Raw genomic sequence first — 57,671 nt, 5'->3', positions numbered from 1 at the left:
TCACTATTGAAGGTATGCTTGAAGTTTTTCAGAATACTGAAATATCCAAACACCTCTAGCAGTCCTTGTGTAACACCACCATTGTCTTCAATAATTTCGGCCAAAGATGCCTGTCCTTTTTCTTCAAGGGTTCGCAGGATGTTCGCATTTAAGACCTTTTTACTTATTTTTCTTTTTGAAGCAATTTTCTCGAACTGTGAAGATTGTTCAATGTCTTTTTGAACGACTTGTGGTCGTTGGTTGTAGGTTCTATCTTTCTTCTTTTCTAGCGTGAGTTTCTTGTCAAAATTCAGGTTGATTTCCGGTTCATTTTCAAGTTCTATGGATATGTCTGGTGATTTTGAAACCCTACTGGTTTGTATTAACAGGTTCTTGATTTCTGCCAAAAGTCTCTTCAGGCTTTCTCTTTGTAAAGAGTCACTTTCCCTAATGATTTGACTGATTTTTTCAGCCATTTTATCATTTGCTCGATAGACGTGCTGACCAGTCTCAAAAAGATTATTTTTGATGCCTGTGAGAAAATCATCATCGACCTCGATTTGTTTTTCCTTTAATTTGCTTAACAATTCCTCTATGAGCCTGTTCCATTCGGTTTTTAGACCTCGGTCTATGAGGAATTGCCAAAACGCATAAAAGCTTTTTCCCTGATGGCTTTTTTTGAGCCTGTCTATGGCGTCAAAAGTAAATGACAGCACTTCTTTTTTGGACAGGTCTGTATTGGTATGCTTCAGGTAAATTTCTTTGGAAATTTCCTTGAAGTTGATTTCTACTTCTTTGAAATCGGAAAGCAGCTCTTTTGCGGTATCATTGATGTTCTGAAACCTTGGTATAATTTCATATTCTTGATAAGTATCTACCTTACCACTAATTCTTAGTTCGTTGATTTCGTTTTCAAGGTCACGCTTTTTTCCTTCTAGGATTTCGATACGTTTTTCAACATCGTCATTGGTCCACTCGACAAGTTCCTTGAGTTGGTTAAAGACTTCCTTGAATTTTGATTCGGCACCAACAAACTCTTTTTTCTTAAGACTTTCTAACCAAATAAGAGTTTTGGTGGTGTGGTTGGTAAGCTGATAATGCGGTGTGCCACTTTCATTTCTGAAACTGGTCAGGAAGCCGAGTTGTGTCCACCTCTTGATAAGCTTTTTGGCTTTTACCTCATACGTATCTGCAAATTGAAGGTCGTTTTCCTCATCTTCCTCTAACTGGATACCTTCGAGATGGTCAGCAAGTTTGGTATGAAGAAAATCGTATGAATGGCTTTTGCTTGTGTCTGGAAAAGCTGATAACAGGAATAGCAGAATCAATTCCCGGTTGCGGGATTTCAGAATCTTTACGCTAGGGGCGTGCTCAAGCATGGACTTTATTTCTTCTAATTCAAAAGTTCTCAAAATACATTAAAGCACTTTCAAATTATCCGAAATACGAAATTAGCTGTGCCTAATAATTAATTGTTAAAATTGGTTTTAAATATAGCTGAATTTTATGGAAAAGTGAATTCAAATTGACTGAATTTAAAAACATCCTGTGGTATGTTTTATATCAAATTGGCTTTGCAAGAATCTTACAAAACAGATTTGTAGACAAAAACATTCTCACGTATCAGGTAGGCTTCTGTAGAACCCCTATCAATCATCACACCTAGAATGTACAAAAATGCATTGACCAAATCTTGTCTCTCTTTAATTATACCAATATGGTTAGCGAACAGTTTCTTAATCATCACTTTACCATCTTTGCCCAATAGGTCATCTTTAACAATGGGATTTTCTTTAATTAGCTTCTCTAATAGTAAAAGACCTTCTGGCAGAAACTTTTTCTCGCCAAAGGTTGAGAAAACAGCAAGTATTGCGGATAAATTTTTGATGCCGAAGTATTCTGCCATATTTAGATACTGGGTTTTGTAGCTTAAAAAGCCTTCCCAATCTTCCAATTCTTTTAGGAATCTGTTATTGAGTAATAATTTGTCGCTGAAATAATATTTCCCATTTTCCTTCAGCCTATCAAAAATATAATCCCACAACTGCCAGAATCGTGAGCCATATTTTTGAAGCTCTTCTGTGGTCTTGTCTCGTACTACATCATACATTATAGTGACACAAAAGTCTATTGTCCCCGATATGAATTTGTATAAGTCATTTATGTCATCTGAATTTACAACCGTATCTTTTAGAAACGTTGATATTAAAGCGTCTGTTGACCTTTTCCCATAATCGATATTTTCGCTGTAAAGCCATAATTCCCCCAAAAATAGTTGCATATCAGTTTGAGAAGTGTAATCAAAGTGTTGTCTTGTATTACGCCACGTATCGCCTTCAACTGTTTGATGTAGCTGAACATACTCATTTAAAAACTTGACAATATAATCTGCTTGTACCTTAGTGCAACTCTCCGTGGGTATCATTAGCATTGCTCTCACGAGAAAGTGTTTCTCGTGGGAATTGAAATCAATTGTACTGACCTCAATATCTTTTGGTGACTTCAAGCAAGCTGAAATAAATTCTTCAAAGGCTTTCTCGTACTGCGACACTTCGTCTTTTGTGGGTCTGTAAGGTCTTGGATTTTCTTTTTCAAATTTTGCGAAAGCGATGACCATTTTCTGCAAGTCACTTGCCATCTCTGGGCAATTTTCAGAAAATTCCTTTCTGAAGTATATTAAAAATTGTCTTAAATTGTAATCATCCAACGGACACAACACCAGTTTTCCGAGCAGTAACTTGTAATCCATTGAGTCTTCTGCGGAACTAGCGTATTTGACCAACAAATGAATAGAGTGCAGTATGGGTTTCTTCTCCAGCACACTATAATTCATACTCAAACTATAGTCCCGATTATATTTATCTTTCACCAAGGCATCAACGGCATTATACAATATATCAAAGCACCACGAAATTTGCGTTGGATTCAATTTATCAGCAAATAAATCCAGCCCAACTTTGGCAAGTGTCGCAGGCATATCGAACATTCCATTTTGAAAATCTGGTGCCGAATAGTTAGTATAGATTACCCGCCATTGCTTGAATGTTATCTCTTCTTTTTTATCTATTGTTTTTAACAGAAGATTGCTTTGACCTGCATCCAAGTGATTATCTTTAAAATCGGTTTCAATGGTTTTTAGAGTGTCTGCAATTTCATCAGGATAAGACGGCCTTAACTCAACGGTGCACGCTTCTTTGTTTAATTTACCAGTTTCGAGTTTACGCGCATCCATTTCGGTCACGGTTTTTATCCACAAATGGTCATCCTTGTAATCATTATAAAATTTATCGAAAATCTCGAATAATCCTTCGTTGAGCTCTCCAACATTGAACTGATATGAAATCATAAAAGCTCTAAGGCCTTGATGGTACTTCCTGCGATGTGGCAAGGTGTTAGAGTCCATTCTCACTTTTTGCGCGTGATATATCTTATTATCTTCTGGCGCCATACTATGATGTTCGCTTATTGCCCTTTGTAAATCCCATTCAAAGAACTGTCTTACCCCAAAAATTGGCAGTATAGCTTTGGTAAAAGATTTGGGATGCGCCATAAAAACACTAGCAATTATGGAAACTGGTGCTACATTGTTAGAAAGTTGAAGTATGTATTTGCAATGCTCTTCCAGCAGTTTTTTTACCATTTCACTTTCAACACTTGCAAGCTGTAATAGATACCGTTCCATTGACATCAATAAAGATTCGATGAGTGAATGTACTTGGGTACCCAAACCTCTATAAGCAATCCATAAATCCAAATCACCATAAATCACTCTTGTTTTACCATTATCAAAAAGCAAGGCTATTTTTTCCAGAGGTTCTTCCTGTCCATATTTTGATTGCACCAAGTAATCTACCGAGTAGTTTATAAAACCAACAACAAAAGAAAACGCTTCAATTGGTTTTGTTGCAAAAAGTGTGGTTACAAATGTCTTATAAATACCTGAGGGATAAAATTCAAACTTGGAATCTGCAATACCCCAAGACTCTTCTTTCTTTGGGCGTGATTCTGGTAAAAAACTGGATATTATTCTATGACCGTCTATTTTTACTTCTTTAACCTCTTCTTTAGGTTGCTCTTTCCAAGTCTTCTCCGCTAACACAATAAGTTGTTCTGGAAGCTCTTTGACTAAATTTTGGTTTCGTAAACCACCAAGGGCTATTTTAATTGCCGTATCATAAAACTGCTGTAAGCGCCAAGGGGTATCATTTTTAGAATTGGCTCTCTTTAAAAATGCTTCGATTTCTGATTTGGCGTAAGGTGCTAGTCCGAAAAGAAGATATACCAATTGCTCTATTGTGTATTTATCTCTGGACACTTTATTTAGCCAAAAATCATCACCAGCTTCTATTTGGTCGATAAACTGAAGGACTATACTTTTACAAGCATCAATCTCTTTTTCGGATAGATTACTAGAATCTAAAATGTATCTAAGTTCCCAATCCATTAGAAGCGAAAAAATGGATTCGCGCAGATTGGGTATTGAATCAAGGTTTTCTGATATAAATACTAGCAACTCTTTCCAGACATCACCAACAGGGAAAAGAATGGACTTATTTGACTCCGAGCCTTTACCATATTCTTTACAAGCTGTTCTGGTCAAAAGAATACACCTATTCAAAAAGGCCGCATTCTCGTTTAGCAAGTCAGATTTAAATTTTTGAAAAAATACTGATGCGTCTTTGGAACGAAACACGGCAACCAGAATTTCATCTACCCAATATCTCTCTATTTGTTTATTGGTGAAGGTATCGCGTACTATGGTAATAATTGAGTCCGGGTTTTCTATCAGATAGTCTTCCACCCATAGCCTGAATGCCCTTCGTAATGCAGGCTGGCCACCAATTTGAGAAAAGAAATCATCGACTGAAATTGCATCCGACCTTAGCTTTGAAATGTGTTTCACCAAAGCCCAATCCTCTAAAATATCGTGAGAAGGCGCAAATTGGTATTCATTTTTACTCTTATATAAAATATGGTCATCAAGTAACGCCTCAACAGCAGCTTCATCAATTCCATCATCAGGTTCAACAAACAATCGCATAAGTTGAGCTCGTTTCAATGCTATGTTTGAAAATGCTTTCCCACGTTTTCTTGCCATACCGCCGCCAATGACTGTTGATTTCTCAATGATATGGTTCCATAGTTTTGATTTAAACTCTATTATCGATAAATTTTCAACATCGAAGCCTTTCACATCAATTGTGCGTACCGCAAATTCCAAGTATTTAGGGCTTCTAAGAATCTCTTTAAGACCAGGATTATTGAAATACGACTCTAAATTTGGAAAGTGTTTTTTGGCTAAATCTAATTCCGCATCTGATAGCGGTTCTATTTCCACAATACCCGCTTTTGGAATATGGTACTTTTGAAGTACAAGCTTTACAGCATAGGCTCTTGAGGTCATAATAACTTTTACATCTTTGTAAGCCTTTATTTGTGTTAAAAATTGCTGAAAGGCATTTTCTGGATTTGCCTCTAGTAGTTTTTCTAAACTATCAATAACAATCAGCTTCTCTTTGAGATAACCTATTGAACTTACAATATCTGTAATCGAATCGTTCACCCCAAGTTTGGTGAAAACGTGCGGTAAGGCAATCTCATTAAATTGCTCTGCCTTGAAAACAAAGACCTCGGCATCATCATAAAATCTTTTTACATAGTCTTTAACCACAGCTGATTTGCCAGCACCTGCATCACCAGAAACTATAGTGAATTGATTTTTGACCGAGACCTCTGAAAGCTCTTCCAATTTTTCTGAACGGTCCAAGTGAAAATCTTCAATTGAACTGGTAAAGGGCTCAATGATGATATTACTATCTTCCCGAAGTTTTGATATGGATTGGTAAGTGCTATCAAAAACTGATAGATTGAAATATTTGTAAATTTCCAATCGTTTGATATCATCATAAGTAAGCGCACCACCATTTTGGTTGTATTTAGCAGCCAAGGCAAGTAGGTTGTTCCAAATTTCAAGCCCACTTAGGCTACAATCAGATTCTTTAGTAAGGGTAATTAAGTTTAATGAATTATTTAAGGCAGTACTCGTTTCAACACCAAAATCATAACCTTCAAGTGCCATACTTTTAAGGAACATCCAAATTTCTTTTTTTGAGACACTTTTAGTGTCATTAGCTTTTTTTAGCAGATTCTCAAAGATGTTAAGATGCTGCTTCTTAACTTCTATTCGTTCCACTTCCTTATAAAAATCATTTTCATCTTTGTGCGTGGATGCCCAATCTAGTAATACGACAATATGGTTCTTGTCATTATTGGTTAGATTAGATTTAACCAATAGTAATCTGTCCTTGCTTTTATTGAAAGTAGTATTATTGAAGTCTTTCCAAAAAGCTGTGATGACCTCATTAAAAACTTCATTATTTTCAGTCAATGCCACGTTATGCTTTATTTGACACAGAATCTTCTGTTGTTTACCAGACCCCAAATCAATTACTGCCATCAAGTCATCCGTAGCGTAACCCCTACTGGTGGTCTGAAAGGCAACTTCACTTATTTTACCATTTGTTACAAGAGGTACTTCAATCTGAAGTATCATTGCAAGCAAGTAAGCTGCCTGCACGTGATGCTCATAAGTGGCTCCACCACTCCCCATTGAAAATACACTCCCTGTTTTACTCATAATTCTATTGTATTTAGCTTGCTTTAAATGCTCCCGCCATTAAGTCCATTTCTGAATTTTTTATACCCAACCCCTTAGCAATCGTTTTCCAATCCTTAACCACAGTAAGAACCTCATTGATGATGGCATCCATTTCATCTTCGCTTAAACGGAAAAATTCCCCAACACTTTTAGCCAGTTCAAAATCCAAGGCATTATCATCCATATCTATCATCTTATCCTCATACTTTCAGATTTAAATAGATAACCAGTTAGATTGATTATTTGCTATGCCTTTAAAACAAGAATTTTATGAAATGATTCTCAATCTGAAACTTAAATATGGCAATACTAAATATATTTGTAAAACAATCTCTAATTTCAGTAAGCTAGGTACTGTATTATTTGAATTAGATATATTACATTATTCAACAAGCTTCAAAATAAAAAATAAATTTATATTTATGACGAATATTTGTTTTTATCCTCTTTTTTTTCAGATAGAATTTTAAATATGTAAATAGCTAATAACCCTGTGCCCAAAACAATTAAAGAATTAAAAAGAATATTATTCCTTTGTTTTAAAGATTCACATTCTATTTGAGATAATCTTAAATCTTCAGGGAAATTTTGCTTTATGTCTAATTCATAACAGTTTATGATCTTTTTTTCCATAATCTATCCTTTCAACTTTTTAATTTTAAATGTATTTTTATCAATTAAAGCGTATGCATGATCGTCTATACAGATCCAATTGATTCCATCTATCTTCATTCTATGAGTATTAAAGCCAAAATTTAAACCAGCACCTAATAAATAGTCGTGGGATCTTATCACTTCATTATGTGACCCCAAAGTAGTCCGCAATACCTTCCTATTGGAATTTAATATTCTCCTAGTCTTTTCCTTAGCTCGTCGTTCCTCAGCAGCTTTCAAATTATTAAACATGATTTGATTTTCTCTAGACGCAAATTTTTGATTACTTCTTTTTGGAACAAACTCCTCGCCTGTCAAAGGATCAATAGCCGTATTCTTTATATAATCTTCTTTCATATCTCTAATATTTTATATAATTCAATATTTATAATTTATTCAGATTTAAACTGATATAGGTTAATGCGACTGAACATATATTTAGCTAACTGAAATCCATATAAATTTTAAATTAATATGCTTAGTTAGGTACTGGTTAGGCTCTTCTTACATACTCCTTAGCTTCTTGATCTATGACAGACGGCTTACCGTCTTTAAGCCAATTCATAATATCCTTTCTAGAAAATGTCAATGGTCGACGTTTAGAAATGACTGGCATTTCGAATCGACATACTTTGGAATAAATCGTTGACTTTTTGTAGCCTGTGAGTTGCTGGACGTCGTCGACGAAAATGATATCGCTATTTAAATTTGATTTGCTCAAGATACCATCATTGTTGGCTAGTAGCTTTTTTGCTTCTTGAGCAAAAGCCTCCTTACTTAGGTCTATATATTCTCCGACAGTAAGTGAATATAGCGGTTTAGATAAATCGCTCATAATATTTTAGTTTTTAATTAATAATGAGCATTGCGCAATGCATTTAATGAAATTTCAACCCCGAAATAATGAAGAAATACTGGTTAAGACAACAATGATTCGTTAAGTGTCGAGTGAGTGTCGAGTACAAATATTAGATAGTATAAAGCGGGTCTTTATTCTTAATCAGCTTCTAATAAAATATTTTTCGTTAAGTGTCGAGTGCTAAATTTTTGTAAGTATAGATTCTAGCAATTTTTTTCGTGCTTCATCATCACCACTAGATTTACGAAGAACATTTTTGCCAAATTCCTGATTTTCTTTATTAAGGAAACACATATTTACTACAATCCATTTATCATGTTTATGATATTCGATTTTATTTGAACCCTCAGACAAATAATCCATAAACCATTTTAGGTCTTTATTGGTTCCAGTCCATACAATTCTTTTATTTTTTGGAATGATATTCCCTTCAAAAATTCTAATGAAATCCGTAAACAAAGTGTCTTCATGAATAAAGTTATTGACCTTTAAATGCTTTAATACTTTATTCAAAACATGACTGTTCTTTTGGAGATAGTCTGGGTTCGTGTTAAGTTGTCTTAATCTTAGAGAGCTATATTTACCTTTTAATTTTCGGTTTAAGCTATTTTTATCTTTAATCCATCTATCAATGGTTTCGGTAATTCTATCATTAAAAATTGTATCACTGGATTGCTTCATTTCTAGTTTTAAGAAATCAATAAACCTGACTAAATCTTTATTAAATGCTCTTTCCAGTTGGTACTCTAAAAAATTCTTTACTTCTATGAGTTTGGAATCGTACTGTCTCAGTTTCAAAGCAAACCAAAAATCGAAATCAGAACTTTCTTGGGTAATAATAATGTTCTGATCATACTGATAGCAAACTTGTTTATTGAAGAAAAAATTGTTGTTGTATCTACCTTTAAGGGTATTAGAAGATTTTCTATACTCATTTAAATTCCTTTCGTAATATGCCCTTGATTTAACATTATCTAAATCAACAGTAAAGCTTTCTTCTCCTTCTTTTATTATTACTTCTTCCGCTTTATTGATTATTTTCTTAGCTAAGTCATCCGAAGATTTATCACTTAAAAACTCATGTTGCTCATATTGCCATATATCAGCTATTTCAATTTCGTAATAATTGTGATTTGTTGCCATATTTACGAATTAATATCTGGAATTGCATTCGCAGCGTCCACCTTCTTCTGATTGATGATTTTAGCATAAACCTGGGTGGTTTTTAACTCCTTGTGGCCTAGCAATTTTGAAACGGTGTATATATCCGTGCCAAATGTGAGCTGTAAGGTAGCATAAGTATGGCGCGCACAGTGGAATGTGATGGTTTTACTAATTCCTGCTTTCATAACCCATTGTTGTAGTTTTAAGTTATTCCAAGCACTATACCTTAACCCTTTAAATACACGTTGCTCATCACCTTGTCTTTCATTTAACAATTTGTAAGCCTGTTCTGGTATTGGATGCGTTTGATAGCCATTGGTTTTCTTTTGTTTAAAGCGGATATAATGACCTTGTTCTTCAGAATATTGAACTTCCTTCCAAACCAATTTATGTACATCAGACCATCTTAGACCAGTGAGTGCACTAAACAAGAATGCCAGTTTCAGAATTGGGATTTCACATTCCGTATTGGCAACTTTTTTCAATTCATCTAAGGTTAAGAATTCTCGTTCAGATTCGCCCTGCTTAAACCCTTTTACCTGTTCAGCTGGGTTATATGAGATAATTCCTTCCCTTATTGCTTCCTTGATACATGCCTTTACCTTATTAAAATATGAATAACATGAATTTTGAGAGAGAGGTCGATTACTCTTTGTTTTTGCGGTATGCTTCAGGTAATACTTAAAATCTTCTAACCATTTGGAATCTACTTCCCGATACAATATTTAACCAACCCTGTATTCAATGGTACTACTGCATTTGGGCAACAAATAGCATACAAAAAACATATAAAAAGAGAAGATTAGCAACAACTATTAATAAATAGAGCAACAAATATAGCATAAAAAAAACCGCTCGATTAGAGCGGTTTCCAAATAAAAACACCAAGCATTAATTAGCTGTACCAGAGCCTAAATAAATACTGTTCGATACTTGACTACCATCAGCAGTAATAAAAGCCATAAATAGCTCTACTGTATCTCCTGCATAAGTTGTTGGGATTGAAACAATTTGAGAACCTACTGTTCTGTCCGCACCATCAAGTAAAGAAATAGATTCCTTTTTTGATGGATTATAAACCATCAACATTGCTTTGTCAGTAGTATTTGCGTTACCTTCGGCAGAGTTATCATCCCAACCAAAAGTTACTTCTCCAGCAGTTGCTAAATCAGACGTTGGGTTTAGCACACCAGATAAACCCCTCGACTTACTAAAGCGTTTGGATAGTCAACAACAAAGTTAGGTTCAGCACCTGTAATAGCATTATTCAATACATACGACATTGCAGCATTAAATTCTGTTTTCTTAACAGCTAACCCTTTATATCCTAACTTAATAAAAGGCTTTACAGCCTGTAAAAATTCTAAAGTGGCAGTAAACTTGGTTCTTTGGTTTACTTGACCAACAGTTCTTGGATTGGCTACACTTGAAGGTTTAATTCTAATGTAGTCAATTCCTTTCCAGCTTCCACCGATAACGTTTCCAACCTTACCTGAAAGCCCTCCTAAAATACCTTGAGCAATTTTACCCATAATTTCTAAATGATTTAAATGAAACAATTTTTTGTTTGGACTTAGTACGGACCTAACACGAAGTTGTACCTTCCGATGAAATATAAGGCAAGTATTATGCTCTTGTATGGATATGGATTTTGTTGCATTGTTTTGCATTCGTTTGCAATACAATCAAAAAAATGAATATTTTTTTTTCAAAAGATAAGGAAAAAAGATAGCAGAATCTTCAATGGTGCGGACATACTGTCAAGTTTTTTGGAAAAAATATTGCTTAAAGCACAGGCGTTGGGAAGTTTGCACCTAAATAATGGGCAAAAATTTTTTCAAAACCCGTAGGGCTTGAACTTTATAGTATGAATAGCGTGGGCTGAAGGAAACCAATTATTTTTGCAACCTTTTTTTATTTTACCTACGTTTAAACCTATTCCCTTCTAAATTATCAATAATGCCTTTTCTTTTGTAGTAAACTCTATTTCCAATTCGTAAAGGTTCGAGAATACCGTTTTTAGACCAATGATGAATAGTAGTAAGACTGACTTTTAAATAATCAGCAACTTCTAATCTTGTTAATAGCACATCATCATCTTTTTTTGCTATTTGTTTTAAGTAGTTTTTAATTTTAATCAATAGTTTTTCTGCTACTTTTTCAGTGAGTTTATCAACTGTTATTTCCTGAATTTGAATCGTTTTTGTTATCATAATGGTACTTTTTAATTCAAGATAATAATTAGTGTTCTAATTTTAAGCAGGTAATCTAGCCGAGCGAGCCGGCTGCGAGTTGAGCAAGGGTGTTGTGGTAATAGCACGTTGCAATTTTCTGCAAAAGTGCGTACCACAGCAACGGTTTACCGCAAGGGTGGCGCAGTTTTTTGATTTCTTATTATAGTCAGGTGGATTTTTATTGGTAATTCGAAATATTAAAGTTTAGGCAAGTGCAAGGATTGAAGGAAGCAATGGAAGGTTTGGGAATAGTTTTCATTTAAGGTTTACCGTGTTTTCTATGTAATAGTGATGTTGAGGAATTAAAGTATTTGAGGGAAGCTATTTTTTGATTGTAACTAAAGGTAAACCGTAATGTAAAAACTATTATGCTGTTGATGGAATTGCTGACTGAATGAGTTGCTCTTGTGTACTGCTTGCAAAATGGGATAATCCGCAGTATTCATTGAAGTTCAATTTATCTTATGATGCGAATATTTTAATTCAATAATCAAATATTGTTGATTTAACTGCGGTTATCTTATTTGCAAACTTGGGAAGTTCAAAAAATGTGACACCCGTAAACCTACATATTTAAACCTATTAACTATTAATTTATAGATACAATTCAATAAAAAATCAACATTCAAATTGAAGCAATAATTTATGTAGGTTTTGCCCGAAGCGACCCGCAGGCTCGCATAACATTAAGCAGCGATTGTACCCAATAAAAAAACTCGCGTAGCGAAACCTTATTGGGTTTGGGTACAAAAGTAGCTGCGGGTGAGGAAGAAGTGAATGTGTGAAATAAAACAAATAAATAGTGCCAACGAGGACGTGTCGCCGCAGTAGTGCTATTTATGGTATATGCAAGCCCTTTGTATTTGAAATTTGTATAGATAGTGAAATTGCTTCATTGCGTTCGCAATGACATTTATACAACTAATTGGCTTGCAGAGATATTTTATGGAACTAAATGGAACGACTGACGAACACCTTATTACCTGCCAATTTTAACGTTGCCTAACAAAGTTTTCTGTTCTTCCCAACCGTTTTTAAACATCTGTTGGCGCATATTTTTCGCTAAGATATGCAATAGCCTCAGCTTCTTCAGTAGGTTCAACATCTTGTCGTTGCAGATTTTCGATAATTTGAATTTATAAAATATCATTATTATCGTATTCTCTTACAATACTCGGAATTGTTTTCTTTTTCGCTAATTTACTTGCGTGACACCTGCGTTCCCCCATTTTGATGATGTGATTTTTTCCAGATTATCGGACTGTAATAGGTTGTAGAATCCCATGCTTTTCGATGCTTTCAGACAGTTGCATGAGAGCTTCCTCATTAAAGGATTTTCTTGGTTGCATTGGGTCTGGGATAATGTTTATGATACTTAGCTCTTGAACTTGAAGTCCGATTGCTTTTTGTGTCAATTTTTACTTGACATCATTTTTAACATTGGCTGTAGCCTTTCCGTTTTTACTTGCAGTACTTACTTTTGTTGTCATAATACTCAAATTTTAGATTAAACAATATTAATATATATAACCCTCTATTAAGTGGATGCTTTTTCAAAGTTTTATACTAGAAATGTAGCTTTTATGGGTATGTTTAAAAATGTACTGAATAAATTTTAATTAAAAAATTGTGCTCTTTGTTTTTGAAGTGAAAAGTTCTAAAAACTTCATTCCTCTATAAGAATTTACTTTCTCATTTAACTTTGGGCTCCAAACAGCGATGCTCTAATGCGCGGGTAATACAGCTACTATACCACCATCAACATAACTCTTACCTGGTAGCCCAACTTTATAAGCAAACTCATGTACTTAGTATTGACTTTTAAAGCAAAAAGAATTTATAAATCCCTGCCACTCAATACCAGCCATTTCTTTGAAAAAAAATATTTATCTTTCCACAACATTTAAACACTTCTTTTTTATTTTGATTATAAAATTATTCTCTGCGATTCTCGTTTCAATGCTACATGATACTCATCACCATGATATAAGTCTTCCAATTATTGCAGGAACACTAGCCTCAATACTACATGTTATCTCTGGTCCTGACCATTTGGCTGCTGTTACACCATTAGTTATAGAAACCAAAAGGAAAGCATGGAAAATAGGCTTATTTTGGGGAATTGGACATTTATTAGGAATGCTTTTAATAGGTGTTTTATTTCTTGTGTTTAAAGATGTTATTCCTGTTGAAACTATATCAGAATATAGCGAGCAATTAGTTGCAATTGTTTTAATTGGTGTTGGACTTTGGGCGTTTTATCGCATTTTTAATGAAAAGAAAAAACACAAACATCCGCATGTTCATTCTGAAAAAGAAACTTATGCCCATATACATGAGCATGAACATAACCATGAAGAAGGCCATGAACATACTCATGATAAAATTGTAAAACAAAATATTTTATCTTCTTTAGGAATAGGATTCTTACATGGCTTAGCAGGCGTAGCTCATTTCTTATTGTTATTACCTGTATTGGGCTTTGAACATAATTCTGATGGTGTACAGTATATAATCGGTTTTGCAATAGGAACTGTAATAGCAATGTCTGTTTACGCTCTAATACTTGGTAAGTTGACATCTTATTCCAAACATCAGCATAACGACAATTTCTTTAAAGGTATTCGTTTCGCAGGTGGCTTATTTGCAATTATAATTGGTTTTTACTGGCTTTATCTAAGTATGTAAGTCGCAAATCACCAAGCGATGATTTCCTGTATCTGCTATAAATAACGTATCTCCTTCAGTAGTTATTGAAAATGGCCAATAAATAGCACTTTTTGTTCCGTGCATATTGCCTTTAAACTCGCTACTTGTTTTAAAATCTTCTCTTCCAATCAATGTTTCCGCTGAAGCGTTATTATTACTAGGGATTTCATTAAACTTTAAAATTCGGCTATTGCCTGTATCATTTACTAAAATTCCATCTTTATAAAAACAAGCATCATACGTCCAATTTAGCGTGTTTGCTTCTGGTGCAAGCCTGAATTGATTCTGTCCACAGGCATCAAAATTATCCTGACCAATAATAATATCAGCAGATTTTGAAAATGCATCGTCTTTATTGTTCCAAACAAGCACTCGATAGAATTGCGTGTCTGCAACAGCCATTTGACCTTTGCTATTTATTTTGACTGAATAAGGCCAAATTGGCTCATCATTATTATAATCTCGTGTTGTAAAAGTGGGCTTTCCAATAACTTTATCTGCTGAAGAATAATTCTTTTTTGGAATAGAGTTGTAAAATAGTATGCGTCTATTACCCGTATCTGCAATCCAAAGACTTTTGCCGTCCGAAAACAATCCATAAGGCCAATTAAGTGTTTGTGTTGTGGGGTCGTTTCCTATACCCTTTACATTGGGTAAGTTTGTATCAAAATCTGGTTGCCCTAAAACAACATCTGCAGGTTGTGCATTTTCTGTAGGAATAGAATGCCAAATAAGCACTCTATGATTCCAAGCGTCTGCGACAATTAACTTTTCACCATCACTCCATATTCCAGAAGGATATTGTAATGTAGTAGCCGAAACATCACCACCAGAGTTCCTTCCGCTATCCGAAACTTCTAATTGTCCTAAAACAACGTCAGGCTCTTGAAATTCCGAAGTCGGAATTGTATTCCAAATAAAAACACGATTCTGTCCTGTGTCTGACACGAAAAGTTTGTTTTTCGCTACAAAAACGCCTCTTGGTGCTAAAAATGGTTTTTGTTTTGAGCCTCTAAATAATCGCCCATTAGCGACTTGGGTTCCTAGTGTTTTAAAATCCATAGACTAACAGATTCTTGGTAATTGTTCTCCAGGCAACATACTAACAACACGTTTTCCGCCTATAGCACTTTCCATAATCACTTGTTTTGGGTGTTCTTCAACAACAGTTCCTATAATTTTTGCCTGTTTACCGTTATCATCTTTATGTAATGTTTCCAAAAATTGGTCTGCAATAGACGCATCCACAAAACTTAAAAACAAACCTTCATTAGCCACATACAAAGGGTCTAAACCTAGTAATTCGCAAGCACTTGCGACTTGGCTATCTATTGGTAAATCGCGTTGAGCGATGTCTATCCCAAAATTTGATGACAACGCAATTTCTTTTAAAACAGTTGCTACACCACCACGAGTTGGGTCTGTTAGTAGATGAATATCGTTTCCAAATTGTTCTATTAAATTGATTATGGTGTGATTTAAATTCATCGTATCACTTTCAATAGTTGAGTCAAATTCTAAACCTTCACGTACAGACATAATTGCCATTCCATGTGTTGCGATGTTACCACTAACAATTATTTTATCTCCTATTTTTATATTGTCTTCACTAATATTTGCTTTAGGATGAATGCTTCCAACACCAGATGTATTCACGAATATTTTATCTCCTTTTCCTTTTTCAACAACTTTAGTATCTCCAGTAACAACTTTTACTCCTGCTTTTTTGCAAGCATACTTAATAGCAACTAAAATTTCCCAAAATTCAGTCATTTTTAGTCCTTCTTCAATAATAAAGCTTAATGACAAATATTTAGGAACTGCTCCGCACATCGCTAAATCGTTAACGGTTCCGTTAACTGCCAATTCGCCAATATTTCCTCCTGGAAAAAAGATAGGTGAGACTAAAAAACTATCTGTAGAAAATGCCATTTTACCATTCATTTCTAAAAAAGCACCATCATGCCTTTTATCAAGAATATCATTACTTAGCAAATCGAAAACGCCAGTATCCAGTAGTTTATTTGTTAATGTGCCTCCACTACCATGACCAAGTGTTATAACATCAAAGTCTAACTTTGGCATTGGGCATTGCAATTGCATTCGTAATTTTTTTGAATCCGACATTTAAGGGTATTTGATTAAGAATTAAGCTTCGATTAAACCAGAGAAATGATAATAAGCTGCACAAGCACCTTCACTACTTACCATTGGTGCTCCAAGTGGAAATGATGGTTTGCACTTTTTACCAAATTGAGCACACTCAAAAGGTTTTTTAATCCCTTTCATGATCTGACCAGAAATACAATCTGGATGTTCTGGCGCTTCTTCAATAGTTATGCTAAACTTTGTATTGGCATCAAAATCTGAATATTCTTCTTTTACAGCATAGCCACTTTCAGGAATTTCGCCAATGCCTCGCCATATTTGATTTTTAATTTCAAAGACTTCAAAAATCATTTTCTGAGCTTCAGTATTACCTTCTTCTCTAACAATTCTTGAATATTGATTTTCAACTTCAGCTTTATTAGCTTCTAATTGACGTAGCACCATCAAAATACCTTGTAACACATCTAAAGGTTCAAAACCAGTAACTACAATTGGCACTTCGTGTTCTTCAGACAAAGGATAATATTCTGAATTTCCCATAATAGTACATACATGACCTGCTGCTAAAAAACCATCAATTTTACTTTCATCATCATCAATAACTGCTTTTATAGCAGGTGGCACTAAAACATGAGACGCTAAAATAGAGTAGTTTTTTAAATTTCTTCTTTGTGCATGAATCACTGATAGTGCATTTGCTGGTGCAGTAGTTTCAAAACCTACAGCAAAGAATACAACCTCACGGTCTGGGTTGTCTTCAGCTATTTTAACAGCCTCTAAAGGCGAATATAAAATACGAATATCTGCGCCTTTTGCTTTAGCCTCTAGCAAATTAATTTTTGAACCAGGTACGCGAAGCATATCGCCAAATGAGCATAAAATCACGTTTTCATTTAATGCTAAATGTATGGCTTTGTCTATTAAATTTAAAGGTGTGACACAAACTGGGCAACCTGGACCATGAATCATAGTTACCTCTTTTGGCAACATATCTATAATTCCGTTTTTCACTAAACTATGTGTTTGTCCACCACATACTTCCATGATAGACCAAGGTTGTGTAACGGTTTTCTTTATTTCTTCGAGATACTCCTTTGCTAATTCAGGATCTCGATATTCGTTCATATACTTCATAGTAGCAACTTTTTTTTTACAAATTAATTACCTGAGCTTTTAGTCACTTCATCTAATGAAATTTCTCCCGAAACGGTATCTTCGGGTATATAATTATCGACATCTACCAAATCACCTAATTCACCGATTTCTTTGAGGTATTTAAACGTTTTTTTTGCTTCCTCTTCATCGACTTTACTAATGGCTACACCAACGTGAACCAATACATAATCGCCAATATCTGCAGAAGGTAACATCTCCAAGCTAGCTTCTTTGGTAATACCTCCAAAATTCACTTTTGCCATCCGTAATGCACCACCATACTGTAGTTCAATACTCTTTATTTTTCCTGGGATTGCTAAACACATAGTTTTAATTTTTTATATGATTTTGGTACATTAACTGTCCAAAAGAAATGTTCTCGTCATTGCTAGACAATTTACAATTAAATTTTAATATAATTTGCTCTTTTTTGGCAATTTGACTTAAGATTGAAACCAATATAACATTCTGAAAAACACCACCACTACAAGCTACAGTTTTAAACCCATGTTTTTTAGCCATTTTTATAATAGCTTTCGCTAACGTGTAAATAAAACTATAGGCTAATCGTTTTTTGCAAAAGCCTTCTCTATAGGCTTTTAATATGGCATTAATAATAAATTTTGAAGGTACTTTATCATACTCTTCCTTATGTAAAAAATCGATATAATAACTTTTAGAATACGTATTTGCACAATTTTCGAGTAGTATTGGTGCTTCAGCTTCAAAGGAATTAACATCAACAATATCTAATGCTGAAGCTACTGCATCAAACAGTCTACCAACAGAGGATGTTTTTAAAGTGTTAGTTTTAATAGTTTTGGAATATATATTCCATTCCGTTTCTGAGAATTTATGCTTAATAATCCCTTTATTTTCTTCCTCTAAAAGACTGAACAAAGCTAATCTAGGTTCTTTTGCCATTTTATCATTAGCAAACCAATCATAATACTCGAAATGATTTAATCGTTCTATTTCGTGATTTTGATAGCTAAAAAATTCGCCTCCCCAAATCGCATTATCATCGCCTAAACCTGTGCCATCCCAAACGACTCCTAATATTCTTTCTTTGGAAGTAAATAAATTATGTTCACCTAATACACTTACAAAATGTGCTTTATGATGCTGAATTTCCTGAACACTATCATTCCATTCTGAAGCAAATTCGTTACCAATAACACTACTTTGATATTGCGAATGCTTATCAATAAGAATAGTTTTTGGTTTTGTTTCAAACAAATCTACATACTGATTAATAGTTGCCTTGTAACGTTCTAAAACCTCGTAGCTATCTAGATTTCCGAAATATTGACTCACATACGTTTGCGCATTTGGCACAAATGCAAAAGTGCTTTTTAAATGCGCTCCCATAGCTAAAATGGGTTCTTTTGTGTTAATTTTAGCTTCAATATAATTCGGTGCTAAACCTCTTGAACGTCTTAGAATAATCTGTTGCTCGTTTACAAACCTAACTACTGAATCATCTTGCGGAAATTGAATATCGAGATTGTGATGCAAAAAATAATCGGCAACTTCTTTTAATTGTTTATTTGCTTCTTCCTTGATTGAAACAATTGGCGAACCATGAATATTTCCACTAGTACAAACTATAGGTTTATCAAGTTTTTTCACAATTAATTCTAATAAACTAGAGGATGGAAGCATTACACCAGTTTGGTTTAAGTTTGGTGCAATAGCATTAGCAGATATTCTTATTTTTTTTGTGTTTTGAAGAATTACAATTGGTGCAACTCTAGATAGCAAAGCTGTTTCTTCATTAGTAGACAATTCAAACTCATTTTTAATAACTTCTATTGAAGGATATAAAACTGCAAATGGTTTGTTTGGTCTTTTTTTTCGACTTCTTAGTTCTTTAATCGCTTCAGGATATGAAGCATCGCAACATAGTAAATAACCATTTGTATTTTTAATTGCTATTATTTTTCCATTGGAAATAAATTGCGCAACTTTTTCTATACAATCGTCCTGATTTTCATCTATAACATCTCCTAAATTATTTGCTAACTGCAATTGTATTCCGCAAGTTGCACAAGAGTTGGTTTGTGAGTGAAACCGTCTATCATTTGGATTTTTATATTCCTCATCACAATCAACACACATTTTAAAATCAGTTATTGAAGTGTGTGTTCTTTCAAACGGAAATTTTGTGGTAATCGAATAACGTGGTCCACAATGCACACAGGTTGTAAAAGGATAATTAAAGCGTCTGTTTTCTGGGCTGGAAATCTCATTCTTACAATATTTACATACAGCAAAATCGGGTGTTAATGGTATGTTTATTTGTGTATTACTTTCAGAAGGAATAATATTGAAAGAATCATATTCAACATAAACATCTTCCTCAATTGCATGAGATGTTATTACTGCAACTTCTGGTTTCTTATTAATAATTTTTTCTAAAAAATCTTCCGCTTTGTCTTTTGAAGTATTGCAATAAATAATAACACCATTTTCATTGTTTGAAACAGTACCTTCAAGTTGATGTTTTTTGGCAAGATTAAAAACAAAAGGACGAAACCCAACTCCTTGAACGCGTCCTTTAATTTGTATTTTAAATGTTTTAATCACCAATTATAAAACATTATGCTTGTTGTTTTTGTTTTACTTTTTCAACTAACCAATCGCACCATTGGTCAATACCTTCTTCAGATAATGAAGATATTTGAATAACTTCTAATTCATGATTTACCTCATGAGCATCTTTGGTTACTGCCTCAACTGAAAATGGTAAATAAGGCAGCAAATCTGCTTTTGACACTAACATCATATCGCTTGTTAAAAACATACGTGGATATTTTTTAGGCTTATCGTCACCTTCTGTTGTTGCCATTAGCGTCACTCGATAATCTTCTCCTAAATCAAAAGATGCTGGACAAACTAAATTCCCAACGTTTTCTATAAAAAGTAAGTCGATATTTGGTAAGTCAAATTGGTCTAAAACCTGATGAATCATTTGTGCTTCCAAGTGGCAAATACCACCTGTTACAATTTGCAGAGCTTGTATTCCAGTTTTACGAATACGTTCTGCATCTCGCTCAGTTTCTAAATCGCCAACCATTACTGCAATTTTTAATTTGTCTTTAAGTTTTTCAGCAGTTTTTTGCATTAGCGTGGTTTTTCCGCTACCTGCAGAGGATGTAATGTTTACTAAAAGTGTATTGCTTTTAGCCATTTCCTTTTTAATAATATCTGCTACAAAGTCGTTTGCCTTTAGTAAGTTTAAGTTTGTATTCTCGCATTGTACGGTTCCGCGAGCTGCTTTGGTGGATTTTTCTACACTCATATTTTTTTCTTTAATTTTTCCTTTTTTAATCTTCAAATTCAACTTTATGAATCAACATTTCTTCACCTTGAATTACATTTTTACTAGGTTTCTGGCATTTATCGCATAAAAAGCGATACTGCTTTACATCGGTAATATGATTACAGCTTTCACATTGTATTTTAAGCTCTAACATTTCTATGTTGAGCTTTACATTTTGATAGAATGGATTTGTCATATGCGACGCTTCAAAAGCATTCATTAAAAGACGAGGCTCTATGTTTGACAAAATACCTACTCTTACGTAAATATCTGTCATTTTATTAAGTTTCTCTGCTTCAAACTCTTGCTCAAGAGTTCTATATATACCATTTATTATAGACGTTTCGTGCATTGTTAGTTTAAAATTGTTTTTAATTTTTTAAGTTGTTCTAAATGCTGATTTGCTTGTTCTATTAGATTTTTATCATCTACCATTGTAGAAATAGAAGTTGCTTTTTCAACCATCTGATTATATTTTTGGGTCTCTGCGCTTTCATCTTCATTGTGCATTAGCCAATACAATTCTAATTGATTTAATAATGTTAAAGCTCTCTCAAAAGGATAGTCGTTTGCAGTACGAACTGCCAAAGCATCTTCAAATAATCCAAAAGCTTTATCTAAGTTGTTATGTAATTTAGCCTCTGGAAAATTCATCAGTGCTGTAGCATAATTATGACTTGCCATAGCAAATTCATAAGGGTATTGTTCTTTTGTGTAAAACGCTAAAACTTCTTTAAAAGAAGACGCGCAAAATGCTGTCCAAATTGGCTTTTCTTCTGAAGACACTGGTATTTCAGAATAAATAAGTGCTAAATTATGATGAATCTCTGTAAATTTTTGAGGATGTGTGTCACGCTTAAAGATTTTTAAGGTGTCTTGAAAAGCATTAATTGCTGGCTTGTAATATTGAGGGCTTCCGTTTTTAGACCATGTATATAATAATGTTGCTTTACGTAATCCTGCTTCACCTAGAAATTCTGGAATATCTGCTTCTTTAAAATATAAAATAGCTTTATTAATATAATTTTAGAATTTATGAAGTCTTCCTGAAAATTTGCAATCTCTGAAGCTTCAATAAGAATTAAACCAGCATTGACTTTTAATTTTTTGTCTTCGTAAAACGCAATACTTGCTTGTTGTAATTCTTGAATTTCAACAAGTTTATTAGTATTATATGGCATCTTTAATTGTGCCATTAATGTATTAGCGAGCAAACTATTAATTGCGTTTTTTGAGGCTTCGGAAATGGCTTTTGGTAAAGATAATCGCAATATTTTCTCAGCTTCTTGATACGCGTTAGCATCTAATAAGAAATTAACAAAATGTTTGATTGTAAATAATCGAAGCTCATCATTTGATGCATTTGCTAAGGCTTCAGTATACAATGCTTTTAATTGATTTGAATCGCATTGCGAAACTACATTCCCATATTGCTCAATGATGCAGTTGTTATGTTGCGACGTTTCTTTTGCGAAAGCTTGCATGTCTTCATTAATCGCATAGCCAAATTGTAAATGTGTTGCAATTAATAAATGATTATGTAATGAGTTTTCTTCTGAAATAAACTCAAATGCCTTTTGATGGTTTCCTAATTTATAAAATACCATAGCTAAAAGATTCTCTTGAGAAAATTCTATGTCTGGAAATAAATAAGGTGGCTCTGTATCATCCCAATCTAAAGACGCACTTATGTCATTTTCTGACACTACAAGTATTTTCTGAGCCTCTTTTAATTGACTTTCTTCAGTAACTATAGTAACAAGCTCATTCAATCTATCGATAGAGTTAATGCTATTCTCAATAGTATTTTTTGTATTAATTTTTGTTAAAATTGTAAGCACTTTTATCTACTTTTTGTGTTCCTCTAATATCTTTTGCAGCTGTCTTTTGCATATTAAGTGCATAAACTTCAGCTAATCTTTTTGATCTGTAATCTCCTATTTTTCGAACCAATAATTGATTTGGGTCTTTTGTATTTACAAAGACTAACGACACTTCCCAACGTCCTTTTATTTCTTCAATTTTAGTACGCACTTCTGCATCCAATAACCAAGCACTTTTAGGATCGTTTCGTTTTGCCATCACATTGTTATTTTAATGAGATTTGTTTTTTCTACAATTTCATATTGTAGTATTCTGTCTGTAGTATCTAAATCATTATCTATTAAAATCTCTCTAATCGCTAATGTTCTATCTCCTTTTAAGTTTCTGGATTTCAATAAAAACTGTGTAGGCTTATGCATTTTAACAAACCATTGACTACTAACTGGTGTAATCAACATTTTTTTTTGTTCAACAACATAAGTGACATAAGCATAATGAATATTTTGAAATAATCGCTCTACAAGTTCTGCGTTTAAATACACATGAGACGATTTGAGTATGACTTTATCTTCTTCCACTATACTTTTGCAAGGTTTAAGTCTTCTAAAATATGATTTACTACTTTATCTCCAGCTTGTTTTACTTCTTCACTTAATACGGTGTCTAACTTCGTGTTTTCTACAGCAATTAAATAGACTTGTATGTCTTCAGGATAATCATCTCCCAATATTTTTTTAGAATATGATAATGCTTGATCCCACTTCATACCATGTAAGAATACCATAGGATCGTCTTGTGGTGCTCGTAACACTTCTTCTGCAGGTACTTTAAACAATGTTCCAACAGGTTCATCTGAATTTACAACAGCATCTACCATCAAAATTTTATCGTGTCCTTTAAGACCAAAAAGCACTTCAAAAGCAGCTGTACCCATATCAAAAATATTTACAACATCATTATCACCTATTATTTTTTGTAATTCTTCAATCACATACATTCCAATACCATCATCACTTCTTACAGGATTTCCAAAACCCATTACTGCTGTTTTCATCTTTATCTTTTCTATTAAACTAAAAAACTTTCCCGAAGAACACCTTCAGGAAAGTTTATATAAATAATTGATTTATATCTATTTATAACTTAAACCTAGATAGTTCTACTCCAGATTTTTGATCGTGTGCGTGAACAGTACAAACAAGACAAGAGTCAAATGAACGTGCCACGATACCAACTTCTACTGGATCACTAGGATCTTCAATATCAATTCCTTCTAGAGCCGCTTCAATAGGTCCTGGATTACCTTTGGCATCATTTGGTCCTACATTCCAAGTCGTAGGCGCCATTACTTGATAGTTTTTAATCACACCATCTTTAATCTCAATCCAATGTGCTAAAGCACCACGTGCAGCTTCTGTTGCTCCAAATCCTTTGCCATCCTTTTCTACAGGTTTTGTATAAAAAGAACCATCAAGGTCAATTTCTGACAACCATTGGTCTATAAATTTATATAAACGAGGTGCTTCGTGAACTCTCGCTAAAACACGAGTAAATACGCTTGGCCCCATTTTTTTCATTATATCTCCAAATAATGGATCTTTAATTTGATGATCTTTGTTATTAGGATTTGCATTCATTATACAACGTGCTAATGGTCCAGCTTCTGCAGCGTGTCCATCATATCTTGGTGCTTTAGACCAGCTGTATTGTCCATCAAAATCTGTGTCATGTAAAGGTTGCGATTTTGCAGGCGTTGGTAAAGGCTCTTCCCATGGGTGTAAACCATCTGCCTGATTATCATACCAAGAATGCTTAACGTGTTCACTAACTTTCATATGGTCGAATTCGTGATAGTTTTCTCCATCAAAGAATCCACTAGAACTAATTAAGGCATCATTTCTACCTTCAATAGTTGGATTATTATATCTGTCTTTGTGCAAGTATGTTCCTGTTGCTAAGAATTTACCAACACCTTGACCGAATTTATCTAAGCCAAACTGAATTCCTGCTCTTATAAGAAGACCTAAATCACTATTTTTATGTGAATCATTTTCTTCAACCCAAGCAAGCATGTCATCCCAAGACTTAATCTCTAGATAACGTTCAATAGAACAACCTAGCCATATAGTCTCTAACCAGTCGTTTTTAAACTGTGTCATAATTGAGTGTGCTCTCGTAATATCTTTTAGAGTAGGTGCACACATTACACCACCAGGAACCATATAACTTGAGTGAGGCCATTGACCACCAAACAATGCATATACTTGAACTGGTAGTCCACTAGCTGTTAGCCCTTTTTGGAATGTTGTCCCTACATAAGCAGACCAACGTTCTACTACTTCTTTATATAAAGGTTGATTAGCATACTTTTTGTTTGCTAAATCGGTCGCGAATATGGCATAAAACCATCTCGGAATACTTTGAATAGTTTCTGTAGCTTGACCAATAGCTCTTAAAAGAAGTGCATTTGGACTTAACTTAGTTCCCCAAGCAGTATCTAGAGCAGATGATGCACAATATAAATGTGATCCTCCACAAATTCCACATATACGTGGTGTTACTATAAGACCCGATTGCGGATCTTTTCCTTCCATTATTTTCTCAAATCCTCTAAAACATTGCTGCTTGAGTATGAGCGCGTGTTACTTTTCCGTTATCGATATAAACTTTGACATCTAAATCCCCTTCAACACGTCCTACTGGTGATATATTTAATTCTTTTACTGACATTTTGTAGTCGTTTTTATTTGATTATTTAGAAGTTTCTGTTATTGGTTTGTTCGTAGGCATTATTTTTTGGAAACCTGCTTCCATATAATAAGCCAATTTACTTCGACCTTCAGGCACTTCCTTAGGGAATACACCTAAATGCTTCATTGTCTTAAAGACGCTGCCTTTCATTAAATCGTTGTGAGGAAATCCAGGTTCTGTACATCCTAAACAAGGATGGTTAGAACGTGTTTTACTCGACTGACGATTCCAAAGGATATTATTACAACTTGCTCTAGTCATTGGTCCACGACATCCTACTTCGTAGAATAGACATCCACCACGTGTACCAAATCCTCCATCTACTTTTTGAGCAAAATTGGTAACATTAGTACAACCGTCTTGTACAAAATCTGTAAAGAATGTTTTTGGTCTGTGATAATCATCAATTAAAACATCACCAATTCTACCTACAGAAATAGCTACAAGTATTTGAGTAATCCAATCTGGATGCGCTGGGCAACCAGGAATATTTATAACAGGTAAACCGCCTTTAGATACATAATCAGCACCTAAAAAGCCACCTTTTGCTTTTTTGTGAAACTGAAGTCCTGTTGATTCACTAGGATTTGGTGCTACAGCAGGAATTCCTCCCCAAGTTGCACAATCTCCAATAGCTACAACATAACCAGCTACTTCAGATAAATCTTTTATCCAATCCATCTGTGGTCTATCCGCAAAATAATTCATCGTTCCTGTGTTATTTGGACCTTGAATTAAAGAGCCTTCGTATACAAGAATATCCATTTGAACTTTTCCTGCAAGAATGTCTCTTAATAAATCTTGGACTTGATCTCCAATTTGTAATCCAGTAGTAGGATGCCAGAGAATATTAAGACCAAAATCTGTAATTAATTCTACTACAGTAGGTTCTTCTGCATTCAAAAAGGACATAGTGTTTCCACTACATGCACCTCCTTGTAACCATAGAACGTTTGCCATAAAATAATTTAGTTTTAGTTAGTTATTAAAAATAAAAGCATGAAAATAATAATAATAATTTAATTTTTTATGATTATAAATATGAATTTAGTAATATAAAAGCTTATTTGTTTTTATTCTAAATAAATTGGTTAGCCAGATTAGTATACCAAAAATAGTGTGAATTTCTATATAAACATTTGACTAATAACTTTTTAAATTTAGAAGTGATTTTTTAAATCAATATTAAAGTTCTAATATTGTTTCATCATATTCTATTGGGCTATCTCTAATACATTCTATTAAAGTTTCTTTTAAAACTATCAAATAAAACATTTGTATTCTAATACCTGTAATACCAACATTTTTGCTATTTAAAATATGCTTCTGCATGTTATTTATCTAATTTTGAATGAAATGCATTCTTGAACTTTTTTACTTCTATTCTTTCGTCAGGGTCTAAATTTAGTATTAATGCTTTTTTCATTATCTCCTGAATTTATAAAAACCATAACGCATCTTTGGCATCGTCTGGAACGCCATTATTAAATCGTGGTGCTATTTGTGCTACCATTTCTGGATATTTTATTGTGATTGGTACATTTTGTTGGCGTAAGGATTTCCAATATAATCTGCTAAACTGATACACTTGCGTTAATAATTCTAACACTACATCTGCATCTTCAAAAGCATCTTCATCTGGACTGCTTACCTTAATTTTTATTGGAAATGGATAACCATCTGTATCTGAATAAAAACGGTCACTTGGATAGCGTGCATTGTTGAACAATAGGAATTGATTTTCGCTAATACGAATGTATGTCCCACTAACTGGCATTAGCTTTTTGTTCCAATTAAGGTCGTAAGCAATAATATCTTCTGCTTCTGTTTTATTGATATTTAGAATGTAGAGCGGAATTTTTAACCCTAATGTATGCATCCCTCTAATAATTGGTTTTAGTTCCTCGTAACTCATTTCTTTATAGAAGTGAATCACTACTTTATCTGCTTCTGCAACGGACGTAAAATCTCTAATGGCTTTACATATACTTCCTGCCAATAGGTCTGTTTCGCTTTGGTCGAAATACTCGAACTTTCTAAACAAGCCATTGTTTTGAAAACTAAAGGCACTTGCTATATACCGCCTGTTTTCGCCTTGATTGGTAAATGCACCAACACCAATTACTAATTCTTTTTTATCGGTTACTGCGAGCTTCCAAGGTGCACCACCTAATTTGGCGTGAATTGCCAATGCCATATTTTGTAATGAGAACTGGAAGTTGTATTGATTCTCGATATTAACCACCATTTTTTCATAATCAACAACCTGTGTAACAATACCTTCATTTAAAAACAATTCTTTGATTTGAATATAGATGTCTCGGTCTTCGGGATTTGGTGTAAACTTATCGAAAGGACTTAAATAGAATGCCGCATAACGCACATTATCGTGGTCAAACGAAAGGTTTTCTAACTGCTCTGTTATTTCTGGTATTGGGTTGTTTTCGTTGGTAAACTCAATAAAATGTTCTTTAGACGTTGAAGCCTTGATGTTTACATAAGCCTCAATCCCTTTAAAATACTTTTTATCCGCAGTAACACCAGTTTTGAGGTTATTGTAAAAGGTTTTAATTGCTTTTTTATGTGACGTATGGTACACAAAGAAAAACTTAATGTTTTGGTTGTTGGGTCTTTTGTAAGGGTTGAGGTTATTCATTGCCAATTTAGGCACTAAATGGGTTTTCTTGTTACCGTATTGGTCTTTACCAAATTCCAATAACCCTACTTGTGGGTCGATATGATTAATACGATTAAGTGGCACATCAATAAACGCATCAGTCTTAAACGGAAATATGGCTTTAAAGTCTTCTGTAAACAGATAATTGGTAGCGAAATTATTAATAAGTGCTACATACTTTTGGTATTTGTTGGCTGGTCTTACAGGTTCCTCAATAGGTATATCTAATGCTCGTGCTAATGGCAAATTAAAAATTGGGTATGCTTGCTCAAACTGAATAGCATTGTAAAATTCTTGTTTTTCCTCTGTATCGAGGTCCATTTGGTAATTAAACGTTTTTTGACCGTATACACAACGTTTTATTAGCTCTGAATCCTCTATATCCTTAACCGAAGTTGTAAGGACTTTTGATGTGCCATCATACGATACAATAAGCTCTGGTAAGTCGGTTAATTTTGCAAATTGTATTTTAAATGAGAATTTATAGTAGAGGTTATAGTCTGCTGTATTCCCTTTTTTTGATGGCATCCACACTTGTACATCACCAACGAAGTTTTTTACTACTATATAGTCTTTCGATTTAAAATAGCTTCTTAATTTATGTTTAAGGAATTGCTTATAAATTCTTAATTCTCTACCATCTACTAAATTTAGCTTAATGCTTGGTGCATCTGGTATTTCTGTTGTAAATGTTGTAAATATTTGGTCTTTGTTAGATAAGTCTGCATCTGGAAACACCTCTTTAATCTGCCTTGAAAATTTAGATTTATGTATGGGATGACTACCTTCAGTATCCTCTAAAGATAAATAAATGGTAGGCGCACTATTAGGCCATTTAAAGTTAAGTATGTTGGTTTTGAGGTGTTCTTGCATTGGTATTGTAATTTTCAGTTTTACATAAAATCTATTTGAATTGCTCTGTTATTTTTTCTCCTTTTTCAATAACTAAACTTATATCATTACTGTTATTGGTTTGTGCATTTAATGAGCTTAAAATTTTTAAACTCTCTTCCGTTTTATAGTCAATAGATTGTTTAAAAAACACTTCAATTGCTTGTTCTATTCTGCTTTTTAAAGTTTTAAGTTCCTTTTGTGGATTACCCTTTTCTTCTGCCCTTGTAAGCGCATAATATTCACCTTTTGAAGGTCTTTTAATTCTTTTATCCAAATTATATGCTCTATTTAGGAATGCTTCCAAACGCATTGCTTTCATTTCTTCTGTTGCCATAACTTAACTGTTTTCTATAATGTCTCGTTCTTCTTGTGTAAGACCATAGAGGTCGTACACCATAGTATCTATTGTTTTTTCTGTTTGGGTGATTTGGGTTTGTAATTCTTGGGCTTTTTTCTTGTTGTCTTCAAATAGCTCTAACCACTCAAACTCGTCTTTTTTGGTAAACGGTGTGCCACCTGCTTTTTTAATGGCTTTGTTGAGTTCTTTTATAAAGTCTGCAAAGTCTAACTCGTGCCAGTTTTGTAGTTTTTTTGATAGCTTATCATTTTTGCTTGATGACTTTATATAATTTTTAAACTTTTCAATGCTATCATTATAGATGGAATAAAATGTTTCTAATTCTTTAGACTTTATTGAAGATTTAGTTTCCTTATTTAAAATATCATTAGGGAAACTTATAGTTTCCAAATAAATTCTTTGCATATTTAATCTTCCTCCGTTTTTAGGGTCTCCTAAAGATGCACAAGTATTTATTAAATAAAACCAAATTAATTTTGAATTAAGCAATCCCAATAAGCCATAACTTGAACTGTTAATTAAAAATATAGTCTTATTTATATAAGTACTATTAGTATCTAAAGCAAAACGAGAACTCATTGCTATTTCTGGGTAAATTATTTTTTGCTCTTCTATTAAATTATAATAATCACAAGCACGTAATTCCCACCAATAACGACCTTTATCACTGCGCTTTTTTGCTTTAATTTCAAACTGTTTTAAGTAATTTGCTATGCCTGAATAATTGCTGTTTAACCACTCCCAAGCTTCTACTTCCGTTTCAAATTTCCCTTGATTATCAGTAAATCCATTAGGAATGCATATTAGGTATTTGTTTTTAGTTCTAATTTGATATTTTCTAACATCATCACCATCAATAAATTCTTTGATGAGTTTAGAAGAATTAATATCCTCTTTAATAATATCTTCTTTTAATTCTTCGCTTATAATAAAAGCTTCATTTAAACCTGTTTTTAAACCATATTTAATATCTAAATTATCTCTATCTGAAATGGAATCAAAGCTTTTAGAAACCTTGTTAAGTATTGAAAGTTCAATATTCGATATTAAATTCCATTTTTCTTCTTTAAAGATTTCAGGCTTTAATGTTATTGAATCTTTATCTATACTAACCTCTAAATTCAAATCTATAAGAGAATTAATTTGTAAGAATTTAGTTTTAATTTTAGGTGCTGATTTATTAACCAATAGTATTAGTGGTGACGTTACAGCATCTTGAAAAACATTTAATTCTCCAAAATCAATAAGTTGTAGTATTTGTAATTTACTTAAAAATTGTTTGAGGTTTTTTCCATAGGAAGCTCTAATAAATTTATTGGGATTAATGAATCCTAATACTCCATTGGAATTTAAAATATTAATACCTAATTCGATAAAATAAACATATAAATCTGCTGTTCCTTGATAAGTTTTAAATCGCTTTTCAAATGCTGGTTTAAATTCTTTTATCATTTCGTGTCGCACATAAGGCGGATTCCCAATCACTACATCAAAACCGTTTTTTGAATTATGAGATTGCCGCGCTTCGCTCGCAATGACAGTAGGATTGAAAATCTGTGGGAATTGTTCCTGCCAGTTAAAGGCTTTATCGCCTGCAACGGTTTTGCTGTCAATTAAACTGTTACCACATTTAATATTGTTGCTTAAATCGTTGAGCTTACGGCGTGGTTGTGCGGTGCGTAACCATAGGGATAGTTTAGCAATTTCTACAGATTCTTCGTTAAGGTCAACTCCATAAATATTGTTTTCTAAAATGGTGTTTTCTATATCGCTTAATATGAAGCCACCACCCAATACTTTTGCTTTTAGCTCATCGATGTAGCGGTGTTCTCTAATAAGAAAATCTAACGCTTGGTTCAAAAATGCTCCAGAGCCACAAGCTGGGTCGCAAATGGTTATTTGCAGTAACCACTCTCTGTAATTATCTAAAACCTTTAATAGTTGCTTTTTAGTGTTTTGGTGTGTTCCCTTTTTTATCTCAAAATAGGCTTCTTCCTTAAAACCTAATTGGTCTTTTTTCTCTTGGCAAAGTTTACCAACGGTATTTTCTACAATGTATTTGGTAATGTATTTTGGTGTGTAGAACACGCCATCTTTTTTACGCTTACTTTTTTGCTTATCGAACTCGCCACCTTCAATTTCGGCATTAACGCTTTCAATTTCGTTGAGTGAGTTTTCAAAAATGTGACCTAAAATATTGACATCTACTTGACTGCTAAAATCGTATTTAGCGAGTTTGTAGGTGTGCTTGTACAGCAAGTCGTCATCAATCTCCAAACTATCTATAATGGCATCCGGTTTAAACAATCCGCCATTGTAGGCATAGATTTCTGCTCTTGAGGTTGTGCCTTTTCTACCTTCATCCAAGAAATGAAAGTATTGTTTAAAGAGATTATATAATGGGCGTTCGTCACCAAAATCGATGTCGGCTTTCCACTTATCTAATATCTGTATGGTTGAATTTGGTGGTAATAGGTCTCTATCTTCGGCAAAGAAAATGAACAGAAAACGGTCTATGAGTTTCTGTGATTTTTTGAATAGGGATAATTTTACGTTTTTTTCGAGTGCTTTTAGTTCGTCTGTTTCTTGAGATATCTCGACTGCGCTCGATGTGACAGCTTCGGATTTAATGCGTTTGGCATTTCGTTTTACGAGGTCTCTAAAGAGTTCGCGTTTAAATACGGAATAGTCGTTGTAAAACTGTTTGGTAATCTTGTCTTCTTCAACTAAAGAGGCTTCTTTTATTGTTAGCGGTAGATTGTTAAGAATGTTATCCTTTTGTAAGCATAGGTACATTAAAGCAAATTCTTCGGGTGCTAACTGAAAGAGATTAAACTCTAAAAACTCGGTAGCATCGTTGATATAAAATCGCAACTTCTCAAAATTGGACGTAATAACATACACACAGCCTTTTTGATTGGCTTTATAGTCGAACGCCTGTTTACGGATGCTTTCTAAATCTTTGGTATTGGTTCCCTTTAGTTCAATTACGCCAATTGCTTTAGCTTCCTTTAAAATAGCTCCATCTGCTTTACCAGCTCCTTTTTGGTTTTTAAACTCGGTAGTGATATTAAAATCAGGCTTTGGATTTAGCGTATAACCCAAGACATTGACAAACAGCTCATCCAGAAACTTTGCCTGGTACTGTTCTTCTTTAGAGTTTTTAATATTCTCTTGAATGGTAGCATTATGAAAATACTTGGTATATTTTTTATAGGCACGCTCTACTACTGAATTATCTTGTTGCGCCAGATATGTTTTTATTACTGATGTTTGAAATAATGCCATTTAAAGCTGCTGTTTTTTGTTGGTTAAGTTGTTAATTTCTTCTTCTACTTTTTTGAGGATTTCCGTACTGTTGGATTCATCTTTAAGCATATTGACAATTTTATCAGCCATCCAAAAGTTTAGTAACTCATTTTCTCTTTCATTTAAAGCCTTTGCTAAATCCTCCACTTGTTCCTTTCTAGCCATACGTGTACCACGTTCAATTTTACTTAAAAGTGCGGTATCAATATTCATTTGAGAGGCAACCTCACGCAGTAATAGTTGCTTTTCTTCCCTTAACTTCCTTATATAATTACCAAATGTCATTTTAGAGATATTTTGACTTGTCAATATCTGTCTAATGTAAGAAAAAGTAAGTAAAGGAAAATAAAAAGATATAAACAGTTGTTAACAGTAGATCCTGAAACAAGTTCAGGATGACAAAAGATAGGAAATGAGGATATTGAGGATTTGAGGATTTGAGGATACTGAATTATAATATAAAGAAATGAGGATTTAGAATCCTCGTTTCCTTAACCGTTTTCGTACAGTTGTTGCGGTGGTCTTTTTCAGGTTTTTGTTAAAGCAGTATTCTCAAAAGACCTACGACCAAAATTCGTCTGCTGATGTAATTACAGCCTTGAATTTAAGATATTTATGGGACTTATGACTTTATAGCGTTTTAATAATGTAAGGTTTTAGCCTGTCGAAAATGCAAAGACATCCTTAAATCCTTAATTTCCTTAAATCCTTAATTTCTTCAAAAATGTGAGATGAGAACTCTGGGTTGTGCATGAGGAAATGAATTAAAATTTGTAAATTAGTTTAGAATTATACCCTCTAATGGACCAGCCCATAAAAATATTTAGATTTGGCATAGAGGATGCCCAAAAAGTAACTTCATCAATGAATGAGCCTCATACTCATGATTTTGAAGAAATTCTTATTGGTATGGATGGGTCTATAGAGCATTTTATTGATTTTGAGACCACGATTATTCCCGCTCCTTACGTTTGTTTTGTAAGTAAAAGGAAGATGCATAGAGTAAAACCCATTTTAAAAGATTGCAAGTGCGATGTTTGGGTTATAAGGTTCCAGAGTGAATTTGCGGCTGAAATTATTTTTCAGCTCTACTCCGCTTTTCATAACAATGCTAATATTTTTTGGCCAGTTGAAAGGCTTACGGGACGTCTTCCGGTTTTGACTGAAATGATGTATAACGAATTAACGCAACCAAGCCCAGATTTTTCCATTATTAGACATTTGCTTAATGCTGTGATATCGATTGTACTCTCAGAGAAACAACAGCAACAAAGTGCAGATGTATCAACCAACCAAAATGAAACGTTCACTAATTTTCTATCTATTTTAGAAGAAAATTTTCGCCGTCCTTTAAGTGTTGGTTTCTACGCAGAAAAGCTGTTTATGAGTACACGGAATCTCAATTTGATTTGCCAAAATATCCTGCAGCAAAGTGTATCTGAAATCATTGAAACTAGAAAGTTAATTGAGGCGAAAAATCTATTAACTTCCACAGATAAAACCGTTGCAGAAATAGCCTATGAATTGGGTTATAATGAAAACTCTTACTTTTCTAATGTTTTCAAAAAAAAATCTGGACAAACACCAGGTGAGTTTAGGGAAGAGATGAAAACTATGCTTACTTCCTAAAACTATAATCCATTTACCTAAAAGTGTAATTAGGACTTGTTGCTTCTCCCTTAATTTTGTAATCAAATAATTGTTAACCCTTTAAATTTATTTGATTATGAAAAAACTAATGATTTTAGCAGTACTGACCTTATTTACTGCTGGTGCAATTGCACAGAACCAATGGAAGGTAGATCCTTACCACTCGTCTTTGAATTTTAACATTGAACACTCTGGAATTAGTTTGGTAAATGGAAAATTTATGGACTATACCGGAACATTATCTACCACAGGAGACACTCTAACAGGTGCTGCCTTTAATTTTACGGTACAAACAACCAGTATTAATACCAATGTAGACCAAAGAGATAACCATTTAAGGAGTGCTGATTTTTTTGAAGTAGAAAAGTACCCAATCATGACTTTTAAAAGTTCGCAAATTTTAGCAACTGGCAAACCAGACCATTATCTACTCTATGGTACTTTGACTATAAAAGATGTTACCAAAGCTGTTGTTTTTGATGTTTATTATGGTGGTATAGCCAAAAGCGACCAAGGTGAAAAGTTGGGTTTGAAAGCCAAGACAACGATAAATAGGTTTGATTACAACATTAATTACGACCCTACGGCAGCAGGCATTGGAAAAGATGTGGATATTGTAGTTCATCTACAGTTCGCCAAACAGTAAGATTATTGCTAATTAAAAATTAAAATTTAGACATCATGAAAAAGTTTAGAGTCCAAAAGATAAGCAAACAAGACATTTATGTAAGATACTTAATTTCAGCTGTACTTATCCTAATTGTATTAAAAGAAGAATTGGTAGGATTTCCATTTTATTTACTACTAACGATAGCAATACTGCTGTTGTTTACAGGGATTGTGGAAAGAAGTATTCTCAAATCCAAGTTTTACCCTGATGAATAAGTTAACAATCTTAAGAACAATGCTTAAAATATTTTTGATTTAAAAAAAACATTATGAATGTTGATATGGAAAACCCAATAGTTTGTGACCCAGTAACAGGTGTTTGTGAAATTCCTGTTGTTACGCCTAACTCTCAAAAATTAGAAACTATTGCTGCTGTAATGAAGCCGATTCGAGTGATTTATTATACAGATCCAATTTGTTCAAGCTGTTGGGGCATAGAACCACAATTACGAAAGTTGAAGCTAGAATACGGACACCTGCTAGAGTTTGAATATAGAATGGGTGGATTGTTACCCGACTGGAGTTATAATAGTGGTGGTATAAGTAAACCAGAAGATGTTGCACATCATTGGGATGAAGTGAGTCAGCATTATCAAATGCCCATAGATGGTGATGTATGGTTGGAAGACCCATTACATTCATCTTATCCGCCATCTATAGCTTTTAAAGCTGCACAGCTGCAGGATGACCAAAAGGCGCTCATATTTTTACGACGATTGCGTGAACTGCTGTTTCTTGAAAAGAAAAATATTACCAAATGGGAACATGTAGTTGACGCTGCTTTGGTTGCTAAACTGGATGTAAACCAATTGAAAGAAGATTATAAGAATGGCAGTGCAGAAAAGTTGTTTGAGGAAGATTTGGAATTAGGTCGACAATTAGGTATTCGTGGTTTTCCAACAATCATTTTTATCAATGAAGATGGCTATGAACAACTTGTATATGGGTCTAAACCCTATAAGGACTATGAACTGGCAATAAAAAGGTTTTTACCCATAAGTAAGAAAAAGTTCTATGATAATTCGTTGAACAACTTGATGGCTCATTATCCATCACTCACAGTGAAGGAATATGCGGAATTGTCTAATATTAACTTTCTCATAGCGAAAGAAACTCTTGAATGGTTGTGCAGTAATAACCAACTTAAAAAAACAGAAACCAAGAACGGCAATTTATATAGTCTGAGATTATGGAATATGTGATTTAAACAATAAAAAGGCGTAATTATGAAACCCAGATATACTACATACCCAGAGTACTGCGATGTAAACACAGGATTATGTGTTATACCGGTTCAATTTATAGAACCCGTTGAGATTTCACACGTTCATTTATCTGATGGGTGTCTTTAGAACGAAATTAACTGAATAATAATCGATACAATGAAAGCATATACGACCTTAACAGAAGCGATAAACGATTTAATACAGCAAGGATATATCTCAAATTTTAATATAAAAAGTTACTGTATAGAATGTCCATCAAACCATTTAAAACTTAAGCCAAATGAGTTTGAGGTAGATATCGTGTACCGCTTTCAAGAAATGTCGGATGTAGATAATGAAAGCATATTATATGCCATTTCATCCATTAAGAACAATGCTAAAGGCTTATTGGTAAATGCCTATGGTATTTATGCTGACACCGATTCGGCTGAATTGATTGCTAAACTCGGCAAGCCTCTAAGTTAAAATGATTTGCCAAAAGCACTAATAGGTATTATAATCACATTTATAATTCTTTTACCTAAAGGTGTCGCGGCCATTAGAGGTTCTTTTAAAAAAGTTTCAAAGTAGTATTAACCTTTCTGTAAGATCTATAAACGCAAGTCTTGGATTTAAAATTCCTGCCGCAGCCATTTTATGTGAGTGGTAGGTCAGTCTAATAGTATTTGGAATTGACAAAAAATCTATGGTATTACTCGCTTTTTCTTAGTTTACCGTCATGCTTTCATTGAATAAAGGCAAAACCAACATTACCTATGGCACGGTGCTCGTTATGATTCTCTTTGCTTATATCTATACGATTATTTATCCTTAATTTTTTTGAGTCATTCTACAAAGAACATATTGATTAGTTTTTACACTGATTGGTTCTTTTATTTCCCAAGATTACAACCTTCCTGCCTAAAAGTGTAAGTTATAACACTACCCTAATTGCGAACTTTGTTTCATTAAAAAGTAATAACATAAAAATATAAATTATGGAAAAAGTTGTAAGAAGATTAGAAAATAAAGTGGCTATTATAACCGGAGGCGCTGGTAGTATTGGCAAAACAACAGCCAAACTGTTTTTAGACAATGGAGCAAAAGTGTTTTTGGTAGACCTCAATGAGGACTCACTAAAAAAGGTAGCGGATGAATTAGGAAGTAAAAACATTAAATATGCTGCAGCAGATGTTACCAAGTCAGAAGATGTGAAACGGTATGTAACAGAAGCCATAAATGCATTTGGCAAAATAGATATATTCTTTAACAATGCGGGGATTGAAGGCGTAGTGAAGCCAACGGTAGATTATCCAGAAGATGAATTTGACAAAGTGATTGCCGTAAACGTGAAGGGTGTTTTTTTGGGTAACAAATATGTTTTACCAAAAATGAAAGATGGTGGAAGTGTTATCCTTACTTCCTCTGTAGCAGGAATTGCAGGCAGTCCCAATGTAACGGCCTATATTGCAAGTAAGCACGCTGTTGTGGGTATGATGAGGAACCTTGCAATAGAAGTGGCACCTCGTAAAATTCGTGTAAATACCATAAACCCATCACCTGTTGATAATAGAATGATGCGCTCGCTGGAAGCTGGCTATAACCCTGATGATGCCGTTGGTATGAAAAAAGCTTTTGAAAATTCAATACCATTAGGTCGATACGCAGACCCGATTGAAATTGCACAACTCGTTCAATTTTTGGGAAGTGATGAAAGTAAATTTATTACTGGAACAACGCAAGTTATTGATGGAGGAATGAACGCATAATTATTAGGGTCGCAAAGTAATTAAAATTACAAAGGTTTATGGTTTTCATTGATTTTTTAATGTGTTTTACCCTTGTAGTTAGTTTAAAAACCATCCACATTCTTTGATTGGTGGTATGCTGTTGGATGGTTTGCGACCCTATTATTTAATATGTGAATTATTAATCCAGAAAACTAGAACTTCCTAAATCTATAATTCAATTACCTAAAACTGTAATAGCAGCAATCCTACAGCAACTATCTTTGAATCAAAATATTAACATAAAAATACAAGAATTATGAAAACTACAAAATGGGTATTGGACCCATCACACAGCGAAATAACTTTTAAGGTAAAACACCTTATGATTTCTCACGTAAAAGGAGAATTTAAAACTTTTGATGCCTCAATTGACGGAGAAGATTTTAGATCTTCTAAAATTAATGTAACCATTGATACTGGTTCTATCTCTACTAATAATGATGACAGGGATGCACATTTAAAAAGTCCTGACTTTTTTGAGGTTGAGCAATATCCAGAAATCACATTTGCGAGCAAATCACTTCAAAAAGTTGATGACGACGATTTTAAATTGATAGGTGACCTAGCCATTAAAGGAACCACCAAAGAAATAGAATTAGACACAGAATTTGGTGGCTTTATGAAAGACCCTTATGGCAATGAAAAAGCAGGTTTTTCTATCAATGGAAAACTTAACCGAAAAGATTTTGGATTAAACTGGAATGCAGCTTTAGAAGCTGGAGGTGTTATGGTTGGAAATGAAATTAAGATTAATGCAGAAGTTCAATTTGTTAAACAAGTTTCATAATAAATTATGAAATGGATAGAAAACAATTTATCAAATCCGTGGCACTCTTGCCATTAATAGGTTCAAGTATGACTTTGAAAGATTTTAAATAAAATGACCTCTACAATGAGTAGTACAGGAAAAATGCCTGTACTATTCTTGGGTCATGGAAGCCCAATGAATGCTATTGAAGAAAACGAATTTGTTGCAAGGTTTAGACAATTAGGTAAAGAGCTGATACGACCAAATGCTATACTCTGTATTTCGGCGCATTGGGAAACCAATGGGACTTATGTTACCGCTATGCAAAACCCAAGAACTATTCACGATTTTGGAGGCTTTCCTCAAGCTCTGTTTGATGTTCAGTACCCTGCACCTGGAAGTCTGGAATTGGCCAAAGAAACTAGGGACATCATTAGTAAAACAGAAGTGGGATTTGACGATAAATGGGGACTTGATCATGGTGCTTGGAGTGTTATAAAACATTTATATCCTAATGCAGACATTCCTGTAATACAAATGAGTATTGATTATACGAAGTCCGCCAAATACCATTATGAATTGGCAAAAGAAATTAACAGTCTACGTAATAAAGGCGTTTTAATTATTGGAAGTGGAAATATGGTTCATAACCTACGAAAAGTGGAATGGAACAGGCTGAATGAAGAATTTGCTTTTGATTGGGCCATAGAAGCCAACGAAAAAATGAAAAGCTATATTTTAAGTGGCAATCATGAAAATTTAATCAATTTTAAATCCCAAGGAAAGGCATTTGATTTAGCAATTCCAACTCCAGAACATTATATGCCGCTGTTATATACATTGGCATTAAAAGAAGAAAACGAAACTATAGAATTATTTAATGACAAACCTGTTGGAGGTTCACTAACAATGACTTCAGTAAAGATAGGTTAGAAAAAAAAACAATGAATTATGAAAAAATTAATGCAAATTGAATTAAACGAAAGCAGTGTTAGTATAGCTGTCTTATTATTAAGGTTTGGTGTAGGTATAATGATGCTTGTTCATGGAATCCCTAAACTGCAAATGTTGTTTAGCGGTGATATTCAATTTCCAGGTGTAATGGGTATGAGCCCCACTATTTCGTTAGTTTTAACGGTATTTTCAGAGGTTTTATGTTCTATATTACTGCTGATTGGTCTTTTTACCAGAATAGCAGCCATTCCATTGATTGTAACTATGTTGGTAGCCGTATTGATGATTCATGGAAGCGATCCCTATGCCATGAAAGAATTAGGTCTGTTTTACTTGTTGGGCTATGTAGTATTATTAATTCTTGGTAGCGGTAAGTATTCTTTTGATGCTATTATGCAAAGTTATCGAATAAAGGAATAAAATTATTAATTTGATTTAAGCACTTAAACAATGAATTTAAAAAAGAAAATTATTATTAATTCTCTTAAGTTGTTTGAAAGTTATGGCATCAAAGTAGTAACAATGGATGATATCTCTGAAGCGATGGGTATATCAAAAAAAACGTTGTATATACATTTTGCAGGAAAAGAAGAATTAGTAAATAATGTCATTCAATTTCTTTTTGAATTACATTTTAAAGCTATACACAAGATTATAGGTGATACTAATTCTACAATTCAAAAGATAGAGAAGATTTATGAATACGCCTTAAATTATTTAATGAAAGTTACACCTGTTTTTCATTTCGATTTAAAAAAATATTATTCTGATAGCTATAAGATTTATGACCAGAATCGTAGAAAAATAATTTTTGGAATTATTAAGGATTTTTTGGATGAAGGACAATTAAGAGGTACAATAAACAAATCTATACATACCGAGTTATTCTGTGAATTTCATCTTATGAGTTTAGATAAAATTATAACCTATAATGCTTTACCTACAGATTATAGTGCAAGGGACATACTTGACAACTCTATTGGTGTAAGCTTGAAGGGTATTATTAATCAAGCGCAAAAGAAAAAGTAAATTAAACTTTACTGATTTATATATACCCCTTTTTTTTCTCTATGTAATAATCCTGCTTCTACAAACTTGGTAATGTAGCCTTCTGCCGTTTTATGCGGAATATTTTGTTTGGTAGCTAAATCTAAATAATCTTGCCTATTAAATTGCTTTGGTAAACTTTCTAAAAAGCGTTCTTTTTTATTTAAACGTTTTGTTGCTTTTTGCTCAATTGGTAAATCATTAAACACTTTACTACTATGCTTTACTAAAATTGAAATGATGGTTAGTGCGTTTTGAAAATCTATATCCTCACATTCTTTAGTTGCGTTTACATCACCATCCTCCATAATACGAAATGCTGTGAATAGCATCATAACACGAAACGCAATTAAGCCTAAACGTCTTATTGTTGCAATGTATTCTTCTGGTTGTAGATTGATGTATTTGGTTTGTAAAGATTCAAAAAAGGTGTTGAATTGCTGTTGTTGAGTTGTGGCTAACCGTATTTCAATCTCTGGGTTGTTTTTTAGGGTTTTGTAAAGTCCCAAAAACTCACTACCTAATTGGTTATAGTAATCATCTAAACCTACTTTATCGCTGTTCTGAAACACGTTTTTCCAAGTTGGTTTTATATTCATATAGTAAAACATAAAACGACTAAACAAACCATTTTCTGCGTTGGGTATTAGAGTCGCCACTTGTTTAGGTGTACCTGATAATACTGTTGATAAACACGGTTTTTCAATATCTACGTATTCTCTATCCGTTCTGCGGTAATAGCTTATTGTTTCGTGATGAAAGGCTTTACGAAAACCATCGGAATAATTACCATAATCACTTTTAAAGGCTTGTGCTAAAGTGTCGCCTTCGGTTTCAAAAATTAAGCCTCTGCCTTTATTATCAGAGATTAATTGATATACACCTGTTACACTATTGTTAGCAGGAATGAAGAGCATTCGCTCTGGTGGTTTACTCGGTTTTTCCAAGTTTTCATCCTTACCCTTGTTCATATTATAAGTAGCTGTTTCTGTCTGAAATTGCTGTTTTAGCACTTTTGCTTGTTCTCGTTTTAATTTGTGAACAGGCTCTACCAAATTTTTAATTTGGTTAAGCCTTCCTTTTCCTGCGGAAGCAGGTGCAGTTACAAATAGATATAAATTACAAAACACTTTACGTTGGTCATAGATTCCAAAGAGTTTAGGAAAACACGCACTAAATGCTGTTAATGCACCTAATAATAAAATGTCCTTTTCTTCCTGTCCATTAGCAGGATTTACAACTTGTTGTAAAAACTGTGGCAAATTCTCATATACCGTTTCTGGTATTGTAGGCATAGATTCATTTGGTGTATCAACAACAGTTACAACGTTTGTTGCAACTTCGCTGTTGTACTGTTTTTTAGTCGGTTTGATACCTGACTGATGTGCGTAATGGTAAAAGGTAGCTATTGTAATTCCGTGTCCTTTTGCGTTTAAGCATTTATCAAATTGTGCATCACATTCTTTGGTATTATAACCTGAATAATTTTTACTTATTCGGTGGAAATAATCTCTACCTGATTCTCCATATTCTTCAGCTAAAGCAAAGCCTAAATCTCGCCAAGTAGCGTAATTGCCTGTTATATCTGTACCAGACTGCTCAATTGCAGTTATATAGGATTCTATGTCGTTATCAGCAACAGCAACAACATTAGTTGTTGCGTTATTGCTGACAATTAGTTTTGGTTGCTCTTTTGGAACGTCTAACCAATCTTTTGGTTAAATGATTTTGTCATAATTTTTGATGTCTTTTATGTAAAAAAGCTGTTGGGTCGTATGGTAAGAAACACGCTCTGGAAACGTCTTTACCCGACTGGTCAACTTCTATATTATAGGTTTGCTTAATGTAATTGGCTACTGCAATAAAATACTCACTATGAGATACTTCTAAAATGTCAATTCTGATTATCCATTTAAGACCATCTCCAGATGGTGAGGTAAATAGCATTTCGGTTTCAAAGCATTCATCGTTCAACAATTGTGTTTTTAACTCTTGCAGTTTATCTAAATGGTCAAAATCAATAGTTAATAGATTAGAATGCTTTAGCAAATTACTATCGCTTCGTTTTTCAAATGTTCCTGAAAGTGTTACGTAATCAAAGCGATTCGCTTTTGAATTTACGTGCTTCTTTTACATTGGTAATTGCTCTTAATTCTTCAGTAATTCTTTTGTATTTATCACTTGTGATTAATGCAAATACTTGATGTAGTCGCAAGGTTTCCGAAGGAAACACATTGCGAACAGGTGCTTTAAAAAGCTACAGTTGGCATACCAGGTATCGTCTGGTTCATTCAACCATTCCAATTCGTCTTTTTCCTTGACTTCTAAATTTAGATGTAACTCTTTATTTATCTTCTGGAATAATTCCTCTTCATCGGTTATTCTAAAATGGTATTGTGCAAAATCGAATACATCACCTTTAAAGGCTTCTAATTCTGTATCTCTATGTGTTGCTATTATACCATCAATATGAATACGTAAGGTTTCTTTACCACCGTTAAACGGATTGCGAGTTATCCCACAGTCCCTTCCTTTTACAGAAAGGACTGTTTGATTAGGATAATACTGTCTCAACACATAGGCATAGATTTTTAAAACCATAATGTGTTTTGTCTAAAATTGCTTCTCTACTTATTTCCATCTCGTTTGAAATTATGGTTGTAGTAGTTGTCTTGAAGCAATTGCTCTATATCAGCAACTCTATAGTAAAATTTACCTTTTACTTTGCTGTAAGGTAAAGTGCCATTTGTTCTTAAAGTTTGTAGTGTTCGCTTACTTATATGTAAGGTCTGCAATACATCTTGATTGTCTATCCACGTATCTTTTAATACTTCTGCTCTCGATTGTCGCAACAATTCGATACGTGCTTTTAAGTCCTTAACATCTTGTGAGAGTGCCAAGATTAAATCGATTATTTCAGTCATAACTTCACCGCTCCTTTCTTAATTAGGTAATCGGCAGCTTGCTGTTCGATTTCGTCTTGTGAATCTACACGGTTACTTAATAACCATTGTTCTAACTCAACTCTGTTAAAATAAATTTTCTTTCCATTCGGTTTGTAATGTGGAATGGTTCCTGTGCTTGTAAGTTTGTATAAATGGGATTGTGATAACTCCAAAAACTTACACGCTTCGTTAAAGCTCAATACGTTTTTTACAATAATGTTTCTGTCTAAAACATGCTTTTCAATAATTTTGAGACGTTCTAATATTTCGTCCATAACTAATTAATTTTAAATAATTGAAATGGACATCTGGCCAAATGTCATTCTTGTATTTCAAGAACAGGACAAATGTTTAAAATTGGCTCGCCGATTTTAGTAAGAGTGTAAAACAAGGGTAAGATAACAGTAAGGTTTCTTACTATTCTTACTGTTTTTTATTGCAGTTGTTGGATAGTTTTATCTATATCTTCCTTTTCTTTTGGGTTGTGAACTTTGTTTTTGTGAAGATTATTCGCCTTTAATAGCGTACCTGTTTTAGTAATAAATTTTCCAGAACGTTCTATTGAGGTAGGATTGAAACCATTAAAAAACGGTTTAAGTTTTGTTACAAGGTAACTAAACTGTGTAGTTTCGCATTGAAGATAAATTTGCGATTCTGTATTTGCAAAATCTTTTGCTAATAACAATTGGTGCAACTGTTCAACAGTTGTGCGGTTATCTAACAAATCGATTTTTAGATTTACTTGTTTAAGTACAGTTAGCAAAGTTGAAGTGTCATTACTTTTATATCCAAAAGAAGTCTTGGATGTTGCTTTAGATTTTGATGTTTTTTTGGTAGCAACTTTTTTAGTGGTGTTCTTTTCTATTAAGCTAACATCAAAAGTTTCATCATTAAAGTATTTTTCTGCAATTTCAGAAATAGAGAATTTTGTATTTTCCGAAAACTGTCCGTATTGCTCTTGTAGTTCAGCATACAACCTTATTACAGATACTTTTAAGTAGTTTATGATATAATTGTCATCATTATTTAAATCTGTTGTTATACCTCTTTTATTGATATAAGGCGCAATGTCATTTAAGTACTTATCAAATTTATTAAGTAGAATGGTATAGCTGTATTTATTTTCTGGTGTAGTTGCATTTTTCGGAAATTCCTTCGCAAATGATGCTACTGTATTTTCTGTTTCATTAAATATTAGCTTTTGATAGTATTCTTTTTTCGCATTTAAAGGTTTTTTAAAATTTACTTTAAAAACTGCGTCATTAGCTTTTTGGTTCAATTTAAAATCAGACAATAAGTACTTAAAATCCTTTTCCTGTCTATTATCTCTATGTAAGCCATTGGTTATAGAAACCAAACTTGAAAATATACTTCCTTTCATTATAAATCCAGTTGAATACGGTTAGCAGCTTCTTTCTTTTTATCGTCAATTACTTTGGCATATATCTGTGTAGTGCGTAACTCTTTATGACCTAATAATTTTGATACAGTATATATGTCTGTACCCAAAGTTAATTGTAAGGTAGCGTAGGTATGACGAGCACAATGAAACGTAATAGTTTTAGTAATACCTGCTTTCATCATCCATTGTTGTAATTTTAAATTAGACCAGGCACTATAATGTAAGCGATCAAATACTTTATCGTCTGGATTACCTTTCTCTCCTAATAGATTTCTTGCTTGGTCTGATATTGGTAAGGTTTCGACACCTTTAGTTTTCTTTTGTCTAAATCGGATATAATATCCCATTTCTTTTGAGTGCTGGATTTCTGACCATATTAGTTTTTCAATATCTGACCAACGTAATCCGGTTAAAGCTGAAAAAATAAAAGCATTCTTTAAAATAGGCAGTTCACATTCTGTATTAACTGCCTTTTGTAATTCATCAAGCGTTAAAAATTCTCGTTGAGGTTCGCCTTGTTTAAAATACTCTACACCATTTGCAGGATTTACTTTTAATATGCCATCCTTGACCGCTTGTTTTAATGCAGCTGAAAATTTACCGTAATACGAATATTTTGAATTTTGGGACAGTTGCTTACCTGCTCTACCTATTGCATCTTTATCTAAATACTCTTTGAAACGTTCAACAAACGATTTGTCTATATCTTGAAAACTAACATCTGTTGGACAAAACTTTTTTAAATGTTTTAGCATACTATTCCAATTCCATAATTGCCAGAGCTTGTATTCTTCTTTTCTGCTAAAGCTGTGATGTAAGTAATAAAACTGCCTTTTAGCTTTTCAATATCTTGAAAGCCATAAATACCGTTTTGAATTTCAATCTGTCTTTGAGCACAAATAGTTTCAGCCAATTGCTTGGTTTTCTTGTTGACCTCTCTTTCCGTTTTGTTTTTAGGATTTGGTGTAAGGTATAAACGTAAGTATTCAGTTTTACGTTTGCCTTTATGATAGTAATCTAAATACAGGCTAATTTTATTATTCTTTTTGCGTTGTCTTAATGTTACTTTCATAATGGAATTAATTAAAGAGGTTTTCTATTTGCCATCTGGCCACAATACGCTTTCTACCAAAAGGAACTGCTTTTAAACGTCCTTGTTGTATCATTCTTTGAATGGTCCATCTACTTACTCCAATAAGTTGTGAGGCTTCTGTAACGCTCAAAAAATCCTTGTTATTTACTGCATTAGGATTGTGAACCTCAACAATTTCTTTTTGTTGTTGCATATCTTCAGTAAGAGTAGCTTGAATTTTTTCTTGACGTTTGCGCGCCTTATAGGCTCTTTTTGCACAAGTATCACCACAGTATTTAGTAACTGTTGTTCGTGCTGTAAACGCATTACCGCAATGCTTACAAGTTTTAGGAATGAATAAATTACTGCTCATAAATGGTGCTTTATGTAGCGTAATGGTGCAACGTGGTGTGTTATGGTGCATCATTTCGCCAATATCTTCGCCAACAGAAATGGGCAACAATTCTATGTTTTAGGCAACAGATACACAACAAATTTAATCAAAAAAGAGCAAATAAACAACAAATAAAAGAAGGTAAAATATTATAAATATAACAATAACAAGGGATTAACAAATAAAAGAAAGTAAGTTATTTCCCGATACAGAAATTAGCAAAAATGTTCCCAAGTAAATCATCATTGGTAATCTCACCTGTAATCTCTCCAAAATGGTATAAAGCCTGGCGTATATCAATGGCCAATAAATCACCTGAAAGACCAGTCTCTAGGCCATGTTTCACTTTTTGGATTTCCTCAAATGCTTTTAATAAAGCATCGTAATGACGAGAATTGGTTACAATAGTCTCGTTATTTCTAAGTGCACCAGTATTTATTAAATTGAGTAGCGAATCCGTCAATTGTTCCACACCAAAGCCTGTTTTAGCTGAAATAGGAATTAGGTTTTTTACGTGAGGTGCAAGACTTGTGGTAAGCTCCGCTAAATCCGTATCTGTAATCTGGTCTATTTTATTCAATATCACCAGTAACTGTTTTTGTGGAAACTTATTTTTTATTTTTTCAATTTCAATTTTAAACGCTTCTACAGCTTCACTGCCAACTGCCAGCTGAGGACTGCCCACTAAAAACATCACCACTTGCGCCTGCTCTATTTTTTCAAAGGTCTTCTTAATACCAATGCTTTCAACCACATCTTTAGTGTCTCTGATTCCTGCTGTATCAATGAATCTAAAACCAATGCCTCCTATTGAAATTTCATCTTCTATGGTATCTCTAGTTGTACCTGCAATTTCCGAAACAATGGCTCTGTCTTCATTCAACAAAGCATTTAACAAAGTAGATTTTCCTACATTAGGTTCACCCACTATGGCCACCGGAATTCCATTCTTAATTACATTGCCAACAGCGAACGAATCTATGAGTCGTTTCAATACAAAATTGATACGCTCTATTAATTCTTTAAATTGGGTTCTATCGGCAAATTCAACATCTTCTTCGGCAAAATCGAGTTCCAATTCAATCAATGACGCAAAATTCAAAAGTTCTTCACGCAGCTTCGCAATTTCAGAAGAAAAGCCTCCGCGCATTTGTTGCATGGCTATCTGGTGCGATGCTTCATTATCACTACTGATTAAGTCGGCCACAGCTTCCGCCTGACTCAGATCTAACTTGCCATTTAAAAACGCACGTAAGGTAAACTCACCCGCCGTTGCCATTCTGCAGCCTTGTCGTAAGAACAACTGAATAATTTCCTGCTGTATATATTGAGAGCCATGGCAAGAGATTTCCACGACGTCTTCACCTGTATAGGAATTGGGGTTTTTAAACACCGATACCAAAACTTCATCCAAAGTTTTATCACCATCAATGATATGACCCAAATGAATGGTGTGCGTCTTTTGATTGCTAAGGGACTTTTGGTCTATTACAGACCTAAAATGTCTATCAGCAATGCCAATGGCATTTTTACCAGACAATCGTATAACCGCAATGGCACCACTTCCAGATGGTGTTGCTAAAGCTACAATAGTATCGTTATGCATAGTTCTGTGCTTTGGTGCAAAAGTATTGCAAAATATAAGATGGTTAAAATGTAAGGCTTTGTATTTTAAGATTTAATTCACAAGGCTTTTAGAACGATTATTCACCATTGTTTATATATTTGTACGGCTATAAATAGAAAAACTTATGAAAATGAAAAGAATACTGACTATACTTTTAATTGGATTATTGCTTGCGAGCTGTAAACAAGAGAATAGAACAGATTTTGTTATAAATGGTAATGCCGAAGGTGTTTACAACGGCATTAGAGTGTATCTAAAAAATTTAGATGAGCAAGGACGTGAGATATTTTTAGATACAGCAATTGTAATGGACGGTAAGTTTACCCTAAAAGGTTCAGTTGAAGAGCCTAGTATCCACTTTATTTCAGTTGATGGTACACAAGGCAATGCTATCTTAATGCTGGAAAATAGCGAAATTGACGTAGAAATTAACAAACAGAATCTTTTGGAATCAAAAATATCTGGTTCTGAATCTCATGAAGGCTACGCAGCGTTTGAAGAGGGCATTAAAAAAATAAGGGAAGAAGGTAGAGAAGTAATGAAGCATTATAGACAGGTAAAATTGCCTGAAGAAGCTGCTAAACGCGATTCACTCTCTAAAGAACTCGAAAAGGTAAGCATCAAACTAGCAGAGCACCCTTTAAACTTTGTAAAGGAAAATAATGACATGTATTTTAGTCTAAATCTCATAGGTTTAGAGGCTAACAAACCAAAGTTTGAAGTGGCTAAATTCATGGAAGCCTATGAAAATCTTTCTTCTAATTTAAAGGAATCAGCCAAAGGACAAGAAGTAAAGAAAAAATTAGATGCACTATATGAGGAGTATCAAAAAACCGCACATTTAGAAGAAGGTAAAATAGCTCCAAATTTTGAAGCTCCTACTCCAGATGGTGATATCATCAGTTTGAATGATATCAAAGGTAAAGTAACCGTAATAGACTTTTGGGCAGCTTGGTGTGGACCATGTAGAAGAGAAAACCCAAACGTGGTGAGAATCTACGATATGTATCACGACCAAGGTCTAGAAATCATTGGAGTTTCACTAGATGGTCAGAGCAGACAACAAAATCCTAAAAAGGCCTGGTTAGATGCTATTGAAAAAGACGGCCTAAAATGGCACCAAGTGTCTCACCTAAAGTATTTTAATGATCCTGTGGCAAGACTTTATAATATCCAGTCAATTCCAGCAACCTATATTCTAGATGCTGATGGAAAAATAGTAGCCAAAAACTTAAGAGGAAAAGCTCTAGAGAATAAAGTTAAAGAGCTGCTCGAAAAAGCATAAATACCAAATACAGAATAAAACTTAAAAGCTTGCCTTTGGCAGGCTTTTTTTAATTCAGTTTGCCCATTTTATAAAGTACAAACAGAATGATAATAGGTATGGCCAAAAGTCCTACATGACCCAAATCCGTTTTAAACAAACTGGGCACGAGAATAAGAGTTACGGCATAACCACCAACAGCGCCACCAAAATGGGCATCGTGGCCTATATTGCCGATACGATTTTTCATCCCGTAAATGGAATATAACAAGTAGCCAATCCCAAAAACATATCCAGGAATTGGAATAGGTACAAAAAACATATACAAACTCATATCTGGTCGTAAAAGTATGGCTGCATACAAAATACCAGTTACAGCACCACTGGCACCAACAGCGCTATACCAAAACTCTTCTTTATGAAAATAGAGTGACAACAAATTACCAAAAACCAAGCTTGCGACGTAAATAATTATAAAGTTTAATTGGCCTAACGCAACAATTACAGTATCGGCGAAGAAATATAAGGTCAACATATTAAATAATAGATGTGTCGTATCTACATGTAAAAACCCAGAGCTAAACATACGGATTTGTTCACCTCGTCTTATACTACCAACATTGAATTTATACTTCTCGAAAAATAAGCGATCATCAAAACCTTTTAATGACATAATAACATTTGTAGCAATAATTGCAATGGTTACAGGATCTAAATTGTACATAAAAAATATCTATTGAATCAAATATAATATATTTGCGCTTCAGAAAGAACATGCTTTTATGCAACTTATTGCCTACATTTTAGTTTATCCCATACTTTGGTTGGTCTCAATATTACCGTTTAGGTTGCTCTATGGTCTATCAGACGTTATTTACTTTTTCGTTTACAAGGTTTTTGGTTATCGAAAATCTGTGGTAAAAGAAAATTTGAGATTGGTATTTCCTGATAAATCCGAAAAAGAAATTACGGATATCACAGGCAAGTTTTATCACCATTTATGCGATATGATGGTTGAGGCTATTAAATCACTCACAATTTCTGAAGCCGAAATGCAAAGGCGTTTTAAATTCAGTAATGTAGAGCTTATTAACGATCTCGAAGAAAAACAACGCAGCATCATACTCATGTGCGCACATTACGGAAGTTGGGAGTGGATCTTTATTTTACAGACCTATGTGAAACATAAAGGGTATGCGGTTTATAAACGCTTAGAGAACAAATATTTTGATCGATTGGTAAAACGAATCAGGGCAAAATACAATTCGCATTTAATTACAACCAAGGAAACCTATGCTATACTTAACGAATCTAAAAGTAAAGGCGAATTAACCATTAACGGCTTCGTTTCCGACCAGTCTCCAAAAGTCAATAAAGCATTTCACTGGAATGAATTCATGGGCATAAAAGTACCGATGTACACTGGTGCTGAAATGTTAGCAAAAAAACTCGACATGGCCGTGGTGTTCTTTGGAGTTAAGCGCTTAAAACGCGGTTACTACGAAACTACATTCAAAATCATTACAGAAAACCCTAGGGAATATAAAGACTACGACATAACGGACATCTTCTTTAAACTCGTTGAAGAACAAATCTTGGAAGCTCCGCAATATTATCTCTGGACGCACAAGCGTTGGAAACATCGTGATAAGGTGCCGCCTGAATTCCAATAGATGTCTTTAATCCAAATCGAACCAATCATCAACATTGGTCGCTGTGCAAGGCTGATCTATAAGTGTTTTATGAATAAACTCATTATTGCATCTAGAATATTCATAATCCTTAGCCCAATCTTCATGTTGCTCTGCTAAGGCAATAATGCTGTCACAAACAAATTCCATCTCTTCATTGGTGGTTGTTGGGTGAATGGACATACGTATCCAACCTGGTTTTCGTACCAAGTCTCCTATGGAGATTTCATCAGTCAATTCTTTTGAAGTCTGTTGATCTACATGTAACAAAAAATGCCCATAAGTACCAGCACAACTACAACCACCACGTGTTTGAATACCGAATCGATCGTTCAATAACTTTACTCCGAGATTGTAATGTAAATCATCAATATAAAACGAAATCACACCTAATCTGTCTTTATGCTGACCTGCAAGAATATTGATATTAGAAACGGGTTCTAACTTTTTGAAGATAGTATCAATCAATTCATGCTCACGCTTCAGCATGTTAGCAACTCCCATTTGCTCTTTAAGCTTTATGGAAAGTGCCGTTTTTATAGTTTGAAGGAATCCTGGCGTACCTCCATCTTCCCGATCCTCTATATTGTCAATGTACTTATGTTCGCCCCAAGGGTTCGTCCAACTTACAGTTCCTCCACCTGGGCAATCTGGCACCATGTTTTTATACAACTCTTTATTGAATACCAATACACCAGACGTTCCTGGTCCACCTAAAAATTTATGTGGCGAAAAGAAAATGGCATCTAAGTACGCATCTTTTTCTTTAGGATGCATATCCATATTGACATAAGGTGCAGAACAGGCAAAATCCACAAAACAGACTCCACCATGTTGGTGCATTAATTTGGCAACATCATGATGTGGTGTTTGAATACCTGTAACATTAGAACCTCCAACAATAGAACAAATTTTAAGCGTACAGTCTTTATATTGATTAAGTAGCTTTTCAAGATTTTTAAGACTGAATAAACCATCCTCATCTGGTGGAATCACCTCAACCATAGCTATGGTCTCTAACCAAGAGGTTTGATTGGAATGATGCTCCATATGGGATATAAAAACCACAGGTCTAATCTCATCAGGAATATCAGTATATTCTCTTAAGTTTTCAGGAACCTTAAGCCCTAGAATACGTTGGAATTTATTGATAACGCCAGTCATTCCATTACCGCAAACAATCAAAACATCATCTTCATTGGCATTAACATGGTCTTTTATAATATGCTTTGCTTTGTGATACGCTTTGGTCATAGCCGTACCAGAAACGGTTGTTTCGGTATGCGTGTTGGCTACAAATGGTCCAAACTCGTTACAGAGCTTTTCCTCAATCGGTCGATACAAACGGCCAGAAGCTGTCCAATCTGTATAGATAATGCGTTGCTCACCAAAAGGAGACACAAAAGTCTGATCTTGACCGATAATGTGTTTTCTGAATGGCTCAAAATAAGCTTCAAGTTCAGTGGTATGTTGTTTTGTAGCTTGAGAAATCATATTCAAAGTTACTAAATATTAGCGACAGCCTTAATTTCAGCAATAAAACGGTCTGCCAAAGAATCAGCTGCCTCTTGGGACTGTGCTTCGGTATATATCCTAATAATAGGTTCAGTATTACTCTTGCGTAAATGCACCCAACTATCTGCAAAGTCAATCTTTACACCATCAATAGCGGTTAATTTTTCATGACTGTAATTAGACTCCATAGTACTTAAAACACCATCAACATCCAATCCTGGCGTCAACTGAATTTTCTTTTTGCTCATGTAGTAATTTGGATAGGTCGCTCTCAATTCACTAACCGTCATTTTCTTTTCAGCCAATAGACTTAAAAATAAAGCCACACCCACTAAAGCATCACGACCATAGTGCAACTCAGGATAGATGATACCACCATTACCTTCTCCTCCAATCACCACATTGTTCTTTTTCATGAGTTCAACAACATTCACTTCTCCAACAGCACTGGCTTCATACATACCTCCATGCTTTTCAGTGACATCGCGTAAAGCTCTGGTGGAACTCATATTACTGACTGTATTTCCAGGGTTTTTGCTCAATACATAATCCGCACAGGCAACCAAAGTATATTCCTCACCAAACATCTCTCCTTTTTCATCCATAAAAGCCAAACGATCCACATCAGGATCCACTACAATACCTAAATCGGCACGTTCTTTAACCACAGCTTTTGCTAAATCTCCCAAATGCTCTTTTAAAGGCTCAGGATTATGTGGAAAATGACCCGTTGGGTCACAATATAACTTCACAGGATGCACTCCTAAGCGTTCTAATAACAGCGGAATGGCTATACCTCCTGTTGAATTCACTCCATCAACAACAACCTTAAAGTTAGCATCCTCAATGGCTTTTTTATTCACCAAAGGCAAATCTAAAACTTCATCGATATGTAAATCGATATAGGCGTCGTTTTTCGTGATTTTCCCTAAATCATCCACTTCAGCAAAATACATATCATTGGATTCAGCTAACTCTAAAATCTTTTGTCCCTCTGCACCATTTAAAAATTCACCTTTATGGTTCAAAAGCTTTAAGGCATTCCATTGTTTTGGGTTGTGACTTGCCGTTAAGATGATACCTCCATCGGCATGTTCCATAGGTACGGCAACTTCAACAGTTGGTGTGGTGGATAATCCCACGTCAATCACATGGATGCCCAAGCCTACCAAAGTATTCATCACTAAATTCTGAATCATCTCCCCAGAAATTCTTGCGTCTCTTCCAACAACAACTCTATAATTGTCTTTATTGCGCTGTTGCTTTAGCCATGTCCCGTAAGCTGCTGCAAATTTTACCGCATCGATTGGCGTTAAGTTCTCTTCCACTGCTCCACCAATGGTGCCTCGAATTCCTGAAATAGATTTTATTAAAGTCATATAGTTTTTATGTGTTTGTAATGATTTAGTGTAAGGTCACATAAAACATCTTAATAATGTGATTGCAATAGTCAGGTTATTAGTAGATGTTTCATTTTCAGCAAATATAAATAGTTAATACAAACTCGTTGAGCATTTTGAACATTTTCATCAATTTTTCCCTGATGCTAAAGAGAATATTCTTAATATTTTCGATTCATCCTTTAGGATCGAGGCAAAAATCTAAAATTTTAAATGATTTTTTACTTGAATTTACATCAAAATGCTCAACGAGTAATCAAGTTTTCTTAATATGAATTTGTAAATTCGACGAATGTAAATCGATACCATTTTAAAATTCCCGTTCCTGCCTGTCGGCAGACAGGTTCACGGGAAATATTATGAATTTTCTAGCCCACATATACCTTTCTGGTGAAAATGAACTCATAACCATCGGCAACTTTGTAGGTGATGGTGTAAGGGGAAACAAGTACAGAAATTATCCAAGGGAAATTCAAATCGGGATTCAATTACACAGGGAAATAGATACATTTACAGACGCGCATCCAATTTTTAGACGTAGTACCAAACGTCTTCACAAAGGTTATAGCCACTATAGCGGAGTCATCGTCGATATTTTTTACGATCACTTTTTAGCAAAAAATTGGAAACAATACTCTGCCGTTCCTTTAGCCGACTACGTGGATCACTTTTATAAAAGTTTGAATGACAACTTAGAGGTGCTTCCTCCACGTTTTCAGCGCATGGTTCCTATAATGATAAAAGGGAACTGGTTGCTGAGCTATGCAACCGTTGATGGCATTCAACTGGTATTAAATGGCATGAATCGCCGAACAAAGGGCATCTCTAGAATGAATAATGCCACTAAGGAGTTACAAGAGCACTACGAAGATTTTGAAAAAGATTTCACGGAGTTCTTTGCTGAACTCATAGCCTTCAGCACTAAAAAACGCATAGAAATTGAAAAGCTACATAACCTATGAAACATTGCTTTATACTTCTCACACTTCTCCTAAGTCTTACGAGTTGTAAGAATGAAATCTCACCATCTTCAACAAAAGAGGACAACAGAGGATTAATTACCAAAAACGCCATGGTAGTCACGGCGCGTGAAGAAGCCTCTAAGGTTGGAGCAGATATTCTCAAGCAAGGAGGCAATGCCTTTGATGCCATGTTTGCCACAGAAATGGCACTCGCTGTAGTGTATCCTTATGCAGGAAACTTGGGTGGTGGTGGATTTATGGTGTATCGTTTAGCGGATGGAGAAATTGGTGCATTGGATTATAGGGAAAAAGCACCATTGGCAGCGAGTAAAACCATGTATCTGGATGAGGAAAGCAACATCATAAAAGATAAAAGCACAGTGGGTGTACATGCGGTTGGTGTCCCTGGAACCATTGCTGGCATTTTTGCGGCACACGAAAAGTTTGGCACACTTCCTATTGAAGATTTATTGCAACCTGTAATAGCCTTAGCAGAAAACGGTTTTGCGGTGACTGAAAAGCAACATCTTAAACTTCAGGATTATGACAGCATCATCAGAGCCGTTAATGGCAAAGAGATTCTATTCAATAAAAATGTACTACCGAAAGACACCTTAAAAAATGTGGCCCTTGCCAATACCTTAAAACGAATCGCTAAAAACGGACGTGATGAATTTTATAAAGGAGAAACAGCAAAACAACTCATTAGTTATCTCGAGGAAAAAGGTACCATAATGACTCTTGAGGATTTAGAGCGCTATGAAGCCAAATGGCGAGACCCTGTGACGTTTGATTATAAGGACTACAATATCATTTCCATGTCGCCACCATCGAGTGGTGGTTTGTGTTTGGCACAAATCATGAAAATGATGGAGCCCTTTGACCTAAATTCCTATGGACACAATTCCTTAAAAAGCATTCAGGTAATGGTTGAAGCCGAACGCAGAGCCTATGCCGACAGAAGCTACTTTTTGGGAGATCCGGATTTTGTGGATATACCAACGCAAACGCTTTTGAGCGATGTATATTTAAGTAATCGCATGAAAGACTTCTCTTTTGAACAGCCGACACCATCGGATTCTATTTCGCATGGCAAAATCCTAGGTTACGAAAGTGAAGAAACCACCCACTACTCCATTGTGGATTCCTATGGCAATGCCGTTTCGGTCACCACAACCCTAAACAGTGGTTATGGCTCAAAACTATTCGCAGAAGACCTTGGATTTTTCCTCAATAATGAAATGGACGATTTTAGCAGTAAACCCGGCGAACCTAATATCTATGGACTTATTGGTGGAGAAGCCAATAGTATTGCTCCAGAAAAACGTATGCTAAGCGCTATGACACCAACCATTGTTGAAAAAGATGGAGAACTCTTTATGGTGTTAGGCACACCAGGTGGCTCAACCATCATAACCTCAGTATTACAAACGATTTTAAATGTGGTTGAATTTGATATGACCATGCAACAAGCTGTGGATGCACCACGACTGCATCATCAATGGTTACCAGACAATATCCGCATGGAAGTCGATTTATTTTCAGATGAACTCAAACAACAACTCGAAGCCAAAGGCTACGACATTGATGAGGAAGCTGCGCCAATTACAGCACGTGTGGAGGCCATCCTTGTTTTAGATGATGGCAGTCTAGAAGGTGGTGCAGACTACCGTGGCGATGATACCGCTGTTGGGTTTTAGCTCTCTGTCATTGCTGAATTTATTATCACTTTGGCTAATGATATAAAATAATCCAAACTACAATCGTACTTGAAATTCCGACAAAGTCGGAAGCAACGATTTTCAGAAATAATGAGCTATAATCATTCTTCAATAATTAACACTAGGATCGAAGCTATAGCTTTATAAGTATCTTTAAATTATTAATGTATCAGCGAATGGTGCCTTGGCAATTTCCTAACAAATCGTTTTGATTTTTTGCTTCGTTTTGCATCAAGGCAAAATGAAGGTATCTAATGTTTTTAACATTGTTTTCTAAAATTCTAGATACGCAAATCGTATATTTATAGCTACTGATATATTCAAACCAAACCAACATATTAAAACCAACTGATATGCGACAACTTATCATTACACTAGCATTCTGCTATTCATTATTTACCTTTTCTCAAGGCACACAATTATTAAGACAACCTACACTACACGGAGACGATGTCGTCTTTGTATATGCCAACGATCTCTGGAAAGCATCTGTTAAAGGAGGCGCTGCCATTAGACTCACCAGTGATGAGGGCTACGAATCCAATCCACATTTTTCTAGCGATGGTAAACACATTGCCTTTACCGCACAATACGATGGCAACGTAGATGTATTTGTTATTCCATCAGAAGGTGGTGAACCCAAACGATTGACCTATCATCCTAGTGGTGATTATGTACAAGGTTGGACTCCAGAAGGCAAGGTCTTATTTCGCTCTAGTAGAGAGGCACAGCCGACCATGACCAATAAATTCTTTACGGTATCCACCAATGGAGGGTTACCAGAAGCTTTAGATATTCCAAGAGCAGCCTATGGCGAACTATCACCAGATGGTAAGCATTTAGCATACACACCAATAACAGGTTGGGATGCCGAATGGAGAAACTATCGTGGTGGACAAGCCATGCCAATTTGGGTGGTGGATATGAAAACCAAGGAACTCATTAGAACCTCACAG

Annotated in this window: 55 protein-coding genes and 4 pseudogenes (2 of these 59 cut by a window edge); 15 read left to right on the top strand and 44 right to left on the bottom strand. The window is 34.4% G+C overall.

The features are described 5' to 3' along the window. The 12 genes and pseudogenes from SIB89_RS16275 to SIB89_RS16220 all read right to left on the bottom strand — a co-directional run. On the bottom strand, positions 1-1,358 hold the 5' portion of the coding sequence (locus SIB89_RS16275) for a DUF3375 domain-containing protein (RefSeq protein ID WP_412560616.1). It extends 76 nt beyond the left edge of the window; 1,358 of the gene's 1,434 nt are visible here — the first part of the coding sequence; it begins with the start codon at positions 1,356-1,358; the stop codon falls past the left edge of the window. 206 nt (positions 1,359-1,564) lie between these two features. Beyond that, complete coding sequence (locus SIB89_RS16270) at positions 1,565-6,616, bottom strand: hypothetical protein (protein WP_412560615.1); 5,052 nt, start codon at positions 6,614-6,616, stop codon at positions 1,565-1,567. Between the two features lie 13 nt (positions 6,617-6,629). After that, positions 6,630-6,821 (bottom strand): hypothetical protein, encoded by a 192-nt coding sequence (locus tag SIB89_RS16265; RefSeq protein WP_412560614.1) that lies wholly within the window; start codon positions 6,819-6,821, stop codon positions 6,630-6,632. Between the two features lie 452 nt (positions 6,822-7,273). Beyond that, positions 7,274-7,648 carry a hypothetical protein gene (locus SIB89_RS16260; protein WP_412560613.1) on the bottom strand — a complete coding sequence of 125 codons (375 nt, stop codon included), beginning with the start codon at positions 7,646-7,648 and terminating at the stop codon, positions 7,274-7,276. 136 nt (positions 7,649-7,784) lie between these two features. Continuing rightward, positions 7,785-8,126 (bottom strand): helix-turn-helix transcriptional regulator, encoded by a 342-nt coding sequence (locus SIB89_RS16255; RefSeq protein ID WP_412560612.1) that lies wholly within the window; start codon positions 8,124-8,126, stop codon positions 7,785-7,787. Positions 8,127-8,330: 204 nt separating this feature from the next. Further along, positions 8,331-9,293 carry a hypothetical protein gene (locus tag SIB89_RS16250; RefSeq protein ID WP_412560611.1) on the bottom strand — a complete coding sequence of 321 codons (963 nt, stop codon included), beginning with the start codon at positions 9,291-9,293 and terminating at the stop codon, positions 8,331-8,333. Between the two features lie 2 nt (positions 9,294-9,295). After that, positions 9,296-10,036, bottom strand: a complete 741-nt coding sequence (locus SIB89_RS16245; RefSeq protein WP_412560610.1) for a site-specific integrase — start codon at positions 10,034-10,036, stop codon at positions 9,296-9,298. A 169-nt stretch (positions 10,037-10,205) separates the two neighbouring features. Beyond that, positions 10,206-10,502, bottom strand: coding sequence for a DUF6266 family protein (locus SIB89_RS16240; protein WP_412560609.1), 297 nt, complete (start codon positions 10,500-10,502; stop codon positions 10,206-10,208). Further along, entirely contained in the window at positions 10,496-10,984 is a 489-nt protein-coding gene (locus tag SIB89_RS16235) for a DUF6266 family protein (RefSeq protein WP_412560608.1), read from the bottom strand. The genes SIB89_RS16240 and SIB89_RS16235 overlap by 7 nt, the downstream gene beginning before the upstream one ends. A 249-nt stretch (positions 10,985-11,233) precedes the next feature. Continuing rightward, the gene (locus tag SIB89_RS16230; protein ID WP_412560607.1) at positions 11,234-11,527 is read right to left on the bottom strand and encodes a helix-turn-helix domain-containing protein; all 294 of its coding nucleotides are present in this window, start codon (positions 11,525-11,527) and stop codon (positions 11,234-11,236) included. 1,157 nt (positions 11,528-12,684) lie between these two features. After that, positions 12,685-12,963: pseudogene (locus tag SIB89_RS16225) on the bottom strand (ParB/RepB/Spo0J family partition protein). Positions 12,964-13,167: 204 nt separating this feature from the next. Next, positions 13,168-13,350, bottom strand: a pseudogene (locus tag SIB89_RS16220) (glutaminase); the annotation flags it as partial. 70 nt (positions 13,351-13,420) lie between these two features. Between SIB89_RS16220 and SIB89_RS16215 the strand changes: the two are divergent. Beyond that, a complete protein-coding gene (locus tag SIB89_RS16215; RefSeq protein ID WP_412560606.1) occupies positions 13,421-14,236 on the top strand; it encodes a sulfite exporter TauE/SafE family protein in 816 nt (271 codons plus the stop codon). On the opposite strand, the gene SIB89_RS16210 is transcribed toward SIB89_RS16215, so the two are convergent. From SIB89_RS16210 to SIB89_RS16125, 18 genes are all read right to left on the bottom strand, one after another. Then, positions 14,225-15,319 (bottom strand): hypothetical protein, encoded by a 1,095-nt coding sequence (locus SIB89_RS16210; protein WP_412560605.1) that lies wholly within the window; start codon positions 15,317-15,319, stop codon positions 14,225-14,227. The genes SIB89_RS16215 and SIB89_RS16210 overlap by 12 nt on opposite strands. A gap of 3 nt (positions 15,320-15,322) precedes the next feature. Further along, positions 15,323-16,384, bottom strand: a complete 1,062-nt coding sequence (hypE, locus tag SIB89_RS16205; protein WP_412560604.1) for a hydrogenase expression/formation protein HypE — start codon at positions 16,382-16,384, stop codon at positions 15,323-15,325. Positions 16,385-16,405: 21 nt separating this feature from the next. Continuing rightward, on the bottom strand, positions 16,406-17,500 hold the full coding sequence (hypD, locus tag SIB89_RS16200) for a hydrogenase formation protein HypD (protein WP_412560603.1): 1,095 nt from the start codon (positions 17,498-17,500) through the stop codon (positions 16,406-16,408). 23 nt (positions 17,501-17,523) lie between these two features. After that, positions 17,524-17,847, bottom strand: a complete 324-nt coding sequence (locus SIB89_RS16195; protein ID WP_412560602.1) for a HypC/HybG/HupF family hydrogenase formation chaperone — start codon at positions 17,845-17,847, stop codon at positions 17,524-17,526. 4 nt (positions 17,848-17,851) lie between these two features. Then, the gene (gene hypF, locus SIB89_RS16190; RefSeq protein WP_412560601.1) at positions 17,852-20,110 is read right to left on the bottom strand and encodes a carbamoyltransferase HypF; all 2,259 of its coding nucleotides are present in this window, start codon (positions 20,108-20,110) and stop codon (positions 17,852-17,854) included. A gap of 13 nt (positions 20,111-20,123) precedes the next feature. Beyond that, positions 20,124-20,825 (bottom strand): hydrogenase nickel incorporation protein HypB, encoded by a 702-nt coding sequence (gene hypB, locus SIB89_RS16185; RefSeq protein WP_412560600.1) that lies wholly within the window; start codon positions 20,823-20,825, stop codon positions 20,124-20,126. Positions 20,826-20,850: 25 nt separating this feature from the next. Next, positions 20,851-21,198, bottom strand: a complete 348-nt coding sequence (locus SIB89_RS16180) for a hydrogenase maturation nickel metallochaperone HypA (RefSeq protein WP_412560599.1) — start codon at positions 21,196-21,198, stop codon at positions 20,851-20,853. Between the two features lie 2 nt (positions 21,199-21,200). Next, the gene (locus SIB89_RS16175) at positions 21,201-21,632 is read right to left on the bottom strand and encodes a hypothetical protein (protein WP_412560598.1); all 432 of its coding nucleotides are present in this window, start codon (positions 21,630-21,632) and stop codon (positions 21,201-21,203) included. Positions 21,633-21,814: 182 nt separating this feature from the next. After that, positions 21,815-22,687: a hypothetical protein gene (locus SIB89_RS16170; RefSeq protein ID WP_412560597.1), complete on the bottom strand. Its 873-nt coding sequence runs from the start codon at positions 22,685-22,687 to the stop codon at positions 21,815-21,817. After that, positions 22,662-22,928: a hypothetical protein gene (locus tag SIB89_RS16165; RefSeq protein WP_412560596.1), complete on the bottom strand. Its 267-nt coding sequence runs from the start codon at positions 22,926-22,928 to the stop codon at positions 22,662-22,664. Before SIB89_RS16165 ends, SIB89_RS16170 begins: the two co-directional genes overlap by 26 nt. Beyond that, complete coding sequence (locus SIB89_RS16160; protein ID WP_412560595.1) at positions 22,928-23,248, bottom strand: hypothetical protein; 321 nt, start codon at positions 23,246-23,248, stop codon at positions 22,928-22,930. The genes SIB89_RS16165 and SIB89_RS16160 overlap by 1 nt, the downstream gene beginning before the upstream one ends. After that, positions 23,248-23,724 carry a hydrogenase maturation protease gene (locus SIB89_RS16155; RefSeq protein ID WP_412560594.1) on the bottom strand — a complete coding sequence of 159 codons (477 nt, stop codon included), beginning with the start codon at positions 23,722-23,724 and terminating at the stop codon, positions 23,248-23,250. The genes SIB89_RS16160 and SIB89_RS16155 overlap by 1 nt, the downstream gene beginning before the upstream one ends. Positions 23,725-23,806: 82 nt before the next feature. Continuing rightward, positions 23,807-25,303, bottom strand: a complete 1,497-nt coding sequence (locus SIB89_RS16150; protein ID WP_412561924.1) for a nickel-dependent hydrogenase large subunit — start codon at positions 25,301-25,303, stop codon at positions 23,807-23,809. A gap of 118 nt (positions 25,304-25,421) precedes the next feature. Further along, positions 25,422-26,381, bottom strand: a complete 960-nt coding sequence (locus tag SIB89_RS16145; RefSeq protein ID WP_412560593.1) for a hypothetical protein — start codon at positions 26,379-26,381, stop codon at positions 25,422-25,424. A 478-nt stretch (positions 26,382-26,859) separates the two neighbouring features. Continuing rightward, entirely contained in the window at positions 26,860-28,971 is a 2,112-nt protein-coding gene (locus SIB89_RS16140; RefSeq protein WP_412560592.1) for a Piwi domain-containing protein, read from the bottom strand. A 31-nt stretch (positions 28,972-29,002) separates the two neighbouring features. Beyond that, complete coding sequence (locus SIB89_RS16135) at positions 29,003-29,326, bottom strand: hypothetical protein (RefSeq protein ID WP_412560591.1); 324 nt, start codon at positions 29,324-29,326, stop codon at positions 29,003-29,005. A 3-nt stretch (positions 29,327-29,329) separates the two neighbouring features. After that, the gene (locus tag SIB89_RS16130; protein WP_412560590.1) at positions 29,330-32,638 is read right to left on the bottom strand and encodes an Eco57I restriction-modification methylase domain-containing protein; all 3,309 of its coding nucleotides are present in this window, start codon (positions 32,636-32,638) and stop codon (positions 29,330-29,332) included. Further along, positions 32,639-32,944, bottom strand: coding sequence for a helix-turn-helix domain-containing protein (locus tag SIB89_RS16125; protein ID WP_412560589.1), 306 nt, complete (start codon positions 32,942-32,944; stop codon positions 32,639-32,641). It abuts the gene before it with no gap. Positions 32,945-33,460: 516 nt separating this feature from the next. On the opposite strand from SIB89_RS16125, the gene SIB89_RS16120 reads away from it, so the two are divergent. The 9 genes from SIB89_RS16120 to SIB89_RS16080 all read left to right on the top strand — a co-directional run bounded on the left by SIB89_RS16120 (position 33,461) and on the right by SIB89_RS16080 (position 40,704). Further along, a complete protein-coding gene (locus tag SIB89_RS16120; protein WP_412560588.1) occupies positions 33,461-34,288 on the top strand; it encodes a helix-turn-helix domain-containing protein in 828 nt (275 codons plus the stop codon). A gap of 97 nt (positions 34,289-34,385) precedes the next feature. Then, complete coding sequence (locus SIB89_RS16115; RefSeq protein WP_412560587.1) at positions 34,386-34,955, top strand: YceI family protein; 570 nt, start codon at positions 34,386-34,388, stop codon at positions 34,953-34,955. Between the two features lie 292 nt (positions 34,956-35,247). Beyond that, a complete protein-coding gene (locus SIB89_RS16110) occupies positions 35,248-36,180 on the top strand; it encodes a DsbA family protein (RefSeq protein ID WP_412560586.1) in 933 nt (310 codons plus the stop codon). 180 nt (positions 36,181-36,360) lie between these two features. Continuing rightward, positions 36,361-36,669 carry a phosphoribosylpyrophosphate synthetase gene (locus SIB89_RS16105; RefSeq protein WP_412560585.1) on the top strand — a complete coding sequence of 103 codons (309 nt, stop codon included), beginning with the start codon at positions 36,361-36,363 and terminating at the stop codon, positions 36,667-36,669. A gap of 512 nt (positions 36,670-37,181) precedes the next feature. Then, a complete protein-coding gene (locus SIB89_RS16100; RefSeq protein ID WP_412560584.1) occupies positions 37,182-37,952 on the top strand; it encodes an SDR family NAD(P)-dependent oxidoreductase in 771 nt (256 codons plus the stop codon). A gap of 277 nt (positions 37,953-38,229) precedes the next feature. Then, positions 38,230-38,760, top strand: coding sequence for a YceI family protein (locus SIB89_RS16095; RefSeq protein WP_412560583.1), 531 nt, complete (start codon positions 38,230-38,232; stop codon positions 38,758-38,760). A 105-nt stretch (positions 38,761-38,865) separates the two neighbouring features. After that, complete coding sequence (gene ygiD, locus SIB89_RS16090; RefSeq protein ID WP_412560582.1) at positions 38,866-39,654, top strand: 4,5-DOPA dioxygenase extradiol; 789 nt, start codon at positions 38,866-38,868, stop codon at positions 39,652-39,654. An 18-nt stretch (positions 39,655-39,672) separates the two neighbouring features. Continuing rightward, a complete protein-coding gene (locus SIB89_RS16085) occupies positions 39,673-40,095 on the top strand; it encodes a DoxX family protein (protein ID WP_412560581.1) in 423 nt (140 codons plus the stop codon). A 30-nt stretch (positions 40,096-40,125) separates the two neighbouring features. Next, positions 40,126-40,704: a TetR/AcrR family transcriptional regulator gene (locus SIB89_RS16080; RefSeq protein WP_412560580.1), complete on the top strand. Its 579-nt coding sequence runs from the start codon at positions 40,126-40,128 to the stop codon at positions 40,702-40,704. Positions 40,705-40,712: 8 nt separating this feature from the next. Here the strand turns inward: SIB89_RS16080 and SIB89_RS16075 are convergent, their stop codons facing one another. From SIB89_RS16075 to mnmE, 11 genes and pseudogenes are all read right to left on the bottom strand, one after another. After that, a complete protein-coding gene (locus tag SIB89_RS16075) occupies positions 40,713-42,017 on the bottom strand; it encodes a DUF3987 domain-containing protein (RefSeq protein WP_412560579.1) in 1,305 nt (434 codons plus the stop codon). Positions 42,018-42,167: 150 nt separating this feature from the next. After that, positions 42,168-42,305, bottom strand: a pseudogene (locus SIB89_RS16070) (PriCT-2 domain-containing protein); the annotation flags it as partial. A 148-nt stretch (positions 42,306-42,453) separates the two neighbouring features. Next, on the bottom strand, positions 42,454-42,771 hold the full coding sequence (locus SIB89_RS16065; RefSeq protein ID WP_412560578.1) for a BT4734/BF3469 family protein: 318 nt from the start codon (positions 42,769-42,771) through the stop codon (positions 42,454-42,456). A gap of 138 nt (positions 42,772-42,909) precedes the next feature. After that, on the bottom strand, positions 42,910-43,323 hold the full coding sequence (locus SIB89_RS16060; protein ID WP_412560577.1) for a hypothetical protein: 414 nt from the start codon (positions 43,321-43,323) through the stop codon (positions 42,910-42,912). A 26-nt stretch (positions 43,324-43,349) separates the two neighbouring features. After that, positions 43,350-43,646 (bottom strand): helix-turn-helix domain-containing protein, encoded by a 297-nt coding sequence (locus tag SIB89_RS16055; protein ID WP_412560576.1) that lies wholly within the window; start codon positions 43,644-43,646, stop codon positions 43,350-43,352. Beyond that, entirely contained in the window at positions 43,643-43,942 is a 300-nt protein-coding gene (locus SIB89_RS16050) for a helix-turn-helix domain-containing protein (RefSeq protein WP_412560575.1), read from the bottom strand. The genes SIB89_RS16055 and SIB89_RS16050 overlap by 4 nt, the downstream gene beginning before the upstream one ends. Positions 43,943-44,100: 158 nt before the next feature. Beyond that, positions 44,101-45,048 carry a DUF6617 family protein gene (locus tag SIB89_RS16045; RefSeq protein WP_412560574.1) on the bottom strand — a complete coding sequence of 316 codons (948 nt, stop codon included), beginning with the start codon at positions 45,046-45,048 and terminating at the stop codon, positions 44,101-44,103. Next, on the bottom strand, positions 45,048-45,824 hold the full coding sequence (locus SIB89_RS16040) for a tyrosine-type recombinase/integrase (RefSeq protein ID WP_412560573.1): 777 nt from the start codon (positions 45,822-45,824) through the stop codon (positions 45,048-45,050). Before SIB89_RS16040 ends, SIB89_RS16045 begins: the two co-directional genes overlap by 1 nt. After that, complete coding sequence (locus SIB89_RS16035) at positions 45,818-46,141, bottom strand: Arm DNA-binding domain-containing protein (RefSeq protein WP_412560572.1); 324 nt, start codon at positions 46,139-46,141, stop codon at positions 45,818-45,820. Before SIB89_RS16035 ends, SIB89_RS16040 begins: the two co-directional genes overlap by 7 nt. Before the next feature lie 7 nt (positions 46,142-46,148). Then, positions 46,149-46,601, bottom strand: coding sequence for a helix-turn-helix domain-containing protein (locus SIB89_RS16030; protein ID WP_412560571.1), 453 nt, complete (start codon positions 46,599-46,601; stop codon positions 46,149-46,151). 130 nt (positions 46,602-46,731) lie between these two features. Beyond that, positions 46,732-48,141, bottom strand: a complete 1,410-nt coding sequence (gene mnmE, locus SIB89_RS16025) for a tRNA uridine-5-carboxymethylaminomethyl(34) synthesis GTPase MnmE (protein ID WP_412560570.1) — start codon at positions 48,139-48,141, stop codon at positions 46,732-46,734. Positions 48,142-48,292: 151 nt separating this feature from the next. Here mnmE and SIB89_RS16020 point away from each other — a divergent pair, with 151 nt between their 5' ends. After that, entirely contained in the window at positions 48,293-49,447 is a 1,155-nt protein-coding gene (locus SIB89_RS16020; protein ID WP_412560569.1) for a redoxin domain-containing protein, read from the top strand. A 49-nt stretch (positions 49,448-49,496) separates the two neighbouring features. On the opposite strand, the gene SIB89_RS16015 is transcribed toward SIB89_RS16020, so the two are convergent. Then, on the bottom strand, positions 49,497-50,150 hold the full coding sequence (locus SIB89_RS16015; protein WP_412560568.1) for a rhomboid family intramembrane serine protease: 654 nt from the start codon (positions 50,148-50,150) through the stop codon (positions 49,497-49,499). Positions 50,151-50,208: 58 nt separating this feature from the next. Between SIB89_RS16015 and SIB89_RS16010 the strand changes: the two genes are divergently transcribed. After that, positions 50,209-51,099, top strand: coding sequence for a lysophospholipid acyltransferase family protein (locus tag SIB89_RS16010; protein ID WP_412560567.1), 891 nt, complete (start codon positions 50,209-50,211; stop codon positions 51,097-51,099). 6 nt (positions 51,100-51,105) lie between these two features. Here the strand turns inward: SIB89_RS16010 and SIB89_RS16005 are convergent, their stop codons facing one another. Next, positions 51,106-52,611: an aminotransferase class V-fold PLP-dependent enzyme gene (locus SIB89_RS16005; protein ID WP_412560566.1), complete on the bottom strand. Its 1,506-nt coding sequence runs from the start codon at positions 52,609-52,611 to the stop codon at positions 51,106-51,108. 11 nt (positions 52,612-52,622) lie between these two features. Beyond that, a complete protein-coding gene (gene glmM, locus SIB89_RS16000; protein ID WP_412560565.1) occupies positions 52,623-54,011 on the bottom strand; it encodes a phosphoglucosamine mutase in 1,389 nt (462 codons plus the stop codon). A gap of 380 nt (positions 54,012-54,391) precedes the next feature. On the opposite strand from glmM, the gene SIB89_RS15995 reads away from it, so the two are divergent. The 3 genes and pseudogenes from SIB89_RS15995 to SIB89_RS15985 all read left to right on the top strand — a co-directional run. After that, entirely contained in the window at positions 54,392-54,994 is a 603-nt protein-coding gene (locus tag SIB89_RS15995) for an ACP phosphodiesterase (RefSeq protein ID WP_412560564.1), read from the top strand. Continuing rightward, a complete protein-coding gene (gene ggt, locus SIB89_RS15990) occupies positions 54,991-56,694 on the top strand; it encodes a gamma-glutamyltransferase (RefSeq protein ID WP_412560563.1) in 1,704 nt (567 codons plus the stop codon). The genes SIB89_RS15995 and ggt overlap by 4 nt, the downstream gene beginning before the upstream one ends. A gap of 374 nt (positions 56,695-57,068) precedes the next feature. After that, positions 57,069-57,671: pseudogene (locus tag SIB89_RS15985) on the top strand (PDZ domain-containing protein) (it continues 2,671 nt past the right edge of the window).

Source organism: Winogradskyella sp. MIT101101, assembly GCF_047126865.1.
Taxonomy (GTDB): domain Bacteria; phylum Bacteroidota; class Bacteroidia; order Flavobacteriales; family Flavobacteriaceae; genus Winogradskyella; species Winogradskyella ouciana.
This window is presented reverse-complemented; position numbering and strand designations above follow the sequence as displayed.

Bases quoted from the DNA above. Each gene is read 5' to 3' on its own strand.
- SIB89_RS16270 (WP_412560615.1), bottom strand. From the start codon at position 6,616: ATGAGTAAAACAGGGAGTGTATTTTCAATGGGGAGTGGTGGAGCCACT.
- SIB89_RS16265 (WP_412560614.1), bottom strand. From the start codon at position 6,821: ATGGATGATAATGCCTTGGATTTTGAACTGGCTAAAAGTGTTGGGGAA.
- SIB89_RS16260 (WP_412560613.1), bottom strand. From the start codon at position 7,648: ATGAAAGAAGATTATATAAAGAATACGGCTATTGATCCTTTGACAGGC.
- SIB89_RS16255 (WP_412560612.1), bottom strand. From the start codon at position 8,126: ATGAGCGATTTATCTAAACCGCTATATTCACTTACTGTCGGAGAATAT.
- SIB89_RS16250 (WP_412560611.1), bottom strand. From the start codon at position 9,293: ATGGCAACAAATCACAATTATTACGAAATTGAAATAGCTGATATATGG.
- SIB89_RS16235 (WP_412560608.1), bottom strand. From the start codon at position 10,984: ATGCAAAACAATGCAACAAAATCCATATCCATACAAGAGCATAATACT.
- SIB89_RS16230 (WP_412560607.1), bottom strand. From the start codon at position 11,527: ATGATAACAAAAACGATTCAAATTCAGGAAATAACAGTTGATAAACTC.
- SIB89_RS16210 (WP_412560605.1), bottom strand. From the start codon at position 15,319: ATGGATTTTAAAACACTAGGAACCCAAGTCGCTAATGGGCGATTATTT.
- hypE (WP_412560604.1), bottom strand. From the start codon at position 16,384: ATGTCGGATTCAAAAAAATTACGAATGCAATTGCAATGCCCAATGCCA.
- hypD (WP_412560603.1), bottom strand. From the start codon at position 17,500: ATGAAGTATATGAACGAATATCGAGATCCTGAATTAGCAAAGGAGTAT.
- SIB89_RS16195 (WP_412560602.1), bottom strand. From the start codon at position 17,847: ATGTGTTTAGCAATCCCAGGAAAAATAAAGAGTATTGAACTACAGTAT.
- hypB (WP_412560600.1), bottom strand. From the start codon at position 20,825: ATGAGTGTAGAAAAATCCACCAAAGCAGCTCGCGGAACCGTACAATGC.
- SIB89_RS16180 (WP_412560599.1), bottom strand. From the start codon at position 21,198: ATGCACGAAACGTCTATAATAAATGGTATATATAGAACTCTTGAGCAA.
- SIB89_RS16165 (WP_412560596.1), bottom strand. From the start codon at position 22,928: ATGGCAAAACGAAACGATCCTAAAAGTGCTTGGTTATTGGATGCAGAA.
- SIB89_RS16155 (WP_412560594.1), bottom strand. From the start codon at position 23,724: ATGAAAACAGCAGTAATGGGTTTTGGAAATCCTGTAAGAAGTGATGAT.
- SIB89_RS16145 (WP_412560593.1), bottom strand. From the start codon at position 26,381: ATGGCAAACGTTCTATGGTTACAAGGAGGTGCATGTAGTGGAAACACT.
- SIB89_RS16140 (WP_412560592.1), bottom strand. From the start codon at position 28,971: ATGCAAGAACACCTCAAAACCAACATACTTAACTTTAAATGGCCTAAT.
- SIB89_RS16135 (WP_412560591.1), bottom strand. From the start codon at position 29,326: ATGGCAACAGAAGAAATGAAAGCAATGCGTTTGGAAGCATTCCTAAAT.
- SIB89_RS16130 (WP_412560590.1), bottom strand. From the start codon at position 32,638: ATGGCATTATTTCAAACATCAGTAATAAAAACATATCTGGCGCAACAA.
- SIB89_RS16125 (WP_412560589.1), bottom strand. From the start codon at position 32,944: ATGACATTTGGTAATTATATAAGGAAGTTAAGGGAAGAAAAGCAACTA.
- SIB89_RS16120 (WP_412560588.1), top strand. From the start codon at position 33,461: ATGGACCAGCCCATAAAAATATTTAGATTTGGCATAGAGGATGCCCAA.
- SIB89_RS16115 (WP_412560587.1), top strand. From the start codon at position 34,386: ATGAAAAAACTAATGATTTTAGCAGTACTGACCTTATTTACTGCTGGT.
- SIB89_RS16110 (WP_412560586.1), top strand. From the start codon at position 35,248: ATGAATGTTGATATGGAAAACCCAATAGTTTGTGACCCAGTAACAGGT.
- SIB89_RS16105 (WP_412560585.1), top strand. From the start codon at position 36,361: ATGAAAGCATATACGACCTTAACAGAAGCGATAAACGATTTAATACAG.
- SIB89_RS16100 (WP_412560584.1), top strand. From the start codon at position 37,182: ATGGAAAAAGTTGTAAGAAGATTAGAAAATAAAGTGGCTATTATAACC.
- SIB89_RS16095 (WP_412560583.1), top strand. From the start codon at position 38,230: ATGAAAACTACAAAATGGGTATTGGACCCATCACACAGCGAAATAACT.
- ygiD (WP_412560582.1), top strand. From the start codon at position 38,866: ATGAGTAGTACAGGAAAAATGCCTGTACTATTCTTGGGTCATGGAAGC.
- SIB89_RS16085 (WP_412560581.1), top strand. From the start codon at position 39,673: ATGAAAAAATTAATGCAAATTGAATTAAACGAAAGCAGTGTTAGTATA.
- SIB89_RS16080 (WP_412560580.1), top strand. From the start codon at position 40,126: ATGAATTTAAAAAAGAAAATTATTATTAATTCTCTTAAGTTGTTTGAA.
- SIB89_RS16075 (WP_412560579.1), bottom strand. From the start codon at position 42,017: ATGCCTACAATACCAGAAACGGTATATGAGAATTTGCCACAGTTTTTA.
- SIB89_RS16060 (WP_412560577.1), bottom strand. From the start codon at position 43,323: ATGGTTTTAAAAATCTATGCCTATGTGTTGAGACAGTATTATCCTAAT.
- SIB89_RS16055 (WP_412560576.1), bottom strand. From the start codon at position 43,646: ATGACTGAAATAATCGATTTAATCTTGGCACTCTCACAAGATGTTAAG.
- SIB89_RS16050 (WP_412560575.1), bottom strand. From the start codon at position 43,942: ATGGACGAAATATTAGAACGTCTCAAAATTATTGAAAAGCATGTTTTA.
- SIB89_RS16045 (WP_412560574.1), bottom strand. From the start codon at position 45,048: ATGAAAGGAAGTATATTTTCAAGTTTGGTTTCTATAACCAATGGCTTA.
- SIB89_RS16040 (WP_412560573.1), bottom strand. From the start codon at position 45,824: ATGCTAAAACATTTAAAAAAGTTTTGTCCAACAGATGTTAGTTTTCAA.
- SIB89_RS16035 (WP_412560572.1), bottom strand. From the start codon at position 46,141: ATGAAAGTAACATTAAGACAACGCAAAAAGAATAATAAAATTAGCCTG.
- mnmE (WP_412560570.1), bottom strand. From the start codon at position 48,141: ATGCATAACGATACTATTGTAGCTTTAGCAACACCATCTGGAAGTGGT.
- SIB89_RS16020 (WP_412560569.1), top strand. From the start codon at position 48,293: ATGAAAAGAATACTGACTATACTTTTAATTGGATTATTGCTTGCGAGC.
- SIB89_RS16015 (WP_412560568.1), bottom strand. From the start codon at position 50,150: ATGTACAATTTAGATCCTGTAACCATTGCAATTATTGCTACAAATGTT.
- SIB89_RS16010 (WP_412560567.1), top strand. From the start codon at position 50,209: ATGCAACTTATTGCCTACATTTTAGTTTATCCCATACTTTGGTTGGTC.
- SIB89_RS16005 (WP_412560566.1), bottom strand. From the start codon at position 52,611: ATGATTTCTCAAGCTACAAAACAACATACCACTGAACTTGAAGCTTAT.
- glmM (WP_412560565.1), bottom strand. From the start codon at position 54,011: ATGACTTTAATAAAATCTATTTCAGGAATTCGAGGCACCATTGGTGGA.
- SIB89_RS15995 (WP_412560564.1), top strand. From the start codon at position 54,392: ATGAATTTTCTAGCCCACATATACCTTTCTGGTGAAAATGAACTCATA.
- ggt (WP_412560563.1), top strand. From the start codon at position 54,991: ATGAAACATTGCTTTATACTTCTCACACTTCTCCTAAGTCTTACGAGT.